This is a genomic window from Acidobacteriota bacterium (genome assembly GCA_020845575.1).
Classification (GTDB): Bacteria; Acidobacteriota; Vicinamibacteria; order Vicinamibacterales; family Vicinamibacteraceae; genus Luteitalea.
On sequence record JADLFL010000022.1, the window covers coordinates 1 to 55,574 of the forward strand.

General features: G+C 68.3%; 43 protein-coding genes and 1 pseudogene. 24 read left to right on the forward strand and 20 right to left on the reverse strand.

Annotation, left to right across the window (positions count from 1 at the left end; genetic code table 11):
- The coding region (locus IT182_06370; protein MCC6162957.1) for a hypothetical protein at positions 1-462 on the reverse strand (462 nt) is incomplete at its 3' end.
- Between the two features lie 135 nt (positions 463-597).
- On the opposite strand from IT182_06370, the gene IT182_06375 reads away from it, so the two are divergent.
- On the forward strand, positions 598-1,722 hold the full coding sequence (locus IT182_06375; GenBank protein ID MCC6162958.1) for a GntR family transcriptional regulator: 1,125 nt from the start codon (positions 598-600) through the stop codon (positions 1,720-1,722).
- A gap of 45 nt (positions 1,723-1,767) precedes the next feature.
- Here IT182_06375 and IT182_06380 read toward each other — a convergent pair whose 3' ends face one another.
- From IT182_06380 to IT182_06415, 8 genes are all read right to left on the reverse strand, one after another.
- A complete protein-coding gene (locus IT182_06380; GenBank protein ID MCC6162959.1) occupies positions 1,768-2,670 on the reverse strand; it encodes a PIG-L family deacetylase in 903 nt (300 codons plus the stop codon).
- A 1-nt stretch (position 2,671) separates the two neighbouring features.
- Positions 2,672-4,207, reverse strand: a complete 1,536-nt coding sequence (gene guaB / locus IT182_06385) for an IMP dehydrogenase (GenBank protein ID MCC6162960.1) — start codon at positions 4,205-4,207, stop codon at positions 2,672-2,674.
- A 6-nt stretch (positions 4,208-4,213) separates the two neighbouring features.
- Positions 4,214-7,303 (reverse strand): preprotein translocase subunit SecA, encoded by a 3,090-nt coding sequence (gene secA, locus IT182_06390; GenBank protein ID MCC6162961.1) that lies wholly within the window; start codon positions 7,301-7,303, stop codon positions 4,214-4,216.
- A gap of 92 nt (positions 7,304-7,395) precedes the next feature.
- Positions 7,396-8,298 (reverse strand): M23 family metallopeptidase, encoded by a 903-nt coding sequence (locus IT182_06395; GenBank protein ID MCC6162962.1) that lies wholly within the window; start codon positions 8,296-8,298, stop codon positions 7,396-7,398.
- 54 nt (positions 8,299-8,352) lie between these two features.
- A complete protein-coding gene (locus IT182_06400) occupies positions 8,353-9,846 on the reverse strand; it encodes a YifB family Mg chelatase-like AAA ATPase (protein ID MCC6162963.1) in 1,494 nt (497 codons plus the stop codon).
- Positions 9,847-10,080: 234 nt separating this feature from the next.
- Positions 10,081-11,718, reverse strand: a complete 1,638-nt coding sequence (locus tag IT182_06405) for a transglycosylase SLT domain-containing protein (GenBank protein ID MCC6162964.1) — start codon at positions 11,716-11,718, stop codon at positions 10,081-10,083.
- 342 nt (positions 11,719-12,060) lie between these two features.
- Positions 12,061-13,848: an aldehyde dehydrogenase family protein gene (locus tag IT182_06410; protein MCC6162965.1), complete on the reverse strand. Its 1,788-nt coding sequence runs from the start codon at positions 13,846-13,848 to the stop codon at positions 12,061-12,063.
- Between the two features lie 56 nt (positions 13,849-13,904).
- Positions 13,905-14,192: a BMC domain-containing protein gene (locus tag IT182_06415; protein MCC6162966.1), complete on the reverse strand. Its 288-nt coding sequence runs from the start codon at positions 14,190-14,192 to the stop codon at positions 13,905-13,907.
- 122 nt (positions 14,193-14,314) lie between these two features.
- Between IT182_06415 and IT182_06420 the strand changes: the two genes are divergently transcribed.
- From IT182_06420 to IT182_06470, 11 genes and pseudogenes are all read left to right on the forward strand, one after another.
- Positions 14,315-15,193 (forward strand): hypothetical protein, encoded by an 879-nt coding sequence (locus IT182_06420; GenBank protein ID MCC6162967.1) that lies wholly within the window; start codon positions 14,315-14,317, stop codon positions 15,191-15,193.
- A 62-nt stretch (positions 15,194-15,255) separates the two neighbouring features.
- Positions 15,256-15,930, forward strand: a complete 675-nt coding sequence (locus IT182_06425) for a lytic transglycosylase domain-containing protein (protein MCC6162968.1) — start codon at positions 15,256-15,258, stop codon at positions 15,928-15,930.
- 2 nt (positions 15,931-15,932) lie between these two features.
- Positions 15,933-17,138: a type II secretion system F family protein gene (locus IT182_06430; protein MCC6162969.1), complete on the forward strand. Its 1,206-nt coding sequence runs from the start codon at positions 15,933-15,935 to the stop codon at positions 17,136-17,138.
- 121 nt (positions 17,139-17,259) lie between these two features.
- A pseudogene (locus tag IT182_06435) lies at positions 17,260-18,831 on the forward strand (type II/IV secretion system protein).
- Positions 18,832-18,834: 3 nt separating this feature from the next.
- Positions 18,835-19,791, forward strand: a complete 957-nt coding sequence (pilM, locus tag IT182_06440; GenBank protein ID MCC6162970.1) for a pilus assembly protein PilM — start codon at positions 18,835-18,837, stop codon at positions 19,789-19,791.
- Positions 19,791-20,414: a hypothetical protein gene (locus IT182_06445; GenBank protein ID MCC6162971.1), complete on the forward strand. Its 624-nt coding sequence runs from the start codon at positions 19,791-19,793 to the stop codon at positions 20,412-20,414. Before pilM ends, IT182_06445 begins: the two co-directional genes overlap by 1 nt.
- Positions 20,414-20,989 carry a hypothetical protein gene (locus IT182_06450; GenBank protein MCC6162972.1) on the forward strand — a complete coding sequence of 192 codons (576 nt, stop codon included), beginning with the start codon at positions 20,414-20,416 and terminating at the stop codon, positions 20,987-20,989. The genes IT182_06445 and IT182_06450 overlap by 1 nt, the downstream gene beginning before the upstream one ends.
- On the forward strand, positions 20,979-21,572 hold the full coding sequence (locus tag IT182_06455; protein ID MCC6162973.1) for a hypothetical protein: 594 nt from the start codon (positions 20,979-20,981) through the stop codon (positions 21,570-21,572). The genes IT182_06450 and IT182_06455 overlap by 11 nt, the downstream gene beginning before the upstream one ends.
- Before the next feature lie 19 nt (positions 21,573-21,591).
- Complete coding sequence (locus tag IT182_06460; protein ID MCC6162974.1) at positions 21,592-23,994, forward strand: hypothetical protein; 2,403 nt, start codon at positions 21,592-21,594, stop codon at positions 23,992-23,994.
- Between the two features lie 2 nt (positions 23,995-23,996).
- On the forward strand, positions 23,997-24,479 hold the full coding sequence (locus tag IT182_06465) for a type II secretion system protein (protein MCC6162975.1): 483 nt from the start codon (positions 23,997-23,999) through the stop codon (positions 24,477-24,479).
- A gap of 1 nt (position 24,480) precedes the next feature.
- Positions 24,481-24,879 (forward strand): type II secretion system protein, encoded by a 399-nt coding sequence (locus IT182_06470; GenBank protein ID MCC6162976.1) that lies wholly within the window; start codon positions 24,481-24,483, stop codon positions 24,877-24,879.
- A 45-nt stretch (positions 24,880-24,924) separates the two neighbouring features.
- On the opposite strand, the gene IT182_06475 is transcribed toward IT182_06470, so the two are convergent.
- The 5 genes from IT182_06475 to IT182_06495 all read right to left on the reverse strand — a co-directional run bounded on the left by IT182_06475 (position 24,925) and on the right by IT182_06495 (position 31,190).
- On the reverse strand, positions 24,925-25,287 hold the full coding sequence (locus IT182_06475; GenBank protein MCC6162977.1) for a P-II family nitrogen regulator: 363 nt from the start codon (positions 25,285-25,287) through the stop codon (positions 24,925-24,927).
- Positions 25,284-26,570 (reverse strand): ammonium transporter, encoded by a 1,287-nt coding sequence (locus IT182_06480; protein MCC6162978.1) that lies wholly within the window; start codon positions 26,568-26,570, stop codon positions 25,284-25,286. The genes IT182_06475 and IT182_06480 overlap by 4 nt, the downstream gene beginning before the upstream one ends.
- A gap of 226 nt (positions 26,571-26,796) precedes the next feature.
- Positions 26,797-28,344: a sigma 54-interacting transcriptional regulator gene (locus IT182_06485; protein ID MCC6162979.1), complete on the reverse strand. Its 1,548-nt coding sequence runs from the start codon at positions 28,342-28,344 to the stop codon at positions 26,797-26,799.
- A 120-nt stretch (positions 28,345-28,464) separates the two neighbouring features.
- Positions 28,465-29,724 carry a porin gene (locus IT182_06490; protein ID MCC6162980.1) on the reverse strand — a complete coding sequence of 420 codons (1,260 nt, stop codon included), beginning with the start codon at positions 29,722-29,724 and terminating at the stop codon, positions 28,465-28,467.
- A gap of 257 nt (positions 29,725-29,981) precedes the next feature.
- The gene (locus IT182_06495; GenBank protein ID MCC6162981.1) at positions 29,982-31,190 is read right to left on the reverse strand and encodes a PKD domain-containing protein; all 1,209 of its coding nucleotides are present in this window, start codon (positions 31,188-31,190) and stop codon (positions 29,982-29,984) included.
- 43 nt (positions 31,191-31,233) lie between these two features.
- On the opposite strand from IT182_06495, the gene IT182_06500 reads away from it, so the two are divergent.
- Positions 31,234-31,989 carry a type II secretion system protein gene (locus IT182_06500; GenBank protein MCC6162982.1) on the forward strand — a complete coding sequence of 252 codons (756 nt, stop codon included), beginning with the start codon at positions 31,234-31,236 and terminating at the stop codon, positions 31,987-31,989.
- A gap of 55 nt (positions 31,990-32,044) precedes the next feature.
- Here IT182_06500 and IT182_06505 read toward each other — a convergent pair whose 3' ends face one another.
- From IT182_06505 to IT182_06515, 3 genes are read right to left on the reverse strand one after another with little or no spacing between them, the layout of a single operon-like run.
- Entirely contained in the window at positions 32,045-33,202 is a 1,158-nt protein-coding gene (locus tag IT182_06505; GenBank protein ID MCC6162983.1) for an MFS transporter, read from the reverse strand.
- A complete protein-coding gene (locus IT182_06510) occupies positions 33,195-34,262 on the reverse strand; it encodes a beta-lactamase family protein (protein MCC6162984.1) in 1,068 nt (355 codons plus the stop codon). The genes IT182_06505 and IT182_06510 overlap by 8 nt, the downstream gene beginning before the upstream one ends.
- On the reverse strand, positions 34,249-35,517 hold the full coding sequence (locus IT182_06515; GenBank protein MCC6162985.1) for a family 10 glycosylhydrolase: 1,269 nt from the start codon (positions 35,515-35,517) through the stop codon (positions 34,249-34,251). The genes IT182_06510 and IT182_06515 overlap by 14 nt, the downstream gene beginning before the upstream one ends.
- A gap of 64 nt (positions 35,518-35,581) precedes the next feature.
- Between IT182_06515 and IT182_06520 the strand changes: the two genes are divergently transcribed.
- Both IT182_06520 and nagB read left to right on the forward strand, forming a co-directional pair.
- A complete protein-coding gene (locus tag IT182_06520) occupies positions 35,582-36,550 on the forward strand; it encodes an ATPase (protein ID MCC6162986.1) in 969 nt (322 codons plus the stop codon).
- Positions 36,531-37,262: a glucosamine-6-phosphate deaminase gene (nagB, locus tag IT182_06525; GenBank protein ID MCC6162987.1), complete on the forward strand. Its 732-nt coding sequence runs from the start codon at positions 36,531-36,533 to the stop codon at positions 37,260-37,262. Before IT182_06520 ends, nagB begins: the two co-directional genes overlap by 20 nt.
- A 6-nt stretch (positions 37,263-37,268) precedes the next feature.
- Here nagB and murQ read toward each other — a convergent pair whose 3' ends face one another.
- On the reverse strand, positions 37,269-38,267 hold the full coding sequence (gene murQ, locus IT182_06530) for an N-acetylmuramic acid 6-phosphate etherase (GenBank protein ID MCC6162988.1): 999 nt from the start codon (positions 38,265-38,267) through the stop codon (positions 37,269-37,271).
- Positions 38,268-38,398: 131 nt separating this feature from the next.
- Here murQ and IT182_06535 point away from each other — a divergent pair, with 131 nt between their 5' ends.
- The 9 genes from IT182_06535 (at position 38,399) to IT182_06575 (ending at position 53,711) form a co-directional block, all read left to right on the forward strand.
- Positions 38,399-39,391 carry a MoxR family ATPase gene (locus IT182_06535; protein MCC6162989.1) on the forward strand — a complete coding sequence of 331 codons (993 nt, stop codon included), beginning with the start codon at positions 38,399-38,401 and terminating at the stop codon, positions 39,389-39,391.
- Positions 39,388-40,299 (forward strand): DUF58 domain-containing protein, encoded by a 912-nt coding sequence (locus IT182_06540; protein MCC6162990.1) that lies wholly within the window; start codon positions 39,388-39,390, stop codon positions 40,297-40,299. Before IT182_06535 ends, IT182_06540 begins: the two co-directional genes overlap by 4 nt.
- Complete coding sequence (locus IT182_06545; protein ID MCC6162991.1) at positions 40,296-41,591, forward strand: BatA domain-containing protein; 1,296 nt, start codon at positions 40,296-40,298, stop codon at positions 41,589-41,591. The genes IT182_06540 and IT182_06545 overlap by 4 nt, the downstream gene beginning before the upstream one ends.
- Complete coding sequence (locus IT182_06550; GenBank protein MCC6162992.1) at positions 41,581-43,674, forward strand: DUF4175 family protein; 2,094 nt, start codon at positions 41,581-41,583, stop codon at positions 43,672-43,674. The genes IT182_06545 and IT182_06550 overlap by 11 nt, the downstream gene beginning before the upstream one ends.
- Positions 43,671-45,521: a hypothetical protein gene (locus tag IT182_06555; GenBank protein MCC6162993.1), complete on the forward strand. Its 1,851-nt coding sequence runs from the start codon at positions 43,671-43,673 to the stop codon at positions 45,519-45,521. The genes IT182_06550 and IT182_06555 overlap by 4 nt, the downstream gene beginning before the upstream one ends.
- A 19-nt stretch (positions 45,522-45,540) precedes the next feature.
- Positions 45,541-47,148 carry a TldD/PmbA family protein gene (locus IT182_06560; GenBank protein ID MCC6162994.1) on the forward strand — a complete coding sequence of 536 codons (1,608 nt, stop codon included), beginning with the start codon at positions 45,541-45,543 and terminating at the stop codon, positions 47,146-47,148.
- Positions 47,149-47,180: 32 nt separating this feature from the next.
- On the forward strand, positions 47,181-48,536 hold the full coding sequence (locus IT182_06565) for a TldD/PmbA family protein (protein ID MCC6162995.1): 1,356 nt from the start codon (positions 47,181-47,183) through the stop codon (positions 48,534-48,536).
- A 7-nt stretch (positions 48,537-48,543) separates the two neighbouring features.
- Complete coding sequence (locus tag IT182_06570; GenBank protein MCC6162996.1) at positions 48,544-50,139, forward strand: TldD/PmbA family protein; 1,596 nt, start codon at positions 48,544-48,546, stop codon at positions 50,137-50,139.
- A gap of 242 nt (positions 50,140-50,381) precedes the next feature.
- The gene (locus IT182_06575; protein MCC6162997.1) at positions 50,382-53,711 is read left to right on the forward strand and encodes a TonB-dependent receptor; all 3,330 of its coding nucleotides are present in this window, start codon (positions 50,382-50,384) and stop codon (positions 53,709-53,711) included.
- Positions 53,712-53,800: 89 nt separating this feature from the next.
- On the opposite strand, the gene IT182_06580 is transcribed toward IT182_06575, so the two are convergent.
- Positions 53,801-54,172 (reverse strand): type II toxin-antitoxin system VapC family toxin, encoded by a 372-nt coding sequence (locus tag IT182_06580; protein ID MCC6162998.1) that lies wholly within the window; start codon positions 54,170-54,172, stop codon positions 53,801-53,803.
- A 147-nt stretch (positions 54,173-54,319) separates the two neighbouring features.
- Positions 54,320-55,574, reverse strand: a 1,255-nt coding sequence (locus tag IT182_06585; GenBank protein MCC6162999.1) for a PAS domain-containing protein, incomplete at its 5' end; no start/stop codon positions are given.

Here is a 55,574-nt window from a genome sequence, read left to right on the forward strand (position 1 = left end):
GTCGGCGACCTCGCGCTTCCACATCGCGTTGGCTTCGCGCTGGCTCTCGGCGCAGATCGCCTTGCGCACGTTGTCGAGCAGCTGGGTGAAGAGCGCAATCACGCTGTCGCGGTAGGTCTCGTCGACGCCCTTGCGCAGCACGTCGAGCAGTTGCGGGATGTCCAGCTTGAGCCGCACGCGGCGGCCGGCTTCGACCAGGTGCTCGCGACGGACCGCGCGGAACTCGGGGTCGTGGCGAAGCAGGTAGGCGAGTTCGCCGCCCTGATGGACGAGGTTGCTCGTGGCCAGGCCGGCGACTTTCTCTTCGAAGCCCGATGCTCCGATGAGTTCGCTCAGCACGACGCCCGAGTCGTTGAACGACAGGGTCTGGTCGAAATCGCTGGCCACAAGGAAATGCACGGGTTCGGTCGTGACAGCCGGGCCGGGCTCTGCGCCTGCTGGAGGCGGAATGGTGAAAGACATGAGACTCCTTGACTCCGAATAGCGAGTCGCAAAAATGAGTATATCAATTTGTCGACATCTGGCAACCGGAGCAGCTTGTAGTCGTCAGAAAATACCTTCTTGTCGTTCGTCACATAGTTGTCATATCATTCGTGCATGCAACGGAGCGCGGTCGCGGTCCCGAAGTATCGGGTTGTCTTCGACGCACTCCGTGAGGAGATTCGCTCGGGGCGTTTGGGTGCCGGCGATCGCGTGCCGAGTGAAGCAGCCCTCGTGACCCGATTCGGGGCATCGCGCATCACCGTGGGCAGGGCCGTTCGCGACCTGCAGCAGCAGGGCCTTGTCGAGCGCCGCGTCGGATCAGGAACGTACGTGACGCAGCCGGCCACGCGATCCGCAGCGACGCCCGCGTGTACGTTCGCCGTGGTGATGCCCGACCTGCCCGACATCGAGATCTTCGAGCCGCTCGTGCAAGGGTTGCTGGGCGCGCCAGAGGCGAGGCCTCACGCGTTCCTGTGGGGGGGCGGCGACGCGCCTGGATTGGAGCGGGCAGCCGTCGCGTGGGAACGCGTGCAGCAGTACATCGCGCGGCGTGTGGATGGCGTTTTCTTCGCCCCGCTCGAAGGTCTACCCGGCGGCGACGACACGAACCTGCGTATCGTTGCGGCGCTCGACAGCGCGGGCATTCCCGTCGTCCTGCTGGATCGATCCGTTTATCCCTATCCGTGGCGGGGGCCGTATGACCTGGTCGGCATCGACAACAGGCGCGTCGGGTTCGCCATCACGGAGCACCTGCTGCGTGCCGGTGCTCGACGCGTGGCGTTTCTCGGGACCGAGAGCGGCGCATCGACAATCGCCGCCCGACGCGCGGGATATCGCGAGGCGATCGACGCGCACGGCGCAGACCCCGCGCTCGTGCATCTGCCCGTGCCGGCGCCCGCGGATCCCCGGGCGCTCGCGGCCTATCTCGACGTGCACGCACCCGACGCAATCATGTGCGCGACCGACCGCGTGGCGGCGCCGGTGATGCACGCGCTGCTCGGCCTGGGGCGGCGGATTCCCGACGACATCAGGCTGACGGGCATCGATGATGTGGACTATGCCGCGTGGCTGCCCGTTCCGCTGACGACGATGCGACAGCCGGTGCGGCAGATAGGGGAGTCGGCGGTGGCGGCGATGCTGGAGCGGCGGTCGCATCCGGAACGACCCACACGCGACATCTTCGTGCAGTGCACGCTCGTGACGCGCGCCTCGTGCGGATCGCGATCGATGGAACCGTGAGGACAGGGGCCGACCAACGGCCGGCCCCCGCGGCGTCGCTCGCCCCTACTTCGGGAAGATGTCGTTGAGTTCGGCCGGGCGTGCCTGGCGGCCGTACTGGTTCAACTGGAACGCCTCGGCGTACTTCACCTTGCTTCCACGCTCCTGTCCGTAGCGGGCGATGAGCTGCGCGCGATACTGGTCGGCCACGGCTGCCGTACGCTGCTTGGCCAGGTTCAGCAGATACGCCGGCCGCTGCGTGTCGTCTTTCGGCACGTCGGGACGCGTGCGACCCTGCCATGAATCGGCGTCGCCGAACTGCGACGGCATCGCGCTCACGCACTGCCACTTCTTGTCTGCGGTCGCGTCGATGTCAACCACCACCGAGGGTTCGAAGGGCTTCGGATCGACGAAGCCGTCCGAGTAGTTGATGTAGATCGGATTGCCCTTGGTTGGTGGCGTGTCGGGCACGAAGAACGGCGCGCCGACGACGACCGCCGTGTCGTTCAACAGCACACCGACGTAGCGGTGATCGGGGTGGTAGTCATACGGCCGATGGCCCATCACGACGTCGGCCTGCCAGTCGCGGATCTTGCGTGCGAACGCGCGACGATATTCCAGGGTGGGCTCGAGCTCGCCATCATGGATGTCGAGCACGTCGGTCGTGATGCCGAGGATGCGCGCGCACTCCTGGACTTCCTTCGTGCGGCGAATCGCAAGCGGGCCACCCGCTTGGCTGAAGTGGCCGATGTCGCCGTTGGTGGCGGCAACGAACTTCACCTTGTGACCGGCGGCCGCCCACAGGGCCGCCACGCCGGCCGCCGTGAGTTCGGCGTCATCGGGATGCGCGCCGAAGGCGATGATGCGGAGTTGGCGCGGTGCCGACGGCTGCGTCGCGGAAACCGCCACGCCGAGCGCCAGGAGGCAGAGAGAGAGGGACGGAATGATGCGTCGGGACATGACGCGCATTCTATTCGACTCTGTAGTTCGGGCTCTCCTTGGTGATGATCACGTCGTGGACGTGGCTCTCTCGCTGGCCGGCGGGCGTGATGCGAATCAACTGGGCGTCGGTCTGCAGCGCCGTGATGGTCGGGCACCCGCAGTACCCCATGCCCGCGCGCAGGCCGCCCACCAACTGATGCACCATCGCGGCCACCGACCCCTTGTGCGCCACGCGCCCCTCGATGCCTTCCGGGACGAGCTTGTCGGTGCCTTCGCCCGTGACCACGTTCAGTTCGAAGTCGTCCTGGAAGTAGCGGTCGCGCGATCCCTTGCGCATCGCGCCGATCGAACCCATGCCGCGGTACTCCTTGAACGAGCGCCCCTGGTAGAGAATCACCTCGCCCGGGCTCTCGTCGGTGCCCGCAAACAGGCTGCCGATCATCACGGTGCTGCCACCGACGGCGATGGCCTTCGTGATGTCGCCCGAATAGCGGATGCCGCCATCGGCGATCACGGGCACGTCGTGCGGCTTCGCCGCGCGTGCGCACTCGGCGATGGCCGACACCATCGGCACGCCGATTCCCGCGATCACGCGCGTCGTGCAGATCGATCCGGCGCCGATGCCGACCTTCACCGCGTCAACGCCGATGCGGATCAGGTCCTCTGTCGCGGCGCCCGTCGCCACGTTGCCCGCGACAAGCTCCACGTCGGGGAACCGCTGGCGGAGCCGCCGCACCATCTCCATGACGCCCATCGAGTGCCCGTGCGCGGTGTCGATCACGAGGACGTCCACGTGCGCGGCCACGAGGGCCTCGGCACGCTCGACGGTGTCTTTCGCGATGCTCACCGCCGCGCCCACGCGCAGGCGGCCGAGATCGTCCTTGCACGCCCAGGGGTACTTGATCGCCTTCTGGATGTCCTTGACCGTGATGAGCCCGCGGAGACGGTAGTCGTGATCGACGACGAGGAGTTTCTCGACCTTGTGCGTGTGGAGGATGTCCTGCGCCTGGTCGAGCGTGGTGCCGACTGGAACCGTAATCAGGTTCTCACGCGTCATGATGTCCGCGATCGGCCGCTCGAGGCGGGTCTCGAATCGGAGGTCGCGGTTGGTGAGGATGCCGACGAGGCGCCCGTCCTTGCTGCCGTCCTCGGTGATCGGCACGCCCGAGATGCGGTACCTCCGCATCAGGTCGTGGGCCTGGGCGATCGAGTGCGTGGGCGAGAGCGTGATCGGGTTGACGATCATGCCGCTCTCGGAGCGCTTCACCCTGTCGACCTCGTTGGCCTGATCCTCGATCGAGAGGTTCTTGTGGATGATGCCGATGCCGCCCTGCTGGGCCATTGCGATCGCCAGGCCGGACTCGGTCACCGTATCCATCGCGGCGCTGGCGAGCGGCACGTTCAGGCGGATGTTGCGCGTGAAGCGGGAGGAGATGTCCACCTGGCTCGGCAGGATCTCCGAACGGCGGGGTACGAGGAGGATGTCGTCGAAGGTGAGCGCGGTCTGCAGGCCACGCGCCACGTGTTCAGCGGGCGAGAGGGCGGTGGAGGTGTCTGTGGTCATGGGTGATCAGAGTCCCGCTCCGTGGCACTTCTTGTACTTCTTGCCGCTGCCGCACGGGCAGTCGTCGTTGCGGCCCACCTTGGGCACGTCGCGACGCACGGTGCGCTGCACGTCGTCGCCACCGACGCGTGCCGGCTTCGGGGCTGTCGCCGTCGCGGCGGGCGCGCCGAACAGTGCGCCACCTGCCGGCGTCGACGGGCGATTCTCCTGCAGCCGCTTCGGCCGCGAGAAGATGTCGGGTACGGCGGGGGCCGCGGCCGGTGCTGCAGGGCGCGCCGCACCGCCACCCTCGCCCGGCACCTCGGCATGCTGGGGAACCGGAGCCTGTGGAGCCTCGGCGCGGCCGAACATCGGGCGCAGGCGCCACAGGTAGCGGACGGTTTCCTCGTCCACGCGCTGCTTCATCGCGGCAAAGAGCGCGTAGCTCTCCTTCTTGTACTCGACGAGGGGATCGCGCTGGCCGTAGCCGCGCAGGCCGATGCCTTCCTTGAGGTGGTCGAGGCTGTAGAGGTGATCCTTCCACTGGCCGTCGACGACCTGCAGCATCACGTTGCGCTCGATGGGCGCGAGCACGCTGCGGCCGGCGACCGCGAGCTTGTCGTCGCCCTCGGCGGCCTTGATGCGTTCGAAGAAGTCGGGACCGGCAATCTGCGGGATCAGGTCCTCGGGCAGCTGCAACAACTCCCGCCCGACGCCGCGTTCCCTGGTCGCGAACTGCTCCTCGACCTCGGCCCAGAGCTCGGTGCGCACCTGGTCGCTGGTCATCCCGTCGAGCGGGAGTTCGCGCACGATCGCCTCGTCGAGATCGAACACGCGAATCACTTCGTCACGGAGCTGCGCGAGGTCCCACTGCTCGGGATCGTCCGTCTCGCCGGCGTACTCGTCGACCCATCCACCGAGGACGTCCTCGGCGAGCACGAGGAGGTTCTCGCGCGGGTCGACGGCCTCGTCATCGATGAGGACGCGGGCTTCGAGCAACTGCAGGCGGAGCGCGTAGATGCTCTCGCGCTGCTTGTTCATCACGTCGTCGTATTCGAGCAGGTGCTTGCGGATTCCGAAGTTCTGGGCTTCCACCTGCTTCTGCGCGCGCTGGATGGCCTTGGTGACCATCCGGCTCTCGATCGGCACGCCTTCTTCCATCCCGAGACGCTGCATCAGTCCCGAGATGTTGGCCGACCCGAAGATGCGCATCAGATCGTCTTCGAGCGAGAGATAGAAGCGCGACGAGCCCGGATCGCCCTGACGTCCGGCACGGCCGCGCAGCTGGTTGTCGATGCGCCGCGACTCGTGACGCTCGGTCCCGAGAATGTGCAGGCCGCCGAGGCCGACCACCTTCTCGTGTTCGGCCCGACACTCGACGTCGAAGCTCTCGAACACATGGCGCCACGTCGCCGTGGGCACACGATAGAACGTGTCGAGGTGACGGAAGTAGACGAACTCCTCGTCGTCGACGTACTTCTCCTCGCCGCGCGGGACCTTCTCGGCGACGTCTTCGGCGAGACACTGCTGGCGCGCCATGTACTCGGCGTTGCCGCCGAGCAGGATGTCGGTGCCGCGGCCGGCCATGTTGGTGGCCACGGTGATCTTGGCCAGGCGGCCCGCCTGCGCGACGATCTCGGCTTCCTGTGCGTGGTACTTCGCGTTGAGCACGACGTGCTTGATGCCCTTGCGCTTGAGCATCGTCGAGAGCAACTCGGACTTCTCGACCGATACGGTGCCCACGAGCACGGGCCGGCCTTCGGCCTGGTGCGCGGCGATGTCCTCGACGATCGCGTCGTACTTCTCGCGCTGCGTGCGGAAGACGGTATCGGGTTCCTCGATGCGGATCAGGGGCCTGTTGGTCGGCACCTGGATCACGTCGAGCTTGTAGATCTTGTTGAACTCCTCGGCCTCCGTGTCGGCCGTGCCGGTCATGCCGGAGAGCTTGTCGTACTTGCGGAAATAGTTCTGGAACGTGATGGTCGCGAGTGTCTGGTTCTCGCGCTCGATCTTCACGCCTTCCTTGGCCTCGACCGCCTGGTGCAGTCCGTCGCTCCAGCGACGGCCCGGCATCACGCGGCCGGTGTGTTCGTCGATGATGACGACCTGGCCTTCCTCGTTCACCAGGTACTCGATGTCGCGGCGGAACAGGGTGTGGGCGCGCAGGCCCTGCTGCACATGGTGCAGTAACGGCATGTTGGCCGGGTCGTAGAGGCCACCGGGTTGCAGGCGATGCGCGAGCAGTTGCTCGGCGTGCGCCATGCCGCCCTCGGTGAGCGTCGCCGTCCTGTGCTTCTCGTCGACGATGTAGTCGCCAGACGCTTCGAGCGCTTCGCGTTCCTCGGACTTGATCTGGCCCTGAACGACAGCCCCCGGCTTCAGCTTCGGGATGATGCGATCGACTTCGTAGTACAGGTCCGTCGATTCTTCGGCAGGGCCGGAGATGATGAGCGGCGTCCGCGCCTCGTCGATGAGGATGCTGTCCACCTCGTCGACGATCGCGAAGAAGTGGCCGCGCTGCACCATCTGCGCGAGTTCGAACTTCATGTTGTCGCGCAGGTAGTCGAAGCCGAACTCGTTGTTGGTGCCGTAGGTGATGTCGGCGCCGTACTGGCGCTGGCGTTCCTCGTCGCGCAGGTCGTGCTGGATGACGCCCACCGTCATGTCGAGGAACCGGTAGATGCGACCCATCCACTCGGAGTCGCGGCGCGCGAGGTAGTCGTTGACCGTCACCACGTGCACGCCCTTGCCGGCCAGGGCGTTGAGATAGGCCGGCAGCGTTGCCACGAGCGTCTTGCCCTCGCCGGTCTTCATCTCGGCGATGCGCCCCCGGTGCAGCACGATGCCGCCGATGAGCTGCACGTCGTAGTGCCGCATCTGGACCACGCGGCGGCCCGCCTCGCGAACCACGGCGAAGGCCTCGGGCAGCAGGTCGTCCAGCGCTTCGCCGTTGGCGACGCGCGCACGGAACTCCGCGGTCTTGCCGCGCAGTTCCGCATCGCTCAACCCCTGCATGGACGGCTCGAGGGCGTTGATGGACGCGACGATCGGCTGAATCCGCTTCAGCTCGCGCTCGTTCTGCGTGCCGATGACCTTGGAGAGAAGGGTGTCGAGCAAAGGTGACTACCGGAAGGCGGACCCGGAAGCGGGCACCGCGATCCTCTGATTGTAGGGAAGGGGCAGAGGTGAGGCAACCCCACGAGCCGGCACTACGGCTCGCGAGCGACGAGGTACTGGAGCGGATTCACGGGACGCCCGCCAATCCACACCTCGTAGTGCACGTGCGTCCCGGTCGAGCGGCCCGTGGATCCGGCCTGGCCGATCTGCTGGCCCCGCGCTACCGAGACGCCGGTGCGGACGAGCGCGCGCGACAGGTGCGCGTACCGCGTCTCGATCCCGAAGCCGTGCGACACCACAACCATGTTGCCGTACTCGGGGTGGTACCGCGACTCGGTGACCGTGCCATCGGCCGTGACATGCACCGGATCGCCGAACTCGACGTCCACGTCCAGTCCCGAGTGCACACTGACGGCGCTCGTGAATGGATCGCGTCTGACGCCGAACCCGGACGTCACCGCGCCGAACGCGGGCCAGATCGCCGGCGTGGCACGTGCCAGTTCCGCCTGGCGTTGCAGGCGTGGCCGTGCCGATTCGAGCCCCACTTCAAGGGCGTCGAGCATCTGGCGCACAACGCCAACGGGGTCGGGCGCCGTTGCCGCGCCCTCGAGGACACGGCGTGCCGTGGCGGGTGAGAGGCCGCCCAGGGCACGCTCCTGCACGGTACGCGGCAGCCGCGCCATGGCTGTCCGCTCCGTGGTGGTCGGCGTCAGTTCGGAGATGCCGTCGACAGCCGACTGCAGCGATCCGATCTGCGCCGTGAGCGCGGAGGCTGCCGCGCGCGCCGTGGCGTTCTCCATGCGGAGCGCGGCGATTTCGTTTTGCGTCTGCGCACGTTGCCAGACGGCCTTGCGCGCCGCACCCACCGACAGGAGCGCGGGAATCGCGCCAGCCATCACCGCCACGATCGCCACCGACCGCACCGACAGGGTCAGCCGGCGCACGACGCCCGTGCGGCGATTGGCGATGACGATGCTGTAGCGGGTCGAGAACATGTGACTGTGAGAGGTGCCGTCGGACCCGGGACCGGGCGTGAGGCAACGCGCAGTCTAGCACGGTCGGAACTGAAGCGCCTCCGCCAAATGCACACGGTCCACCTCGTCTTCGCCCGCGAGATCGGCGATGGTCCTGGCGACGCGGAGGCAGCGATCTGCGCCCCTGGCGCTCAGATCAAGGGCCGTCATGGCTTGGGTGAGGAGCCGCCCGAGTGCGGGAGAGCGCCGCAGACACTCCAGCGCGTGACCTGTCAAACGGCCGTTGACCGCAGGCTGGCGGGCCGCCTGTCGCGCGCGGGCCGTCGCCACACGTGCTCGGATGGGAGCCGTGGCTTCCGCTGTCGAACGTGGCCCCGTCAGGGCCGATGGCTCGACGGGCGGCACCTGCACGACCAGGTCGATTCGGTCGAGGAGTGGTCCCGAGATGCGCGCCGCGTAGCGCTCGGCGTCGCCGGGACGGCACCGGCACTGGCGCCGCGGGTGGCCGTGGTAACCGCACGGACACGGATTCATCGCCGCCACCAGCAGGAAGTCGGCAGGGAAGGTCACGCTGCGCGCCGCGCGCGCCAGGTGCACCACGCCGGTCTCGACCGGCTGCCGCAGGACCTCGAGCGTGCGCCGGTCGAACTCAGGGACCTCGTCCAGGAGCAGGACGCCGCGGTGGGCGAGGCTCACTTCCCCGGGCCGTGGCTGCGGCCCGCCGCCGATGAGGGCGGCCGTCGATACCGTGTGGTGCGGCGCCCGGAAGGGGCGGTTCGCGAGCAGACCTCCCTCGGGAGGGACCAGACCCGCCGCCGAATGGATGGCCGTGGCGTCCAGCGCTTCCTCGAACGTCCACGTCGGGAGGAGGCCCGGCAGCCGCCGCGCCAGCATGGACTTGCCTGCGCCGGGCGGACCGGTGAACAGGATGTTGTGATGCCCCGCGGCCGCGATCTCCAGGGCGCGCCGGGCGAGGAGTTGGCCCTGCACGTCGGCCATGTCCGGCTCCGGCAGCACACGTGGTGTCGCGGGAGGAGCCATCGCGTCGCTCTCGGGACCCCGTTCCCGAATCGCGCGCAGCGCGTCGGCCAGCGTGGCGGCACCGCGGACGTCGACGCCAGGCACCAGTCTCGCCTCGGGGACGTTGGCGCGGGGCACTACCATGGCGTCGAGCTGCGACGCGCGACACGCCAGGGTTGCCGGCAGGACGCCGCGGCAGGGCAGGGCTCGACCATCGAGCGCCAGTTCGCCGATCACGAGTGCGCGCGAGGCAGGATCTCGCGGGACCTGCCCCGCGGCGGCCAGCAGGGCGATCGCGATGGGGAGGTCGAAACTGCTGCCGGCCTTGCGGAGATCGGCCGGTGACAGGTTGACCGTGATCTTGTGCGGCGGGAATTCGAGTCCCGCGCTGCGGATCGCGCTGCGCACGCGGTCACGGCTCTCGCGCACGCTCGCGTCGGGGAGACCGACGATCGTGAAGCCGGGCAGTCCGAAGCTGACATCGGCTTCGACGCGCACGAGTTCCGCGGCCACACCCACGAGCGCCGTGGTGAACGTTGACGCAAGCATGCCGCCGGCTTGTGCAAGGACCGTGGCACCGGGCCGATCGTCGAAAACACGGCTGAATACGCGCGCTCGCCGTGATGTGGTGGCAGAAGCTGCCATGTGCTCCTGCCGGGAGATCGCGAGAACTGCTCTCAGTGGCAGGGTCGGCTCTCCGCGCCCGGCCTGAACCGTCGGCCTTCTGCGGCCGGCCGCGGAGAGCCGCCCTGCCGATGGCTTGTGGCCGAAGATCCGCTCCGACTACTGCGCGCTGCGCGAGCGAGGGACCTTGATGGTGAGGCGATCGCCGATGTCGAGCCGCGTGCTCTTCAGGCGATTCCAGGTGCGGATGTCGGCCACCGTGACGTCGTACGCGTTGGCGATGCCGTAGAGCGTTTCGCCGCGCTTCACGCGGTGCGTCGTCACGCGCACATCCTCGTCGGCGCTGGCGGCCACGGGCGTCGATGCACGCATGGCCACGACCGTGTCGGCCTCGCGTGCGGCCGGTGCCGTGGCGGGCCGACTCGCACTGGCGAGGAGGGCGGCAGGGGCGCGCGGGATGAGCAGGCGCTGACCGGGCTTGACCGCGGCGCGCTGCGAGAGACCGTTGGCGTCGGCGAGGTCGGCGCGCGAGACGCCGAGCGTCCGTGCGATCGAGGCGAGCGACTCGCGGCGGCGTACGGTGTGGAATTTGAGCGCCGAGAGATCGCCTGGAGCCGCCGCGGCCAGACGTGCCATCAACTGCTCGCCGGATCCGGAGGGGACTTTCACCTCGTAGTTGGCGCTCCTGAGAGGCGTGGTCCAGCGTCGCAGTTCGGGATTGAGCGCCTGAATCTCGTCGATGGACGTCCCCGTCCACTCGGCCACGCGCCGCAGATCGACAGCGGAGGCCACGCGCACCGTGTCGTAGGTGAGCGCCTCGACGGGCGTCAGTTCGAAGCCGTACTGCGTGGGGTTCTTCGCGATGATCACCGCGGCGAGGATCATCGGCACGTACTCACGCGTTTCGCGCGGGAGGAAGCGATCGGTGGCCGTCAATGTCCAGAAATCGTTGAGGCCAGACGCCCGGATCGCACGCTGCACCCGTCCCGGCCCGCCGTTGTAGGAGGCCATGGCGAGGTGCCAGTCCGAGAACATGCCGTAGAGGGTCTTGAAGTACTTCGCTGCCGCGCGCGTGGCCTTCTCCGGATCCGCGCGCTCGTCCACGTACCAGTCGTGCCTGAGGCCGTGATCGTTGGCTGTGGGCCGCATGAACTGCCACATTCCCCTGGCACTGGCGCGCGACAGCGCCGTGGGCTTGAACGCACTCTCGATCAGCGGCACGTATGCGAGGTCGAGCGGCACGCCTTCGGCGCGAAACACGCTCTGGACCATGGGCAGATAGCGGCTGCCGCGCTGGAGGCCACCGGCGAGGAAGTCGCGCAGCCGACCCTGAAAGAGTTCCACGTAGTGCAGAACCCGCTCGTTCAAGGGAATCGGAATGTCGTGCGCGGTCTGCTCGAGATCGAGTTGTACGGTGTGTCCGACGTCGAGGGCCGCCGACTCGGGTGCGCTGAACGTGGCCACCTCGAGGAGTTGGTCGATGGCCGCCGGTTCCGACGGCTTCTCCGTGAAGCCGTCGCCCTTCTGCAAGGCGAGCGTTTCGTGCGCGGCGATCCTGTCGATCAGCCTGTCGAGCGACGTGCGCAGACGCGGATCGCCACGTACGCCTTCAGGCGCTTCGAGGAGGGTATCGACGGACTTGTCGAACGCCGCGCGGGCCTGCTCGAGGTGACCGAGCGACAACTCGCGCTCGCCGGCGGCAAACAGCCGCTCGGACTCGGCCAGCAGGGCAGCGCCGGGCTCGACAGAGACGACGGGTTCTACGGGCTGTACTGCCGCAACCTGCGGCGCAGCCACCGACTGCGGAGCAACGGCGACCGGGGCCGCCTGGTGGCGGCCGCATGCCGCCGAAAAAAGGAGGACTGCAACGGGCAGCCCGAACGTTCGTCGCATCTGGGCGCTCCCCTGCCGGATGTACCGCGCATCACGCGTGCACACCAGCGGGTGACTCGAGACCTGTCTGGGCCGCGAGCCGGTCAGGTGGTTTCCAGCAGGCCGAAACCTGCGAACGAAGTTGGGGTCCGGATATTCGGACAGACGTCCAAGGCCTTGGATCGAGATTCGACCGTTTGGCGGACCCGCGGAAAGTAGCATCCGACGGGGTGACCGGTCAAGGCGCGGCGAAGCGCGCTGCGACGCCTATGACTCGATGAAGACGTGGTGCGTATCGCCGACTTCACGGGCGGCGGGCGTCACGATCGCCCGTGCCGCCAGGCGAATGCGTCGGCCCGCCCGCAGTGCCTGCCGGACATCGTCTTCGCAGACGAACTCGACGGCGGGGCCGACCGTGTCTGCGTCCGGCACCCCGATCGCTGCCGGCGCGGCGCTCGCCGGTGGAGCGGGCGGAGTCGCAACGGGCCCGGAGGCGGGTGGCGAGACAACGACGCCCGTTCCCGGCGTGATGCCGCGACCGGCGAGGAACGTGTCGATGCGCGACGACAACACGCCGGCGTCGAGCGTCCGTACGCGTTCGGGAACGGAGGGACGCAGGCTGGAGGTGGTGTCGGACATGGTCGGTCTTGCGTCGGCCGTCGACGAGGTGAGCGTTGCCGCGGGGCGGATCTCGTACGCGACGCGCTTGATGTTGAGCAGATGGAGCGGCGAGATGTTGTCGGACGTGATGTTGCCGCCGTGCCCGCCGCAGCCGAGGGTCATCGCCGGATCGAGGCCCGTCGTCAGGCCCACCGATCCGTGGGTGGTCGGCGTATTGACCACGATGCGGAAGGCCGGCTTGTGCAGACCGAACTGCAGCACGACCTCATCGTCGGTGGCGTGGACCGACATGGTGTGGCCCATGCCGCCGTATCGCAGCACCTGCTTGCAGCGTTCGCACCCCGCGCGCCAGTCGTCGACCACGTAGTACGAGAGCACCGGACAGAGCTTCTCGATCGAGAGCGGGTAGTCGCGGCCCACGCCGTCGAGCGGGGCGATCAGCGCACGCGTGCCCGCGGGCGCGGTGATGCCGACGATGTCGGCGATCGCCGTGGCGGTCCTGCCCACGAGCGTCGGATTGGGTAGGCGCTGCGGCGTGACGAGTACGGCGGCCAGGCGCTCGGCGTCGGCGGGCGACAGGAAGTGCCCGCCGTTGGCGGTGAGCGCAGCGCGCAACGGACCATCGATCGCCTTGTCGGCGACGATCGAGTTCGGCGACGAGCAGAGCAGGCCGTTGTCGAAGGCCTTGCCGAGGATGATGTCGCTCGCGGCCTTGCGCACGTCCGCCGACTCGTGGACGTAGCAGGGCGCGTTGCCGGGGCCGACGCCGTAGGCCGGTTTACCCGCCGAATACGCCGCGCGCACGAGTCCGAGGCCGCCGGTGGCGAGGATCACCGCCACTTCGCGCTGTCGCATCAGTTCCTGCGTGCCTTCGAGCGTGACGGTCGTCATCCAGCCGATGACGCCCTCGGGCGCGCCGGCCCGCGCCGCGGCGGTGGCGAGGATTTCGGCGGTCCGGCTGATGGATCGCGCGGCCGACGGATGCGGGCTGATGACGATGGCGCAGCGGGCCTTGAGTGCGATCAGGATTTTGTAAATCGCGGTGGACGTCGGGTTGGTGGAGGGCACGATGGCGGCCACGACCCCGAACGGCTCGGCGATCTCGATGATCTTGCGTGCCTCGTCGCGCCGCAGCACGCCAACCGTGCGCATCGGCTTGATGAACTCGTACACGCGCTCGGCCGCGAAGCGGTTCTTCGTGACCTTGTCGGCGTAGACCCCGAACCCCGTCTCCTCGCACGCCATGCGTGCCAGGACCTCGACCTCCGGCTTCACGGCGGCGGCCATGGCGTCGACGATGGCGTCGATGCGTTCCTGGGGGAGTTCGGCGAGTTGGGCCTGAGCCGTGCGCGCCACGCGAGCCAGCGCTCGCGCTTCGGCGATCGAGGCGAGATCGCGATCGGACGGCGGCTTGGCGGCGGGAGCGTCGGCCATGCGACAGGAGGCGGGCGACCACCACCACGAGGATGGCGTGCAGCGCCTGAAGACGACTACTTGCCGGCCGGAGCCGGCTTGGGAAGTATCCGTTCCACGTCCGCGTGCGGACGTGCAATGACGTGGACGGAGACCAGTTCACCGACGCGCCGGGCCGCCGCGGCGCCTGCGTCGGTCGCCGCCTTGACCGCGCCGACATCGCCGCGAGCCATCACCGTGACATACCCGGCGCCGATGTACTCCTTGGCGATGAGTTGCACGTTGGCAGCCTTCACCAACGCGTCTGCCGCTTCGATGGCCCCGATGAGGCCGCGAGTTTCGATGAGTCCGAGCGCGTCGCCCATGAAATCGAGCGGACTCTAGCATGTTGCTCCACTGGCCGCAACGGTTTACCCTTGTGTGTTTCGCCGGGTCGTCCGGCACTCGATCCAACCATCGTGTCCATCGATTCGAGGAGTTGCGAGGCGTGAAACCCTTAGCCGCGTGTGTGGTCGTGGCCATGGCCCTCTCGGCCGCGGCCGGATGCAGCAAGCAGGAAGACAACCAGCCACCCGTCGCCACCGCGACGTTCTCGGCCAGCCGTGCCAAGGCACCGCTTGGCAGTCCGCTGGATCTGACCTATCGGTTCGTCGTGGCCGCCAACGCACCAGCCTTCGAGAAGGACTACAAGGTGCTCGTCCATTTCCTCGATTCGGACGATCAGCTCATGTGGACCGACGACCACGAGCCGCCGACGCCGACCAAGGACTGGAAGCCGGGGCAACGCATCGAATATTCGCGGACGATGTTCGTGCCGCAGTACCCGTACATGGGGCAGACGACGATCCGCGTCGGCCTGTACGATCCCGAAACCGGTGCGCGTCTGCCGCTCGGCGGCGAGAACGACGGTCAGCGTGCGTACAAGGCCGGCACGCTCGAACTGCTGCCCGCCTCCGACAACGTGTTCATCCAGTACAAGGACGGCTGGCACAACGCCGAGGTCGCGGGCGACAACGCGCAGGTGGAGTGGCAGTGGACCAAGAAGATTGCGACGCTCGCGCTGCGCAATCCGCGCCGCGACGCCACGCTCTATCTGCACTACGACGGCCGCCCGGATCTGGTCCCCGGGCAGACCGTGACCGTGCGGATCGGCGACGCCGTCCTCGACACGCACGCGCTGATCTCGAACGACGAAGTCATCCGCCGCATCGCGGTGCCGGCGGCGCAGTTCGGCGATGCCGAGAACGTCGACGTCACGATCGACGTCAGCAACACCTTCGTGCCGGCGCAGACGCCTGCCGCCAATTCATCGGACCCGCGCGAACTCGGTATCCGCGTCTTCCACGCGTTCATCGAGCCACGCTAGTCCCGCCTGCCCGCGCCGACCCGTCCCACGACGCGGGTCGGCGCCTGTTACACTGGCCTGCCGTGCATTGCCGTCGACTTGCCGCGTTCGCGCTGGGCAGCCTCCTGCTGCTCCCGCTGTCTGCGTCGGCGGAACTGGTGACGCTCCGGACCGGGCGGACCGTGTCGGTGCGAAGCGTACGCATCGACGGTGACGCCGCGGTGCTGGCCCTCCGTTCTGGCGGCGAGGTCGTGTGCGCCGCCGACCTCATCACCGCCGTCGCGCCAGACGAAGTGCCCTATCCGGATCTCGACGAGATCCGGGCCGAGCTGGCCGACGCGCGCGCCGGCAGCGCCTCCCGCGCCGACGTCCGCGCACCCGAAAGCCGCCCGTATCTGGCCATGGTCGAGGACGCGGCCAGGCGTCATCAGGTCGACGCCCGTCTCGTCCATGCCGTGATCACTGTCGAGTCGCGGTACCAGGCCCGCGCGCGATCCCGCAAGGGCGCGATGGGCCTGATGCAGTTGATGCCGGCCACCGCCCGTGAACTGCAGGTGGCCAACCCGTACGATCCCGCGTCCAACATCGACGGCGGGGTCAGGCATCTGCGTCAGTTGCTGGATCGCTTCGACCTGCGTCACGCCGTGGCCGCCTACAACGCCGGCGCCGGCGCGGTGCGCAAGTTCGGCGGGGTGCCTCCGTTCCGCGAGACGCAGGCCTACGTGCGCCAGGTCCTCCAGTTGGCGGGAGCGTCCTAGGCATGGAGTTCCGCTGTCGTCTCGCCACCGCCTCCGGGCAGGTGACCGAGGGCGTGTACGTGGCCGACAGCGAAGCGGCGCTGCGCCGCGACTTCGAAGACAAGGGCCTGTTCGTCCTCGACGTCAAGTCGGCCGGTGGCGGACTCGCGAGCCTGCGGCGCTCGCGCGGCGGACGCATCAAGCTGCACGAATTCCTCGTGTTCAACCAGGAACTGGCCACGTTGCTCAAGGCGGGCATGCCGCTCGTGCAGTCGCTGGAGATCCTGCGTCGCAACGTCCCCAATCCGACGTTCAAGACGCTTCTGGACGACGTGTACGAGAAGGTCAGATCCGGCACGGCGCTGTCGGAGGCGTTCGAGGCGCATCCGCGGCATGTGACGCCCATCTACACAGCGTCGCTGATGGCGGGCGAGCGCAGCGGCAGCCTGGAGCAGGTGCTCCGGCGCTACGTGGCGTACGTGCAGGTGCTGGGCGCGGTGCGGCGCAAGGTGGTGTCGGCGCTCGTCTACCCGGCGGTTCTCACGCTCCTCTCGTTCGCCGTCGTCGCCATCATCGTCGTGCGGGTGGTGCCCGAGTTCAACCAGTTCTACCAGGGGTTCGATGCCGAGCTCCCGTTGGCCACGCGCGTCATCGTCGCGGTCTCGGACGCCATCCGGACGCGGATCGTCTTCATTGCCCTGGCGCTTGGCGCGGCGGTGTTGGGTGGGCGATGGCTGCTGCGTCAGCCCGCGCAGCGCCAGCGGGTGGACAAGTGGACGCTGCGGCTGCCCGGTCTCGGGGGGATTGCGCGGCAGTTCGCCACCTCGCAGCTGGCGCGCACGCTGGCGACGCTGCTCGGTGGCGGCATCCCGCTGGTGACGGCGCTGGACGTCGCCAGCCGATCCGTCTCCAACCGGCACATCGCCGCACAGATGGCCGACATCACGCGTCAGGTGCGCGAGGGGCAACCGCTCTCGACCGCGATGGCGGCCAAGGGCGAGTTTCCCGACGTCTCAGTGAAGATGGTGGAGGTGGGCGAGGCCACGGGGGCGTTGCAGGACATGCTCAACGCCATTGCCGATTTCTACGACGAGGACATCGAAACACGCCTGGGACGCTTCCTGTTGCTCATCGAACCGGTCCTGCTCGTCGTGATGGGCGTGGTGATTGCCGCGCTCCTCATCGCCCTGTACCTGCCCGTCTTCCAGTTGTCGTCGGCCCTGAGCTGAGGCTCTTCGGAGGCATCGCGTCGTGAACTCTTCGATCCCCTCGACAGGCGCAGATCCCGCCGCCGCCCTGCCGATCCCCGACCTGCCCGGTCAGGACGGTCACCGCACCAGTCCGGCACAGGAGCGCGAACAGGCACGCCGGCTCGCGGAGCGGTATCGCGTCGAGCTGGTCGACATGGACACGTTCCATCTCGACAACGAGCTGTTCCGATCGATTCCCGCCGACGTGATGCTGCGCTACGGCTTCGTACCGCACCGCCGCGAAGGCGACGTCCTGGTCATCGTGGTCTCGGATCCGACCGACCTGATGATGCAGGACGAGCTCCAGCAGCTCCTGGGCGTCAGGCTGAAGGTGACGGTCGGTCCGGCATCGGCCATCCAGGCGATGCTGAAGAAGTCCGAGAGCAGCCAGCGCGTGCTCGAGGACGCCACCGAGAGCTTCCAGCTCCAGTTGCTCAAGGAGGACGAGTCCGGCGAGGAGTCACTCTCGGTCGAGAAGCTCACGAGCGACATCAGCCCGATCATCAAGCTGATCGACTCGACGGTCTTCGCTGCGCTGCAGCGGCGCGCGAGCGACATCCACATCGAGACGCAGGACGATGCGGTGGTGGTGAAGTACCGCATCGACGGCGTGCTCCAGCCGGCGATGCGCCCGATCGACAAGCGGTTCGCCGGACCCATCATCTCGCGCATCAAGGTGATGGCCGAGCTCGACATCGCGGAGAAGCGCGTGCCGCAGGACGGCCGCTTCAGGCTGCGGATGCGTGGCAAGACCATCGACTTCCGCGTCTCGGTGATGCCGAGCGCGCACGGCGAGGACGCGGTGATCCGGATCCTCGACAAGGAGTCGATCAGCGAGCAGTTCCGGGAACTGCGCCTCGACATCCTCGGCTTTCCGGAGGAAGAACTGCGCCGGTTCCGGAAGTACATCCGCGAGCCGTACGGCATGGTGCTGGTGACGGGCCCCACGGGATCGGGCAAGACGACGACGCTGTACGCCGCGCTGTCGGAGATCAAGTCCGTCGAGGACAAGATCATCACGATCGAGGATCCGGTCGAGTATCAGTTGAAGGGCATCGTGCAGATCCCCATCAACGAGAAGAAGGGCCTCACGTTCGCGCGCGGGCTGCGCAGCATCCTGCGTCACGACCCCGACAAGGTCATGGTCGGCGAGATCCGCGACGCCGAGACCGCGCAGATCGCGATCAACTCCGCCCTCACCGGGCACCTGGTCTTCACCACCGTCCACGCCAACAACGTGCTCGACGTGCTGGGCCGCTTCCTCAACATGGGCGTCGAAGCCTACCAGTTCGTGTCGGCACTCAACTGCGTGCTGGCGCAGCGCCTGGTCCGCAAGATCTGCGACGACTGCCGGCGGCCCGTGGAGGTCTCGGAGGTGCAACTGCGCGAAGCGGCGATGGATCCGACGCTCGCGCACACGCACACGTTCTACGAGGGGGCGGGCTGCCTCGAATGCAACGGGTCGGGGTTCCGCGGCCGCATGGCGATTTGCGAACTGCTCGATCTCACCGACACCATCCGTGACATGATCCTGGCGCGCCGGCCCAACTCCGAGATCAAGCGCGCGGTGCGCGAGGAGGGCATGCGGTTCCTGCGCGAGTCGGCCGTCTCGCGCGTGCTCTCGGGCGAGACCACGCTGCGCGAGATCAACAAGGTCACGTTCGTCGACTGAGTCATGCCGTCGCTGCCTGCCTGGCTTCGCACTCCGCCGCCCACCCTGGGGCTCCACCTCGACGCCGGACGCGTGACGGCGGTGCAGGTCGATCGCGCCGGTGGTGCCACACCCGTCGTCCGCGCCGTGGCGTCCGCCGCCCTGCCAGACGGCGCCCTCGTGCCGTCGCTCACCTCGACCAACATCCTGCAACGGCAGGCTGTCGTCGACGCGCTGCGCGCCGTTGTCGAGCAGATCGGTGGCCGCCCGCGTCGCGTGGCCGTGGCGATTGCGGACACGGCCGCGAAGGTGTCGCTGCTGCCGTTCGAGCAGGTCCCCGCACAGGTGCGTGATCTGGAACAACTGGTACGCCTGCAGTTACGCAAGAGCGTGCCGTTCCCCGTGGAGGACGCGCAGGTCACGTGGGCGCGCGGCGGGGAGCATGCCGGCTTCATCACGCTCGTGGTGACGGCGATGCGGCGCGACCTGGTGGAGGAGTACGAGCAGGTGTGCGCGGAGGCGGGGCTGCAGGCCGGGACGATCGACCTGGCCACCTTCAACGTGATCAACCTGGCGTCGTTCGGTGCGCAGGGAACCGCGCTGCCCGGCGATTCGCTGCTCGTGCACGTGACGGCGACGTACGCGTCGATCGCCGTCCTGCGCGACGGCGCGCTCATCTTCTTCCGCACGCGTCCGCATGATGCGGCCGAGCCCGTGGTCGACGTGGTCCACCAGACGCGGATGTTCTACGAGGATCGCCTGGCCGGTCAGGGATTCGCGCGCGTGCTGCTCGTGTCCGGCCCCGATGCGCCCGAGCGCGAGGCCCTGGCACGCAACCTCGCCGGCCTCTTCGACACGCGCGTGTCGCCGCTGTCGCTCGACGGCATCGTCGGGTTCAGCGACAGGGTGACGGCAGGCGAGGGGATCGTCGGGGCGCTTGCGGCGCCGGCGGGGCTCGTGCTGCGAGAGGACATGGCGTGATGCTGCGAGGCAATCTCTCGACGCGGCCGTTCTACAACGAACGGGTCGTGCAGGTGGCGCTGACGGCGCTGGCCGTCGTGCTCGGACTGCTCACGGTGTTCACCGTGTGGCAGTTCCTGGCGCTCTCGGCACAGCAGCAGGCCCTGTCGGTGGAGATCGCGCGCGACGAGGCGACGGCGATGCGGCTCCGGGGCGAGGCACAGCAGGTGCGCGCGAGCCTCGACGCGAAGGCGCTGGAGTCGACGGTGAAGGCCGTGCGCGAAGTGAACGCCGTCATCGACGCGCGGACGTTCTCGTGGACCGCGCTCTTCAACGCGATCGAGCGGACGATCCCGTCCACGGTGCGCCTCCGATCGGTGGCGCCCAAGCAGGATGGCGGCACGCTGGTCGTGCGCCTGACCGTGAACGCGCCGGGCGTGGAGGCGGTGGGCCAGTTCATGGATCGCCTCGAGGCGGCGGGTGCGTTCCTCGACATCAGGTCGGTCGAAGAGCAGGTGCTCGAGGACGGCACGATCGACGTCGTGTGCGAGGGCGAGTACCTCGGCTCCGGGGCGCGGGGCACAGTGGCCGAGGATCCGGCAGTGGACGCGGCGGTGCCGGGTGCCGGGGCGGGAGACGACTGATGGTGCCCGTCGCTCGTGTCCTGGCCGACCGTCGTCTCCTCGTGTCCGTGCTCGCCCTGCTCGGCGTGGCGAATCTCGTGGGCCTGGCGCTCGTCATCGGTCCCATGCGCCTGCGCGTGCAGGGCCTCACCACGCGCGCGACCGCGGCATCACTGGCGGCCTCGCTCGCGGCGCGCGATCTCCAGGCCGCGCGGGCGACATCGGCCGGCAGCGTGACGGCGGTCGAGGAACTGGGCCGCTTCTACGGCGACATCCTGCCCGCCAGTCAGCCCGCGGCACGGCAGATCACGTTCGTCCGCCTGGCGCAGCTCGCGCAGGATTCGAACCTGACGTACGACCATCGATCGTTCGAGCAGGAGACGCCCGACAAGGAGGCCGTGCTGACACGCGCGACGATGACGGCCAGCGTGTTCGGTCGGTATCGCGACCTGCGCGACTTCCTGTACGCGCTAGAGACGGGCGAGGACTTCGTGGTCATCCGCGAGATCCGCGTCATCCAGCCGGAAGACATGGGCAAGTCGCTCGAAGCGGCACTGACGCTCTCGACCTACTACAAGGCGAGTGATGGCCGCTGACACGCGCCGGCAACTGACGCTCCTCGGCGGGCTGCTCGCAGTCCTGGTGCTCGTGACGTGGTGGCAGTTCGGCGGAACGGCGACGCCAGGTGTCACGGGCGCGACGGGGGGCTCCGGTCGGACCCCCGCGGCGCCGGCGTCATCGGCGGGCACGCCAGCGCAGACACCCGAGCAGGTTCTGGCCCGTGGCCTCGGCCTCGACCGGCTCGACCAAGACCGTCCCGCACCGGACGCAACAGGACGCGATCCGTTCCGGACGGGATCGTCGGCGTCGGCAGGCGGGCGCGACGGGGCGGGAGGTGCCTTTGCACCGCCGATGGTACCCACGCCGGTGCAGCCGGTGATGCCCGTGGGACCGGTGGGACCGCCTCCACCGCCGCCGATCGCGGTGCGGTTCATCGGTGTCGTGTCGCGGCGTGATGTCGGGAAGGTGGCCGTCCTGAGCGACGGCAAGAACGTCTACTATGGCCGCGCAGGCGAGATCGTCGATGGCCGCTGGCGGATCGTTGCGATCGGCGAAGAGTCCCTGCAGATCGAGCACGCCGACGGGCGAGGACGACAGACCCTGCGGCTGACGGGTTGAAGGCGGCGGGAGCCGCGACGTGAACGAGCGACGAGTGCGCGAGCGAATGCAAACAGTGCGGATGTGGACGACCGTCGTCCTGCTGGGGGTGGTGTGCCTCGGGGCGGCGGGCTGCGCCTCGTCGGGCGCCTACAAGCGCGGCAGGGAGGCATGGGCCCGAGGCGACTGGGACGCGGCGGTGGTGTCCTACAGGCAGGCGCTCCAGGAACAGCCGGATCGACCCGACTACAAGAGCGCGCTGCAGCAGGCGATGAGCACGGCGTCGCTGGCCCATCTGCGCGCCGCGCGCGAAGCCGACGAGCGCGGAGACATCGAGGTGGCCGTCGTCGAATACCGCAAGGTCTACGAGCTCGACCCGTCCAACCGCAACGCGATGCTGCGGGCGGCCGCCATCGACACCGAGTTGCGCGAGCGGTCCGAGGCCGCACGTCCGCGGCCGGCGATCGAGGCCATGCGCGAGACGGCGCGGCAGCGGTCGGCGCCGCCGCTGCTCAACCCCTCTTCGCGCGATCCGCTCGAGATCCGGTTCCCCGATGCCAGTGCGAAGGACGCGCTCACGTTCCTCGGCAAGGCAACGGGCATCAACGTCCAGTTCGAATCGACGTTCCGCGATCAGAAAATCAGTGTGGACCTTACGGGCCTGTCGCTCGAAGAGGGTCTGCAGCAGGTGATGTCGGCGTCCGGCAACTTCTACAAGGTGATCAACCCGCGGACGATCCAGGTGATCCCCGACAACCAGCAGAAGCGTGCGGCGTACGAGGAGCAGGTGCTTCGCACGTTCTATCTGTCGCACGCCGATGCGACGGAGCTGGTGCAGGCCCTGCAACAGATCGTCCGGTTGCCCGGCATGGCCGTGCAGCCGTTCGTGGCCGCCAACAAGACGCAGAACAGCCTCACGATCAGGGCCTCGGATCGCGTGATGGGCATCATCGATCAGGTGATCCGCAACAACGACAAGCCGCGCGCCGAGATCGTGGTCGACGTCGAAATCATCGAAGTGAACCGCGTGCGCGCGCGCCAGGTGGGCCTGAACCTCTCGCAGTACGCGGTGGGTTCCATCTTCTCGCCGGAGGCGCCGCCGGCCAGTGGCGAGGCACAGCCACCCTTCAACCTGAACACGATCACGCGCGGCGTGAGCGCGGCGGACTTCTACATCACGGTGCCGCAGGCGATCGTCAATTTCCTGGCCTCGGACAACAACAACAAGATCATCGCGAAACCACAGCTGCGCGGGATGGAAGGCAAGGTGCTGACGCTGGACCTCGGTGAGGAGATTCCGGTCCCCAGCACGACGTTCGGCGGGTTCGGTGCCGGGGGTCTCAATACCGTGCCGATCAGTTCATTCCAGTACCGCACGGTGGGCGTGAAGCTCAAGTTCAACAACCCGCGCGTCACGCTCGAAGGCGAGATCGTCACCGAACTCGAAGTGGAGAGCAGCAACCTCGGCGCGTCGATCGACATCGCGGGCCAGAGCCTGCCGACCTTCGGCACCCGGCGGGCGACCTCCCACATCCGCATGCGTGAAGGCGAGTCGATGATGCTGGCCGGGCTGATTCGCGAGGACCAGCGCAAGCAGTTGTCCGGATTCCCGGGCCTCCTGCGCCTCCCATTGCTGCAGCGCCTGTTCGGCAGTACGAACGACCAGATTCAGACGACCGACATCGTCTTCCTGCTCACGCCGCGCCTCGTGCGGTCGTCGGAGGTGACGCAGGAGAACCTCGACCCGATCTATATCGGCAGCGCACAGAATTTGGGCCTGACCGGGGCGCCGCCGCTCATCGCCGTCGAGCCCGGCGAGGAAGCGGCGGCTGGCGCGGCACCGCCCGCCGGCTCGACAGCACCGCCGGTCTCGTCGTTGCCGAGCCAGCCGCAGACCGGACAGGTACTCGATCGTCCGGGAGTGGCGCCGTCGGCTCCAGCGCCGCCGTTGACGCCCGCGCCGGCCCAGCCGGTTCCGGTGCCTGACGCGCAGACCTCTGCCGCACAGCAGGCGCCGGTGCCGCAGGCGCCGGCTCGCCTCGCGGTGACCACGCCAGGCCCGGAATTCTCCGTCGGTGGTGGGCCGTACACCGTCCCGATTTCGATCACCGGCGCGCAGCGCGTCTCCACGGTGAGCCTGTCGGTGACGTACAACCCGTCGGTCCTGCGCGTACGGTCGGTGCAGCCCGGGACGTTCCTGGCACAAGGCGGCGTGGCGCCGACCTTCTCGCATCAGGTGGACCCAGGGTCGGGGCGGGTGGATGTCGCACTGCTGCGTCCCGGCGATCAGGTGGGCGCGTCTGGTGCCGGCCTGGTGGCCACCATCGTGTTCGACGCCATCGCGCCGGGGCAGTCGGCCATCTCGCCGTCAGGCGTGGCGGCCAATCCCGAGCAGGGGAGCATCGGCCTGCAACTCGTGCCGGCGGCCGTGACGGTGCGATGACCATGCGCAGCCGCACGCGCGATGGCCGATCGGGCTATTCGTTCGTCGAGTTGCTGACGGTGGCTGCCATCGTGCTCATCATGGCCTCCGCGGTCCTGCCGCTGGCAAGGGTCGGCGTGCAGCGGCAGAAGGAAGTCGAGTTGCGCCGGACCCTCCGCGAACTGCGCACGGCGATCGATCGCTACAAGGACGCCGCCGACCTGCAGCAGATCTCGAACCTGGAACTCGACCCGACGGACATGGGGTATCCGCCGGACCTCGAGACGCTCGTCAAGGGCGTGACGCGCAGTGGCGATGCATCCGGCGTCAAGCTGCGGTTCCTGCGCCGCGTGCCGGCCGATCCGATGACGGGCGACGCGGAGTGGGGATTGCGGTCGTACCAGGATCGACCCGATTCGACGTCATGGGGCGGACAAAACGTGTTCGACGTCTATTCGAAGGCCAGCGGCACCGGGCTCGACGGCATCCCTTACAGCGAGTGGTGAGATGAAGCGGTCCATGCGCCGGAGCGGGTTCACGCTCCTCGAACTGATGGTGGTGATGGCCCTGATCGTGGTGCTCGGCGGCATCGCGATGTCGGGCTACAGGAACGCCGTGACGCTCGCCCAGGAAGCAGTGCTGCGCGAAGACCTGTACCGCATGCGCGACGCCATCGATCAGTACTACGCCGACAAGAACAAGTACCCATCGTCGCTCGACGCCCTCGTGAGCGACGGCTACCTGCGCGCGCTGCCCGAGGATCCGTTCACGCGGTCCAGCACGACGTGGCAGGAGGTGCCGTCTGACCCCGACGCCAACAATCCCGGTGGCGACATCGGGGTCTTCAACGTGAAGAGCGGGTCCGACAAACTGTCGATGCAGGGGCAGCCGTACAGCGAATGGTGACGGTCTGACCGTTCACCATTCGCCGTGGGTCGTTCGTCGCCCGATTCAGCGCACGGCGTGCGGCACGGGCGTGACGGCGTCCTGATCCTGCTCGCCGGTCCGGATCCGGACCACGTGCTCGACGGGCAGGACGAAGATTTTGCCGTCGCCGACCTCACCGGTTCGCGCCGCGCCAGAGATGGCATCGATGGTTGGCTCGACGAAGCCATTGCTCACGCCGATTTCGATGCGGACCTTCTCGGCCAGCGCCATCTTGACTGTCGTGCCGCGGTAGTTCTCGACGTGTTCGGTCTCACCGCCATGGCCCTGCACGCGGCTGATGGTGAAACCGTGGACCTGGGCGCGGAAGAGCGCTTCGAGGACGGCGTTGACCCGTTCTGGCCTGACGATCGCGACAACCATCTTCATGCGCGGCTCCCTTCGGTTGATGACACGGTCGCGGCGGAGAAGGTGCTCCGCAGCACGTCGGGGCCGATGAGGATGGCGCCGTCGCCTTCGGCATAGGCTTCCTCGCCGTGATCGCAGACGTCGAGTCCGAGCGCCTCGTCGCGCGAGCCGGCGCGCAACGGCAGCACGAGACCGATGATCTTCAACAGTACGAACGTCATCAGCGCGCTGTAGAGCAGCGCCGCAGCCACGCCGACCGCCTGGATGCCGATCTGCGCGGCGTTGCCGCCGATCAGGCCATTGCCGCCGCCGCTCCATGCCTGGTCGGCGAAGACGCCCGTGAGCAGCGCGCCGACCGTCCCGCCGACGCCGTGCGCGGCCACGACGTCGAGCGAGTCGTCGAGCCAGGTGCGCGCGCGGTAGAGGATCGCGAAGTAGCTCGGGAGGGCGGCGACGCCGCCGAGCATCAGCGACGAGGCGGGACTGATGAAGCCCGCGGCCGGCGTGATCGCCACAAGACCCACGACGATTGCCGTGGCGGCGCCCACCGCCGTCACGCGACGCGTGCGGACGACGTCGAGCAGCGTCCAGACGACGAGCGTCGCCATGGGCGCCAGCAGCGTGTTGGCGAACGCGAGACCGGCAATGGCATTGGCCGCCAGCGCGCTGCCGGCGTTGAAGCCGAACCAGCCGAACCAGAGCAGGCCGGCACCGAGGAGCACGAACGGCACGTTGTGAGGCAACATCGCCTGGCGGCCATGGTCGAAGCGGGGCCCGACGACAATCGAGGCGACGAGCGCCGCGGCCGCGGCATTGACGTGCACGACGGTGCCGCCGGCGAAGTCGAGCGCGCCCATCGTCGCCAGCCAGCCCCCGCCCCAGACCCAGTGTGCGACCGGCGCGTAGACGACGAGCACCCACAGCGTGATGAACGTCATGTAGGCGCCGAAGCGCATGCGTTCGACGATGGCGCCGGAGATCAGGGCCGCCGTGATGACGGCAAATGTCCCCTGGAACGCCAGGAACAGCACGTGTGGAATGGTGCCGTGCGGATCGAGCGTGACGCCCCGGAGCAGGCCGTACTGCAGGCCACCGACCAGCGCGGTGCCGGGCGCGAACGTCAGCGAATAGCCCAGGAGGGCCCAGGCGACACCGGCCACGCCCAACGAGATGAAGCTCATCATCATCGTGTTGAGCGCATTCTTTGACCGGACGAGCCCGCCGTAGAAGAAGGCCAGCGCTGGCGTCATCAGGAGCACGAGCGCCGTGGAGATCAGTATCCACGCCACATCTGCATTGTTCATCGATCCTCCGCACGAGCGGCGACGGGCCGGGCGGGACCTCGATGTCCCGCGCGTGTCGCAGCCGTTGGAGCCGGAACAGCAAGATCGGTGCTCGGCGGTCGTCGCGACGGCGGAAGAACGCCGCAAGACGTTGTGGACCACCGTGTTATCGCGGATGGCGGTCCGCGGCGCCAGACGCAAAGTACGACATTTGTGTCGTGTGTTACTCGTCCTCAGACATAAATGTCTACCTCGCCTTGAAGCGTTCGACGTCGATGCCGAGCTTCCTGACCTTGTAGGCGAGGATGCGTTCGGTGGTGTCGAGCAGGCGGGCCGAACGCGCGAGGTTACCGTTGGATGTCTTGAGTGCGTCCTGGATGAGGTCCATCTCGAACGCCGCTGTTGTCGCAGCCAGCGACATCCGCGGCAGCGTGCCCGAGACTTCGGCGGTCTGCAGGGTGGGTGGCAGGTCGTGCCCATGGATCACGCCGCCCGCGGCCACCAGGACGGCGCGCTCGATGCAGTTCTCGAGTTCGCGCACGTTGCCGGGCCAGTGATAGCTCATGAGCATGTCGATGGCTGTCGTGGCGAGACGGCGGACGTCGCGGCCGTGGACGCCTGCGTACTTCTCGACGAAATGGTCGGCGAGCAGCAGGATGTCGGCCTTGCGATCACGCAGGGGCGGCAGGAACAGCGAGAACACGTTGAGGCGGTAGTACAGGTCCTCGCGGAACGTGCGATCGCGGACGGCGTCTTCGAGACGCTTGTTGGTCGCGGCGATGATCCTGACGTTGACGCGGAGCGTCTGCGTACCTCCGAGTCGTTCGAACTCCCGCTCCTGGAGCACGCGCAGCAGCTTGACCTGCGTACCGAGCGAGAACTCGCCGACTTCGTCGAGAAACAGCGTGCCGCCCTGGGCCATCTCGAAGCGCCCCTTACGTGCGGTCCGCGCGTCGGTGAAGGCGCCGGCCTCGTGTCCGAACAGTTCGGACTCGACCAGGCCCTCCGGCAACGCGCCGCAGTTGACCTTGACGAACGGCTTGCTGGCGCGCGTCGAGTGATAGTGGATCGCGTGGGCGATCAATTCTTTGCCGCAACCCGACTCGCCGCGAATCAGCACCGTCGTCTGGCCGCGCGCCACCTGCATGACCTGGGCGAACAGCGCCTGCATAGGCCGGCTGTTGCCGACGATGTTCCGGAAATCGTAGCGTTCGCGCAGTTCCTCGCGCAGCAGCGCGTTCTCGGCCACCAGTTGTTGCCGCTCGGCCTGCTGTAGCGCGTGCACGCGAATCGCGTACGCGAGCAGTGACGCGACCACGCCGAGGAACTGGAGCAGGCGCTCCATGTCGGCATCCGGGCGGTGGGGGCGTGCGAGGCCGACGGCACCGAGGCACGTCCCGGCCGCGCAGATCGGCACGCAGACGAAACTCGTCTCGTCGTCTGCGTGCCGATGGACGCCGGTGCGATTGAGGAACAGCGGCTCCTGGCTCGCCTTGGGCACCACGACCGGACGGCTCGTCTCGACGACGCGGCCGATGATGCCTTCGCCGGTGCGATACCTGATGCGTCGAGCCGTCTGCCACGTGATGCCGGTCGAGGCCGCGACCGACAGGTCGGACCCTTCACCGTCCCGGAGGACAATGAGGCCGCTACGCGCCGACACGGCGTCGGCTACGTGCTCCAGCGCACGAGCCAGGGCCGTCTTCAGGTCCGGCGTGCCGCCGAGAACCGGACCGAGAGCCAGGAGCACCGAAAGGTGATCGTGCTCGACCCGGCCGGCCGCCTGTCTGGACATGGGGCCATCAGCGTACGCTGAAACCGTGCCTGGTGTCGTTCCCGGACGTCGGTCGGTGGGCGGCTCGCCGGACAACGGTCTCGCTGGCCGGTCTCTCCGCAACTCGCCGCGCCGGGGCGATCAGGGCGTGGCGATGGCGTAGGTGAAGCCAGCCAGGATGGTGTTCTGCTGTGGGCGGAACTGGCTCGCGTGGTACTCGAAGACGTCTTCCGTGGACCAGTCGCGCCGGTACTCGACGCGCAGCGACAGGCCCGTGACGAGCCTGTGCTCGCTCGTGAGTGTGAGTGCGCGGATCGTCTGCGCCGTGCCAGTCATGAGCGCGTCGCGATCCTCGAAGATGTCGAACCGCGGCGCGATCGACCACGACGGCCGGAGCGTCACGCGGGCGTATGCCGCCACCCCCTGCCACGCGGCCGTCCTGCCGGCGACCGTGTCGCGTCCGATGTCCACGTTGGCCATCAGCGACAGCTTCGGATTGACGGTCCATGTCGCGACGGTGTCGTGGAGCGTACGCCATCCGGCGACGCCGTCGCGACCTTCGGGGCCGCCCATCCATGTCTGGCTGAGCGTGAAGGACGGGCTGACGCGCCACGACACCTGCGCGGCGCCGGTCTTGCCCCGATTGTTGTCCTGCGCGTTGTTCCAGCCGTTGAGCAGGAAGCCCGTGACGGTGACGGTCTCGGAGACGGGCAGCGCGGCGCGCACCCCGACGTGGTAGTAAGGGCCGGCCCAGGCAAACAGGAGCGACCGCGAGTAGTTCCAGTTGTACGCGGCTTCAGTGGGCTCGGCCCCGATGGGCGTATTGAACTTGCCAGCGTCGATCTGCAGGCCACGACCGACAGGCGCCAGCACGCTGATGTAGCCCTGCTGGAGGTATTTCAGACTGCCCCCGTCGGGATCGCTCGAGGCGACCCATGTAGCGGTCGGGCCGAAGCCGATGTCGGTCCGGAACCCGAGGCGCCGCGTCTCGGTAGGGACCTGCTCGAAGGCCAATTCGTAGTAGCTGAACGCGAACTGGTTGTCCTTGTCATCGAAGTTGCGCAGGACGTTGCGGGCCGACGCGGGCTGATTGCCGTTGTACTCGTAGTAGAGGTCCGCGGTGGTGGACACCTTGGTCGAGCCGAACAGCCGGAGCCAGCGCGACCTCGAGGGAGGCGGAGGCGGGATGTCGTCCTGTGGCTGTCGCGGCGCCGGCTCTACGGCAATGACGGGCGGCGGCACCACCACCGCGGCCGCCGTCATGACAGGCGCCGAGGAACTGTCGGGAGGCGAGTCCTGAGCCGCAGCGATCGCCGGTGCGGCGAGCAGCGCCGACAGGAGGATGGCGCCGGCGGTCGGCGTGCCGGTCAGGCACATGGCAACGTGTGCGGTTGGTCTCATGTGCCGCACTGACTATCAACAGTTGTGCCGCACGCCTCGATCCGAGCCGGCGTATGCGGACTAACTGTATGTGGCCGTTGCGGTTGTCAACGTCGACCACGCGCAGCCCCGTCTGGCGACATTCCTACAATCATGTAGCAAGTGAGACGGAATGCTACAAATGTGGCGCGCAAGTCAGCCGTCGTGTTTCAACAGGATCCCCGTACCGACAAGCCGTCGGACGGAGGCGGCGTCCCGCCGACATTCCACGAGGATCGCTACTGGACGTTGACTTCGATGATGGCTTCGCCGCGCTGACCGACGGCGTTGACCACTTCCAGCGTGACGCGCCGCCGGCCCGGCGACCCGTAGACCTTCGACGTCTGCGGACCCGTGGTGACCCGCCTGTCGTTGTCGCCCAGGTTCCAGTTGTAGCTCACCACGTTGATGCCTGCTCCCGTTCCCGAGAGCGTGGCCGTGAACACCACGGTCGTCGTGGACGTGGGGTTGGTGGGCGACGCCGTGAGCGTGACGTTGATGACGCGCTCCTCGACGGTCACGGCCGTGGCGGCCGTGGTGACTTCGCCGCCCGTGTCGGTCACCGTGACGACGACCGAGTACGAGCCCTTGCGTGCATACGCCTTCTGGATGGAACGCGATCCGCTCACGGGACCGAGCGATCGGCGGTCGCCATCACCGAAGTCGATGGTGGCCTCGCGGATCGGATCGCCGTTGGTCTGCGTCTGCACGCTGACGGTGAACGTGGCTGTCTCGCCTTCGCCCATGGGCGTGCTCGGCGCGGTGATGGTGATGATCGGCCTGTTGGTCACACGCACCGTGGTGTTGCCGGACACGCCGCCGATGGTGGCCGTGACGACGGCCTCGCGCGTGGTGGTGAGCTGCGTGCGTGCCTCGCCGTTGTCGTCGGTGACGACCGTCGTGTTGAACAAGACCCCGGCCGTCGTCGAGAACGTCACCGGCACGCCTGGCAGGCGCCTGTTGTTGTCGCCCGTCGCGACGGCGAGGATCTCGACGGTGCCGCCATTGGCGCCGACGGCGCTCGGGGAAGCGCTCACGGCCACGGCGGAGGCGGCAGCCGCGCCGACGCGAATTTCCAGGGCCTCGGCCTGGGCACCTCCCGAGAAGGCGCGGACCTGAGCCAGACCCGACGCGGAACCCGCGTTGAGGCGCACCGTGGCCCTGCCGCTGCTCGTGCGGGCTTCGGCCGGATCCAGCGTGCCCAGCGTGGTGGTGAACACGACCTGCGTGCCGTTCTGGACCGGCACGCCGCCGGGTTCGGTGACGTTGGCCGTGATCTCGATCTGGCCGTTCAGCGCGACGACGCTGCTGTTGGCAAAGAGCGTGACCGCCGAATCGGTGGGGGCGGTCAGTGGGGCCTTGTCGCAACCCACCAACGAGAGGCTCAGCACCAGCCCCATCGTGCCCGCTGTCGCAAGGCTGGCGAAGGCCCGCCGTGGCAGGGACATGTGGCGACGAGGTGCTAGCATGACGGTCAAGAATAGCAAAGGCATGAGGAGACCTGCACCGCTCTCGGCACCATCTGACGCCAGTGGCTACGCGATGGCCGTCCTGCTCGTCGGGTTGGCCGTGATGCTGACGCTCATGACGATGGCCATGCCCGTCTGGCGGCAGCAGGCCAGACGAGAGCGCGAGGAGGAGCTGCTGTTCCGCCTGAAGCAGTACGCGCATGCACTGGCGCTCTATCAGCGTCGCGTGCCAGGGGCGTCACCGGCCGACCTCGACGTGCTCGTCAAGGAGCGCTATCTGCGCAGGAAGTACAAGGACCCGGTCACCGGCAAGGACTTCGCCATTCTCCGCGTGGGGCAGGTGTCGCCCGGCATGACGACACCACTGCCGGGGCAGGTCGGCGCTGGCGCGCCGACGACCGGCGCACCAGGGGGCCCCAGTAGTCAGCCGACGGGCGGCACTCCCGGCCGGTCGTCGGGCTTCGGGCAGTCGCCGATGGGCACCATGAACCAGCCCGGTTCACCGGGAGCGATGGTCACCGGACCGATTCGCGGTGTGGTCAGCACGAGCAAGGAATCGTCGCTCCGCATTTGGAAGGGCCGCACGCAATACGATCAGTGGGAAGTGGCGATCGAGGACGTGACGCCACGCTTCTTCGGTCCGCAGCCGGACCAGCCCGGGCAGAATCGAGGCCCCGGCGGCGTGGGGAGCCGGCAGCCGGGCAGGCCCGGGGCCGGGTCCCCGCAGATGCAGCCACGAACGTCCTCCCCGACGACTCCGTACGGCGGTCCGCGCTGACAGGAAGGGGCCGGGCTCGGAGAGCCGGTCCTGCCTTGAAGGCGCGTCTGCGGCGTCAGGCCGTCGCGCGTGACGACAGCCTGAAGAGGCCCCACATCCCGGCCGTCAGCAGCAGCGGGATCGCCGCGAGCACGCGGCCGCCCGCGAGGGGGAGCGTGAGTCCCATGAGCCACGGCAGCAGCATCGCGCCACCGCACCCGATCGCGGAGACCGCCGACACGGCGAACGCCGCGCGTCCCGCGAACCGCTGCGTGACGACGCCGAACATCGACGGATAGATCGGGCCCGTTGCCCCTCCCATCAGGACCAGCGCGGTCGTCGTCCACAGCGGATGACCGACGCTCGACACGAGCACGAGTCCGCCGATAGCAAGCGCGGCAAGCGCGCCCTGAAGGACGACGGCGGGGCCGATGCGGTAGGCGAGGACGGTCGACAGTACGCGGCCGGCCATGTACGAGAACCAGTAGATCGACGTCGAGAGCGCGGCGCTCGCGGGTGTCACGCCGAGCGTGCGCTCGAGGTAGGTCGGGGCCCAGCCGGAGAACCCGGTTTCGACACCGCCGTACAGGAACACGAAGAACCCGATGAAGATGAGGCCGGCCGGGAGCGCGAACCCGCGTGGCTGCGGCGCGGCTTCCTTCAGCGGCACCTGCGCGTCGCGGGGCAGCGCGAACCACGCCCACGGCACGATGACGAGTGCGATGAGTCCACCGATGGCCGGCGCCCAGCGTGCGGGCGAGCCCGTCTTCAGGAACGCGCTCGACACCAGCGGGCCGACGACGGTGCCGACGCCGTAGAGCGCGTTCACGACGTTCACCACGAACGCCGGCCTGTGCGTGAGCATGCGCGAGGCGACCAGGTTCATGGCGATCGTCGCGAAGCCGTAGCCCACGCCGAGGACCGCGCTGGCGGTCAGCATCACGAGGAGCGAGGCGGCGGCGGACAGACCCACGGTACCCGCGGCGAGCACGGCGAGCGCCCAGAGAATCACCACGCGCGTGCCGATTCGCTCGAGGAGCAGCGTCGATGTGATCTGCGAGGCGAGGAATCCGGCGAAGAGCGCGCTGTAGAGCACGCCGATCGACGATACGTCGACGTCCGCCACGCGTGCGAACTCGGGCAGCGCGGGGCCAATCGCGGCGATGCACGCGCCCAGCGCGATGAACGCAACGGAGAGACACGCGAGGAGCGGACCAGGACGCTCGTCAGGCATGGCGTGAGGTGAGGGCAGCCTTGCCGATGGTGTCGTGGGCGGAGCGACGGATGGTCGCGATGTCGTCGGCACTCGCCCGCCCGGCGACCCTGTTGGTCAGCAGCACGACATAGAGATCGAGCACGGGGTCGATCCACAGCGATGTTCCCGTGAATCCCGTGTGGCCGATCGCGCGACGCGTGAGGTATCGGCCGGACGACGAGGTCGGCAGCGCGGTGTCCCACGCGAGGGCGCGCGACGACCCGCTGACAGGCGACTGCCGCGCGAACGCGCGGACCGCCCAGGCCGGTGCCAGTGCCGTGTCTTCGCCGCGCAGTCCGCCCAGGAGCGTGCGCGCGACATCGCCGATGGCCCCTGCCGTGCCGAAGAGACCGGCGTGTCCGGCGACGCCGCCCATCGCGGCGGCGTTGTCGTCGTGCACCTCGCCCCGGAGCACGCGGCCCCGCCACGCGCTGACGCCCGTCGGCTGCACGTTTGCCGAGGGCTCGACAGGGCCGTACATGAGCGGAGCGGACGTCACGCGCGTGAGCAGTGCGTGGACCTGCTGATCGAGCGGGGCATTGCCGATGGCCTCGAGGGCCCGGCCCAGGACGATGAAGCCGAGGTCGCTGTAGATGGCGGCCGTGCGTGGCGCACGGGCGAGAGGAGCGCGCGCCGCGGCGCTGACGAGGGTCGCGGCATCCGGGTGATGGTCGTGGAGCGGCAGGTGCCCCGGCAGCCCGCTGGCGTGCGCGAGCAGGTCGCGCAGGCGCACGTCGGTGCGATCGTCGCCGGCCCACGCCGGGATGGAGTCGCGCACGCGTGCGTCGAGGTCCAGCGATCGCCGACCGAGGAGCGACATGGCGACCAGTCCGGTGCCCAGCACCTTGGTGAGCGACGCGAGATCGAAGATCGCGTTGTCGTCGATGCCGTTACCGCAGTGCGCGCGTGAGACGACGCCCGCATGCGTGCCGACCTCGATGACGGCCGCGGGCAGCAGGCCGCTCGCGACGCAGGTCCGGAGTTCGCGTGCCGCCGCGTCGCAGGCAGCCGCGAGCGACGAGGATTCAGCGGCGCGCACCGACGGTCGCGACGGGATCGCGGAAGGCGCGACGCTGGACGGTGGCGAGGTAGGTCGACGGCTTGCCGGGGCCGCCGGTCATGCTGTCGTAGGAGTAGAGCATCACGCCGTCGAAGCCCATCGCGCGCGCGACGTCGACGCGGCGCGCGGCCTCACCGGCGTCGATCTGGAACGCACCGATACCTGGCCACACGCTGCCGTCGGGCTCGCTGGTGAGCGCCCGCAACTGTCGCTCGAATGACGAGGGACTCGACATGTACGTCATCGGGCACGCCGCATCGATGAGGCCGTCGCGCAGCCAGCGTGACCAATCCTGCAGTTTGTAGCTGCGGGCGTGCGCGGCGTCAGGCCAGACGGCGGCCGTGAGCTGCACCGCGGGTCTGTTGGCGCGCGCCGTCGCGGCGAGACGCGTGACGAGGCGCGTCAGACGCTCGCGCCGGTATGCGGCCCAGCGGGCAGGGAACATGTCGACGAACACCAGCGGGTTGGTGCGTCCGCGTCCATCGAGATCGGCGAGCTCGGCCGGCGTCAGCTCCGGACGTAATGACTGACGGAACGCATCGAGTGCCGCGCGGCTGACGTCGAAGTCGGGGGTGGGGAAGCGGATGTAGTCCAGGTGCAGGCCGTCCAGTGCGTACCGCGACGTCAGGTGGGCAATGGTCGCATCGAGCCTGTCGTGGACGCCTTCGGGGATCGGCGACGCGAAGACGCCTTCGATCGTCGTGCGCTTGCCGGCACTCCACGCCGCGAGCGTCCTGACGTAGGCCGGATTGCGCGGCGAGTGCTGCAGCAACGTCGGCGCGAGGGCTCGCGGCAGCATCAGCCACTCGGGGTGCTGCACGGCGATGTGCTGCGGGGCGGTAGGGAACGCCGTGGCGCCCGCCACGAGGTTCATGTTCAGCCACGCATGCACCTGCACGCCGGCCGCGCGGGCGTGCGCGACCAGTTCGCCCAGGGGGTCGAAGGTTGCCGGCTGTCTCGCGAGCAGCGTCGATCGTGGGTCAGGCCCACCGAGATAGAAGGCATCACCGCGACCGCGCACCTGCACGAACAGCGCCGTGACACCGTGCCGCTGCGCGTCGGCCACGACCTGCGCCACGTGCGCGGACGAGGTCATCCAACTGCGCGTCACCCAGACGCCGCGGAGTTCGGTCGACGATCGGCGCCGCGCGTGTGCCGCACGAGGCACGGCCAGCGGCGACAGGGCGGATGCGAGGGAGAGCCGCAGCAGATCGCGGCGTGTAGCAAGGGGCATCGGGCAGGCACGCGTGCAACGAGGTGCGCGCCCTGGAAGTATATACTCCGGTCGCGTGACGCAGGTGCCGCCCTCTTCCTTGTTCGTGATCGGCATCGACGCCGGTGGGACCAAGACGGACGCCGTGCTGGCTGACGTACAGGGGGCCGTGATGGCGCGTGCCCGCGTCGGCGGGGCGAATCTTGCCGCGCACGGTGAGCTGGCCGTCGAGAAGACGCTGCACGATGCGATCGATGAGGTTCTTGGCGCGGAGCGGCGCGCACCGGACGTCATCTGCCTCGGCATCGCCGGCGTCGACAGGCCGGAAGACAAGGCGATCATCGCCGGCATCATGCGCCGCATCGGTGCGCGCGCCAGCGTGCTCATCACCAACGATGCGCTGATTGCTCTGGTGGCCGGCGTCGGACTGGGAGCGGGCGTCGTGATCGCCTCGGGCACCGGTTCCATCGCGTATGGCTGCGACGGTCGCGGCCTGGCTGCCCGCGCCGGAGGCTGGGGGTACATCCTGGCCGACGAGGGCAGCGGCTACTGGATCGCCCGTCAGGCGCTGCGCGCCGTCGTGCGCGCCGCAGACGGTCGCGGGCCGAAGACGGCACTCACGCAGATGGTCCTCGAGTTCTTCGACGTGACGCGCGCGGAACACCTCGTCCGCGAGGTATATCGGCACTACCTGAAGCCGAGTGACATCGCGCGCTGTGCCAGTCTCGTGAGCCGCGCACGCGAGGGCGGCGACGAGGTCGCCATCGACATTGCGTCAACGGCGGCTGACGAATTGTCCGCGTCCGTGCATTCCGTCGTCGCGCAGCTCGAGCTGGCCGGCGACGTTCCCGTGGTGATGGCCGGTGGCGCGTTCCATGCCGTGCCCTGGTTGCAGGACGGCCTTCGCGAGCGGCTCGCGGATGTGGTCCCGGCGGGTCACGTGAACCTGCTCACCACCGACCCGGCGATCGGCGCCGTACGCCTGGCCCTCGCGCACGCGCAGGGCGGTGCCGTCCTTCCCACATACAAGACCCGTGATCATCTCGCTTTGTGACGACTCCCACGACGTGGCCGATCTCGCGGCGCAACGCGTCGCCGATCTGCTGCACGCGTCGCCGCGCACCGTGCTGGGCCTGCCCACCGGCCGCACGCCGATCCTGATGTACGACCGCCTCGCGGAGCGCCACGCCGCCGGCGCGCTCGACTTCGCGCGGGCGACCACGTTCAACCTCGACGAGTTCGTGGGCATCGGCGAGTCGCACGAGGGGAGCTACCGCGCGTACATGCGCCGCTACCTCTTCGATCGCGTGAACATCGCCGACGGCGAGGGACACGTGCTGGACGGACTCGCGCCCGACGCCGACGTGGAGTGCGCGCGCTTCGAAGATCGGATCGCCGCGGCTGGCGGGATCGACCTGATGATCCTCGGCCTCGGGGCCAACGGCCACATCGGCTTCAACGAGCCCGCCGCCACGCTGCAGGCACGTACGCATCGCGTGCGCCTGCTCGAGCCATCGCGCAAGGCCAACGCCGGATTCTTCGGCGGCGATCCCGCGCAGGTGCCCGTCGAGGCGATGACGATGGGGATGGGGACGATCCTGAAGTCGCGCCGGATCCTGATTCTGGTGACCGGTGCGGAGAAGGCAGAGACGCTGGCCGCGACGATCAACGGCCCGGTGACGACGCAACTGCCCGCGTCGTTCCTGCAACTGCACGGCGACGTCGAAGTGATCTGCGATCGTGAAGCCGGCAACGCGATTCGCTGAGCGACGCTACTTCTTCTCGGACTTCTCGGACTTGTCGGTCTTCTCGACCTTGTCGGGTGTCCTGTCGAGCCCGAGCAGCACGCGGAGGCGCGGTTCGGCATCCTCACCCACGGCTTCGCGCACGGAGTCGTGCGCGTTGCGCAGTGTGGCGAGCGCTTCGGTCAGCGACAGTCCGGTCCGTTGCATCACGATGGCGGCCTTCACGTCGTTCTTCGCCGACTTGAGCAGTTTGCCGGCCGTGTCGTAGTCCACGCCGGTGGCTGTGGCGATGATCCGGCGCGCACGGTCCTTGAGTTTGTCGCTCGTCGCGAGGACGTCGACCATCAGGTTGCCGTACGTCTTGCCCACGCGCACCATCGCAATCGTGGTGAGCATGTTGAGCACCATCTTGGTCGCCGTGCCCGCCTTGAGACGTGTGGACCCGGTGAGCACCTCGGGGCCGACGGCGGGCGCGATGATGAGATCGACGAAGGTCTGGAGCTCGCTGCCCGGCCAGCACGTCACGAAGATGATGCGCAGGCCCGCCTTGCGCGCGCTGGTGAGCGCGCCGCGCACGAACGGCGTCACGCCGCTCGCCGAAATCCCGATGATGATGTCGCGCTTCTGCGGCTTCAGGCGCGCCACGGCGCGCGAGCCTTCCTCGTAGTCGTCCTCGACGCCTTCCTTCGGCTGGAAGACGGCGTCCTTGCCGCCGGCCATCACGGCGCTGACACGCGCGGTGGGGACGCCGAACGTCTGCGGCATCTCGGTGGCTTCCACCACGCCGAGGCGTCCGCTCGTGCCCGCGCCGACGAAGATGAGTCGGCCGCCCTTGCGGAACGACTCCGTGATCATCTGCACGCCGGCGATGATCCGGTCCTTCTCGCGGTGGACGGCCGCCACGACCTTCCGGTCCTCGTTCACCATCAGGTCGACGATGTCGCCGATGGAGGCGGTGTCCAGGCGGAGGCTGTTGGGGTTGATCGCTTCCGTGGGAAGGGACTCCCACTTCGAAGTCTGTGCCATGGATGACTCGAACAGGCGGCGGGTGCCGAGGCCGGTGAGGGTAGCGCGCCCCCCCGGGGCTGTCAACGAAACGCCGGCGTGCCGGCCGTCGTCCGGATGGGCAGCGCCCGGTTGCTACAATCGCCGTCCAGATGCCAGAACGTCAGCTCACGATTGATGAAGCGGCCGCGCTCGGCCGGCGGCTCGAGACCGAACTCGGACGCACGATCGTGGGGCAACGCGCCGTGCTCCAGGAGATCCTGATCGCGTTCTTCGCCGGCGGGCACTGCCTGCTACGCGGCGTGCCGGGGCTCGCCAAGACGCTCATCATCAAGACGCTGGCGCGAACCGTCGCGCTCTCGTTCAACAGGATCCAGGTCACTCCGGATCTCATGCCCTCCGACATCGTCGGCGCGGAGGTCATCGAGGAGGACCGGTCGACGGGCCGGCGCGAGGTGCGCTTCATGCGCGGGCCCGTGTTCGCGCACATCCTGCTGGCCGACGAGATCAATCGCACGCCGCCGCGCACGCAGGCCGCGCTGCTGGAAGCCATGCAGGAGCGGCAGGTGACCGTCGGAGGCGTGCGCTACGACCTGCCCGCACCGCAGTTCGTACTGGCGACGCAGAACCCCATCGAGCAGGAAGGCACGTATAGCCTGCCTGAAGCGCAGCTCGACAGGTTTCTGCTCAACGTGGTGATCGGGTATCCCACGGCCGACGAGGAACGGCAGATGCTGGCACGCACGACGGCCGCGCCGTCAGCGCTGCCGGACGTAGTGGCCGACGGCGACGACATCGCAGCAGTGCACCGGCTCGTGCGCGAGATTCCCGCCGCCAGCAACGTCGTGGACTACGCGGCGCGACTGGTGCGGGCCACGCGACCGGGCGAGGCCGAGACCGCGGCCGTCGTCTCGAAGTACGTGCGGTGGGGCGCGGGGCCGAGAGCCGGCCAGGCGCTGCTGCTATGCGGCAAGGCGCGCGCGCTGCTCGAAGGGCGTGCGGCGGTGTCGCTCGACGATGTGCGGGCGCTTGCATTGCCGGTGCTGCGTCATCGCGTGCTCGTGAACTTCCAGGCGGAGGCAGAAGGGCTCGACGCCGACGCGATCGTGTCGCGTCTGCTGAACGAGGTCTCCGCGCAGGCGTGAGCGCCGCTACCTCGCCCGTTTCACTCGATCCCGCGCTGCTGGCGCGCATCGCCGACCTCGAGCTCGCGGCGCGCCTCATCGTCGAAGGGGCCAGGCTGGGCGCGCATCGCAGCCCCTTCACGGGCACCGGCGCGGAGTTCCAGCAGATGCGCCCGTACCTGCCCGGCGACGACCTCAAGCACCTCGACTGGAAGCACTACGCGCGCACCGATCGCCTGTTCACACGCGTGTACCGGCAGACGACAGAGTGGCCCGTGATGATCGCGATCGACACGAGCCGGTCCATGGCGTTCGCCGATGCCGTCGGCGTGTCGAAGCTCCAGTTCGGTGTGCTGCTGGCCGCGGCCCTGACGTATCTGCTGGTGCAGCAGGGCGAAGCCGTGGGCCTCGTGACGCACGGCACGGAGACGGGCGTCGCGTTGCCGGCACGTACAGGCAGACCGCATCTCGTTCGTACGCTGGGTCTGCTTGCGGGAGTGACGGCAGACGGTGCGACGGATCTCGGCGGGGCCATTCGCCGCGCGGCCTCGCGTCTGGGACGTCGTGGCTGCGTGGCGCTCATCTCGGATCTGTACGGCAGCGACGACCTGCAGCCCGCGTTGCGGGAAGCACGCCGAATGGGCCACGAGGTCGTGGTGTTCCACGTGCTCACGCCCGGAGAGCGCGTGCTCGACGCGCGCGGCGACGCGGAGTTCGTCGACCTCGAAACGGGCGAGCGTCTTGTCGCGAACGTGCCGTCCGTGCGGGAGGAGTACGCCACGCGCGTGACGGCGTTTGTCGACGAGGCGCGCGCGTTCTGCACGAGTGAAGGGATCACGTTCGTCGAAGCCGGAACTGACACGCCGATCGACGGCGTCCTGCGCGCATTCACGCAGCAGCGCGCGCCACAGGCGGGAGGCGCGCGGTGACGTGGGCCGTGCCGGCGGCGTGGGCACTGGCCATCGCCGTGGCCCTGCCCATCGTGGCGCACCTGTGGTCGCGACGCCGGCCCGCGGCGGTGCTCTTTCCCACACTGCGGTTCCTGCGCGCGGCATCGCCCGTGTCGCGACGGCTGCGTCGCGTGCAGGACTGGCCGCTGCTGTTGCTGCGAGTGGCTATCGTGGTGGCGATCAGCGCCGCGGCTGCCGGTCCGACGATCACGGCGTCGTGGCGCGCCGACGTGTGGCGCAATCGTCTGCATCGCGTCGTGGTGGTGGACGAGTCGGTGAAGCGCGCCGCCGGCGACGCGGTGGCATCGCTCGAACCTGTGGCGACATCGATGCGTGTGATCGACGGAGGTGCCGCGGCGGACCTGCTCGAGGAAGCTGTTTCGGAGGCCACGCGCGACGCGAAAGATCGGCAGACGGAGATCGTCGTCGCGTGGGATGGATCGCGCGAGAGCCTGACGCTGGCCGATCTCGAGACAATCCCGGAGGCGATGGGGATTCGATTGCTGGTGTTGCGTCGGGACGCGGCAGACGCGACGTCGGCTGGCTTCGACGTGACGGTCGAAGCGGCTGAATCGGATGTCGCGATCCGGGACCGGTTGCTGGACATGGTCCGGCCTGGCGCGGAGGGACGGCCTTACCCTGATGCGCCCGCCTCGGCAGGTTCGGCTCCCGCTCCGGCAGGATCCGCTCTCCGAGTCCGACCTGACAGTCCGCCGCTCGTCTTCGTCTGGCCGGGGGCGACGCGTACGCAGGCCGACGCCGCAGTACCTGCAACGCCGTCCGCGTTGCGCGTGCTGGACGATGTGGCTGACGACGTGCGGGTGCGGGACGCGGCGGAACGTTCGGTGCGCGATTCACGCGCGTCTGGTGGTGAGCATTCACTTACCGAACGCACGCTGGCGACAGGCCCGGACGGAGAGTCGCTTCTGCGCGGCCGAATCGAGGGCAACCGTGTCGTCTTCACGCTCGACGCCACACCATCGTCTCCACTGTCCCTGTGGGCGCTCATCGCCGCCGTCGAATCGACCAGGTGGAGCGGAGGCGCCCCCACGAGATGGAGCGAACGGGCTTCAGCCACTTCGAGTGCCTGGGGTCGCGATGCGATCGCGCGCATCGAACGCGCTCCCACCACGCCCGCTGACGTCACGCTCCCCGGTGGTCTCGACACGCGTGCGGCGTGGGCCGTCGCGCTCGTGCTCCTGCTGGTGGAGCAATGGTGGCGCAGACGAGGCGCGCCCGCCGTCGATCGTGAGGTAGCCGATGCCGCCTGAACTGCCCGACGGCGCGGGCGGCGCATCAGGCTCCGTGCGCGACGCGGAGTGGGTCGGCGCGTGGATCGCGTCGACATGGCGCCGGTGGCGACTCTGGTACGCCGCGTGGGCGCTCGTGCTCGGCACGGGTGTGGCGCTGTTGCTGCGAGCCCTGCTGATGCCGCTCACGACAGCGAGCGCCATCGCTTGTCTCGCTGTTGGACTCGCGTCAGCCGTTGTCGCATGGTGGCTGGCGCCCGGCGTGCGGGACGTGTCGGTCGTTGTCCGAGCCGTCGAGCGCGCGAACCCGGATCTCCAGAACGCGCTGTTCACGTGGCACGAATGCCAGGAGGGGGCCTGGCTCGGAGAGCCGACCCTGCCTTCGCGGGAGCCGGTTCTGTCTCGGGGGCCGACGGCCATGGGAGCGAGGTCGTTGTCGCCGGCGATCGCCGCGAGACTCGTGACGCACTCGCGCGGCGTGTTGCGCACCTCGGCGCCGCTCGTCGCTGTCTCGCGTGGCGCGTGGGCGATGGCCGTCGCCGCGGTGATGCTCGGCGTCGTCGGCGGATTCGTCACGCCGAAGACATCGGGGCCTGCCGATGTGCAGGCAGCTGTCGCGACGTCGAACCCGGTGCCCGTGACGGCGGGCGCTCTTTCGTGGGCGGTCGTCGTCACGCCGCCGTCGTATACCGGCAAGCCGATCGAGCGGCACGAGCAGCCATCGCGCGTCGACGTACTGGAAGGGTCGCGTGTCGATGTCACGTTGACGGCGTGGCCTGATGGCGCGACGGCCTTCATCGGCGATGGACCACTGCCACTGCGCGAGGATGGTGACACACGGACCGTGCGCCTGACGGCGACCGCCTCCGACGTGATGATCGTGAAGGACCGCAACGACGGCGTGCTGGCGGCGATGACGCTGGTCGTCGTGCGCGATGCTCCACCGGGTGTCCGCATCACCGCACCGGGCGCCGACCTCACGCGTGATGCCGCGACCGGGACCGTCACCATCCGCGTCACGGCGCGCGACGACATGGCCGTGCGCGGCCTGCGCCTGCTGTACACGAAGGTGTCGGGCAGCGGCGAGAGCTTCTCGTTCGAAGACGGGGAATGGCCACTGCGTATCGAGCGTCGATCAGCGGCCGAGTGGGAAGGGACGCACACGGTCGATCTCGCCACGCTGAACCTGGCACCCGGCGATTCGGTGGCCTACCACGCCGTGGCGCACGACGCGCGGTTCGGCGCCGCGGGCACGTCGGAGTCCGAGCGCTTCCTCATCGAGATCGTGCGTCCTGGCGCGGTGCCGGCTGGCGACTACAGCCTGCCTGAACCCGAGCTCGGATTCGCGTTGAGTCAGCGCATGGTGATTCAGCTCACCGAAGGCCTGTTGCAGCGGCAGGCGCGCATCGCGCGGCAGGAGTTCCGCGAGGATGCGCAGACGCTCGCCGTGGCACAGCGGCGCGTGCGCGCGGAGTTCGTGTTCCTGCTCGGTGGAGAAGTGGTGGACGAGGTCGAGGAAGCCGGACACTCGCACGAGATCGGTGAAGGCCGTCTGGACAACCAGGGCAAGAGCGATCTCACGGACGCCGTCCGCCACATGGCGCAGGCGGAAGTTCGCCTCACGAACGCCGACGTCAGGGAAGCGCTCGAATACGAGTACAAGGCGCTCGCGTCGTTGCAGGCCGCGTTCGGCAAGGCGCGCTATTTCATGCGGACGTTGCCCAACCCGGTGCAACTCGACATGAATCGGCGCCTGACGGGTGAACGCGTCGACGCCGCGTCGAGCCGGTGGGCTGCACGCGCCTTCCCGGACGCAGCGCGTGCTGAGGCGATCGCGCTGCTGGCGCGTCTCGACGCGCCGGGCGTCGACGTGACGCGCCTCCTGCCGGCGCTCGTGGCGCTCGATCGCAGCGACGGTGCATGGGTCGCAGAGGTCCAGCGCGCGGCGCAGGACGAAGGGACCGAGGGCGTGGCGCGCGTGCTTCGCGCGCGCGTGTTGCCGGCGAGCCCGACGTGGTTGTCGTTGCCATTGCCGCGCTCGGTGGCAGAGGAGGCGCTCGGAGCAGCGAGTCGCCCGTCACCAGCACGGAAGGTGACGCCATGAACCTGGCACCCCATGTCCTGCGCGTGCTCGGCATGGTGGGCGTGATCGCGGGCATCGTGGACCCCGGATGTCGTGACGCCGCGCGCCAGCACCTGCACGTCAGGATCGCCGGCGACGTCGCACCGGAGGCACGCACGCGCGCGTTGCAGGCTGTGGCATCGGCGGCGCCGTGGGCTGTGGTGATCGACGAGGCGGATCCCGCGTCGATCCACTCGGACACGACACCAGCGGTGGCGACTGTCGTCGTCGGGCCTGCCGCACCGGTCCTGCGCGCGCTCGAGCAGCGGCGCGCGGATCTGGCTCTCGAAGTGGACGACGAGGCCGTGACGATTCAGGCGATCGTCGTGCCCGGTCGCGTCGTGGCCGGCATGCGCACCGACATCCGCGTTGGCGTTGGCGACGTGGTGCCGAACCGCGGTGTCGTCCGCGTGACGGTGCGTGATGCGGACTCCGGTGTGGAGCAGGCCCGCGTCGACGCGCCACTGCCACCGACGAACGGGTTGAACCCCGGTCGCTCCATTCAGAAGGAGGGATGGACGCCAGACCCCGCTTCTTCGAGAGGGGTTTCAACCCCTGGCGAGGAGGGCCGCGAACACGTCACGGTGACGGTTCCGTGGATGGCGACGGGGGAGGGACCACACCGGCTGCTCGTCGAGGCATCGCGACCTGACGTTACCGGTGGACCGCCTCCCGCATCGGCAGTGGCGTCGATCGATGTCCTGCCATCGGACGTGCGCGTGGCGGTACTCGAGGCGCGTCCGACGTGGAGCGCGCGCTTCGCGCGACTGGCACTCCAGGATGTGGATGGCGTGCGCCTCACGACGGATGTGCGCCTGGCGCCAGGCGTAGCCGTGCGCACGACGTCGGCCGGCGATGGGGACGCGTCGACAGCCGGTGGCGATGACGAGGCGCAGGTGCGGATCGTCGGCGGGCTTGATGCCCTGACGTCGGAAGACGTCGCTGCGCTCGCGCGCGCGGTGCGCGATCGTGGGCGTGCGGTGGTGCTGCTGGCGGACGAGGTGCCGGCGCCGGGGCCCTGGCGCCGACTCTGGCCCGATCCCACGGGCTCGCTCAGGCAGTCGGTCAGCCTCGCCACCGGCCGCATCGGCGGCCACGCCTGGAAGATGCGCGAGTGGCTGGACCTCCCTCCGTCGACGGCAGTCACGCCGTTGGCGTCGCTCGACGCGGGCTCCACGCCCTTTGTGGCGGGACGTGGGCTGGGTGCGGGGCGCGTCGTGCTCGTGGCGGCGCTCGACGCGTGGCGCTGGCGGGCGGAGGACGACGCGGCGTACGCGGCAGGTTGGCGGGCACTGGTGCAGCGGCTCGCGGCCGATGTTCCGGAGCCCGTCGAGAGCACCGTGTGGGTCACGGGGCACGGGCGGCAGCGCTGGCTGCACGTCGCCGTCGCCGTGCGCGCCGACGTGGTGGCGCGCGACCCGGCGGTCGCGGCCGTGGTGACCGGTGACGACGATCGTCCGGTCCCGCTCCAACGGGTCGCGTCGGGGACGTGGCGCGGGGCCGTACGCGCGCCTGAGGCGGCCGGCGTAGAGATCACGACGACCGCGACAGCAGCAGCGGAAGTGGTCGGACGAGCACAAGACGTGGTAGACCTTGGCCCGTTCCGACGCCCGGCGGCGTGGCTGGACGTGACGCGGCACCAGGTGTGGCGCGGCGGTGTCGCGGCGCCGCGGGGGCAGTGGAGCGATGCCCTCACGCAGGTGCGTACGCGGCTCGCGGGAGTCGAGGGCGCGCGATGGTACATGACCCGGACGTGGGGATTTGCGGCGCTGGTGCTGGCGCTGCTTGGCACGGAGTGGATTCTCCGGCGCCTGAACGGAGCACGGTGAGGATGATGAGGGGAGCAAGATGGCGCAGAACCGACGAGACTTCCTGAAGACGGCCGGCGCGGCCGGTGCCGCGTTGTCGTTGAGCGACTGGTGGATGGCACCGACGTCCGCGCAGGCCCCGAAAGGGCAGAGCGGCCCGTGGCGCACGTGGGGGGCCGATGTCCTGAAGCAGGCCAAGGGGCTCGGCTGCACGTATGCCGAGATCCGGTTCGGCCGGAAGCGGTCGCAGGCGTTGAACGTACGTAACGGACAACTGACGAGTGGCGGTGGGTTCAGCTTCGGCGGCTTCGGGTCGGCGCCCGGTGGCGGCATCAGCGACACGTTCGGCTTCGGCGTGCGCGTCATCCACTCCGGCGTCTGGGGCTTTGCCAGCAGTCCGATCGTGACGGCTGAGGAGATCCGTCGCGTGGTGCAGCGCGCCACCGACGTGGCGAAGGCCAGCGCCGTCGCCAAGCGTTTCGACGTGAAGCTGGCGCCGGTGTCCGCGTACGACGAGTTCTACGAAACGCCGCACACGCGCGATCCGTTCGAGGTGTCGCTCGAAGAGACGATCGCGCTGCTGGTGGACGCCACGACGGCGATCCAGAAGAACAAGCAGGTCCTGTTCGCCACCGCGCAGGTGAGCTTTTCGCACGACTGGAAGTTCCTCGTCACGTCCGAGGGGTCGTTCATCGAACAGAGCCTGTACTACTGCTCTTGTGGCGCGTCGGCCACCGCGCGCACCAAGGGGCAGGTCAAGACGCGCGTGTACACGCCCGGTGCGTCGACGGCGGGGTACGAGTTCCTGGTGAACGCGGACCTGAAGGGCAACGCGGAACGCGTGGCCGCCGAAGCGGTGGAACACAGCATGGCCGCGCCCGTGCAGTCGGGACTGAAGGACCTCGTGCTGAAGCCGTCGCACCTGGCGCTGACGATGCACGAGATCATCGCGCATCCCACCGAGCTCGATCGCATCGTCGGCTACGAGGCCAACTATGCGGGCACGAGCTTCGTGAAGCTGTCGGACCTGAAGACGCTGAAGTACGGCAGTCCGCTGCTCAACGTGTACGCCGACAGGACGCACGTGGGCGCGTGCGGCACCGTGGGTTTTGACGATGACGGGGTGAAGTCGCAGCGCTGGCCGATCATCCAGGACGGCATCCTCGTGGGCTTGCAGACCAACCGCGAGACGGCGCACTACATGGGGGAGACCGAGAGCCGCGGCTGCACGTTCGCCAACCACTGGCGGAACTACCCGTTCCTGCGCATGCCGAACATCCAGATGGAACCCGGCAAGCCCGGGTCGCCGACGCTCGAGCAGATGATCGCTGACGTCAAGGACGGCGTGCTCGTGGACGGCGCCGGCAGCTTCAGCATCGACCAGCAGCGCTACAACGGCCAGTTCGGCGGCAACGCCTTCTGGGAGATCAAGAACGGCAAGGTCACGCGCATGGTGACCGACTTCACCTACAACGCCATCACCACCGACTTCTGGGCGAACCTCGACGCCGTCGGGCCTCCGGAGAGTTGGGAGCACCACGGCATGGACGGTGATGCCAAGGGACAGCCCGTCCAGTCCAACTATCCGTCGCATGGTTCGTCGCCCTGCCTGATCCGCAAGGTCATGGTCGGTGCGGCGTTCGCCTGACGACTTCGACGCTTCGACTTTCCGAGGATGCGATGAGTTGCTCACGTGAAGCAGTGAAAGCGATCACCGACAAGATCCTGAACATGGCCAAGGCCGACGCGGTCGAGGTCGACTTCCAGGGCGGCGAGCGGTCAGCCACGCGGTACGCCAATTCGAGCATCACCGCCAACCTGATCGAGCACGATCAGCAGGTCAACATCACCGTCTACTACGGGCAGAAGAGCGCGACGACGATCACGCACCAGTTCGACGATGCGTCGCTGAAGACGGCCATCGAGCAGGCGCAGGCGTTGGCCAAGCGCAAGCCCGACAACCCTGAAGCGATGCCGCTCGTGAAGCCGCCGCAGAACTATGCGCCGGTCGACGCGGTGATCGATCGCACGGTGGACTTCGGGCCTGCCGAACGCGCGGCGATGGTGAAGAAGAGCCTCGACATCTGCGAGAAGAAGGGCGTGGTCGGCGCGGGCTACATCCCGAAGCTGCACTGGACCAACGCCACGGCCAACAGCGAAGGGTTGTTCTCGTACTTCCGGTACGCGGAGGCGAGCTTCATCCTCACGTGCCGCACGCCGGACGGCACGGGCTCGTGCTGGGCCGGGCAGACAGGCCTGAAGGACGTGAACCTGATCGATCCCGTCTCGATCACCGAGCGGGCGTCCGAGAAGGCGCTGAAGTCGCAGAAGCCGCGCGCGATCGAACCCGGCGACTACACGGTGATCCTCGAGTCGCGTCCTGCGGCGCGGTTCCTCTCGCTGCTGCTCACCTCGATGGACGCGCGCGCCGCGGAAGAAGGCCGCAGCTTCATGAGCGGTGCCGAGCGCGGACAGACCAAGGTGGGGCAGAAGCTGTTTGGCGACAACGTCACGCTGCGCAGCGTGATGAATCATCCCGTGCTGCGGCAGTCGCCCATCGGCGAGGACGGTCTGGCCGCGCAGGACGTCGCCTGGATCGAGAAGGGCGTGGTCAAGAACCTGTACTACAACCGCTTCTGGGCCCAGAAGACAGGCAAGACGCCCACGGCGACGTCTCCGGGCATGAGCCTGGTGATGGACGGCGGGACGACGTCGGTCGAGGAGATGATCAGGACCACGAAGCGGGGGCTGCTCGTGTCGTTCTTCTGGTACATGCGTCCCGTCGAGGCGATGTCGATCCTGTACACGGGCATGACGCGCGACGGACTGTTCCTCATCGAGAACGGCGAGATCACGGCGCCCGTGCAGAACTTCCGCTGGAACGAAACGCCAGTGGTGGGCTTCAACAACATCAGCGCGCTCGGCCCTGCCGAGCCGATGCACACCGGCGAGGCGTACGACCAGCCGGGCACGGCGATGGTGCCGCCGATGCGCATCGAGGACTTCACCATGACGTCCGTCTCTCCGGCGGTCTGAGGCAGGCATGAGCACGAATCGTCGGGATTTCATCAAGACCATCGGCGCCACGGGCGTCGCGCTCGCGTCGAGCGATCTCGTCGCGTCGCTCGTGGCGCGGTCGCCGAAGGGGCAGGTCCTCGCCTCGCAGTTCAAGGGCCTGTCCGACGTGGCGCTCGCCGAGGCCAAGCGCCTCGGCGCGACGTACTGCGACGTCCGCTTCACGCGCAACATCAGCGACTCGATCACCGTGCGCGACAAGATCGTCGGCGGGGGCGGCTTCGGCGGCTTCGGTGGCGGTGGCGGACGGCACGAGAGCGCCGGGTTCGGCGTCCGTGTGCTGCACAGTGGCGTCTGGGGGTTTGCCAGCAGCCCGAACGTCGGCGAGGCGGAGATCCGAGCCATCACGCGTCAGGCCGTGGACGTCGCGAAGGCGAGTGCGGTGGCCAAGCGCTTCGACGTGAAGTTGGCGCCGACGGCGGCGTACCAGACGTCGTGGGCCACGCCGATCACGGTGGATCCGGCTACCGTGTCGCTCGACGACAAGATCGCGTTCCTGCTCGGCATCAACGAGCAGCTGATGAAGACCAAGGGCGTGATCCGCACGCAGTCGTCGATCGCCCAGGACTACGAGTGGAAGTACTTCGCCTCGTCCGAGGGCTCCTACATCGAGCAGGAGACGTGGCGCATGGCCCCGAGCTTCACGGCCACGGCGCGCGCCGGGAGCAAGGTGAAGTCGCGCACGTTCACCGTGCAGGCCCGCACGGGCGGCTACGAGGTGGTGACGGGCGGCGGCATGCTCGAGAACGCGGATCGGATCGCGGCCGAGGCCGTCGAGCACGCGATGGCGCCGCCGGTGTCGCCCGGGCTCAAGGACGTCATCATGACGCCCTCGCATTCGATGCTCACGATCCACGAGATCATCGGCCACCCGACCGAGCTCGATCGCATCCTCGGCTACGAGGCCAACTACGCCGGCACGAGCTTCATCAAGGTGTCGGACGTCGGCAAGATGAAGTACGGCAGCAAGCTGTTCAACGTCACGGCCGATCGCACGATTGCCGGCGGCCTCTGCACCGTGGGCTACGACGATGACGGCGTGAAGACGCAGTCGTGGCCGATCGTGCGCGAGGGCATCCTGGTGGGGCTGCAGACAAACCGCGAGACGGCGCACTTCATGGGCGAGACCGAGAGCCGCGGCTGCACGTTCGCCACGACGTGGCGCAACTATCCGTTCCTCCGGATGTCGAACCTGCACGTCGAGCCCGGCGACGACAAGGCGCCGAGCGCCGAGGAGCTCATCGCCGACACGAAGGACGGGTTGCTCATCGACGGACGCGGCAGCTATTCGATCGATCAGCAGCGCTACAACGGCCAGTTCGGCGGCGATGCGTTCTGGGAGATCAAGAACGGCAAGAAGGTGCGGATGGTGTCGGATGTGACCTACAACGCCATCACCACCGACTTCTACGGCAACCTCGATGCGGTGACCAACAAGGCGTCATGGGAGATGCACGGGACCACGGGCGACGCCAAGGGCCAGCCCGTGCAGATCAACCACATCTCCCACGGTGCCCCGTGGATGCGCGTCCGCCAGATCATGGTCGGCGCGGCCTACCTCTAGCGCCGTCGCACGGGCGTCCGCCGTCGCGCAGCGCGCTGCGGCGGACCGTGCGATCCCTCCCATTCCGCCTGGAGGCAGGGGCATCGGCCCCAGGCCTCCACACCGCAGAGGCTTGACCTCACGGCGGTGGCGGTGTATACCTTCGCCTCAATTCGTCCAGTCAAGTACGAGGTTCGCCGGCGGTGGTCAGACCACATGCCGTCGCGGATGGCGAGTTGGGGTGTCCCTCGACAGGAGAGGCTATGGTTCACCGATTCCAATGGGCCCGGTTGCGCGCATGTGCCCTGCTCGTCGCGCTCGGAATGCTCGTCGTGCCGACGCTCGCGCGAGCGCAGGCGACGCGCGGCACGCTGCTCGGCACGGTCACAGACACGTCCGGGGCACCTGCGCCGGGCACCACGGTCACCATCACCGACGTCGGCACGAACATCGTGACCAGCAGCGTCACCAACGAGGCGGGCAACTACACGTTCCCGAACCTCAGGGACGGGCTGTACCGGGTGGAAGGTGAGCTCAGCGGCTTCAAGAAGGTCATCCGCGAGAACGTCAAGGTGGACGTCAACACCACGATCCGCGTCGACCTGAGACTCGAGCCCGGCGATCTGTCGGAGACGATCAGCGTCACGGCCGAGACGCCCGCGCTGCAAACGGATCGGACCGACACGGGCCGCATCATCGAGGGCGAACAGATTGCCGCGATGCCGCTCGGCTTCGGCCGCAACTTCCAGGGCATGCTCGCCACGGTGCCTGGCGCCTCCCGCCCCTTCAGGCCGCATTCGGAGTTCTTCAATTCGCAGGATTCGCTGTCGAGCAACGTCAACGGTCAGTCGCGTCTGGCCAACAACGTGATGATCGAGGGCATCGACAACAACCACAAGACCGGCCTGCTCACGGTGCTCATCCCGTCGGCCGAAGCGCTCGAGACGGTGAGCGTCACGACGAGCAACTACGACGCGGAGTTCGGGCGCGCCGGTGGTGCCGTCACCAACGTCACGCTGAAGTCGGGCACGAACCAGTACAAGGGGTCCGGGTTCTGGTTCGGCGACAGCGACGAGACACGCGCCACCAACGCATTCGTCGATCGCGCGAACCTGCCGAAGGAGCGCCAGAAGCCCGAGACGCTGTACAACCAGTTCGGGTTCACGCTCGGCGGCCCGATCATGCGCAACCGTCTCTTCTTCTTCGGCGACTACATCAGGACCAACGACGACCTCGGGCGCGTCAACCGTTACGTCGTGCCCACGGCCGCGCAGCGCGCGGGCAACTTCAGTGGGTCGGCCGTGCCGATTTACGATCCGGCCACGGGCGATGCTGCGACGGGGGCCGGTCGCACGGCGTTTGCCGGCAACGTGATTCCGGCCGATCGCATCAGCCCGATCGCGCAGCGCATCATGCAGAGCATCCCGCTGCCCAACATCGCCGGCGTGGCCGAAGGGCAGATCAACTATCAGGACACGACGATTCGCAAGCGCCGCACCGACGGCTTCGACGTGAAACTGAACTACCAGGCGACCGAGAAGGACCAGTTCTCCGCGCGGTACAGCTTCCAGCGGCCGACGGCGGAAGAGCCCGGGAACTATCCCAACAACATGGGCGGTCCGTATCAGGGTGGCTTTGTCGGCAGCGGCACGAACACGACATACAGCGTGGCCGGCAACTGGACGCGCACGTGGACCAACACGCTCGTGGCCGACATCCGCGCGGGGGTCAGCAAGTACCGCAACAAGGCGGTCACCGTGGCCAACGGCCTGACGACGGCGGCCGACATCGGCATCCCCGGTGTGAATCTGGATGAGTTCACGAGCGGCATGACCGCGATCAACATCAACAACGGGATCTCCAACCCGATGGTCGGCTTCGTGAACTCGCTGCCCTGGGATCGTGGTGAGACTACCGTGGACCTCTCGACGACGGTGACCAAGCTGTGGGGCAACCACACGGTGAAGGTGGGCGGTACGTACCGGCACAACCGCGACTTCCTGCTCCAGACCCAGGACCAGGGCGGCTCGCGCGGCTACTTCACGTTCAACGCCGCGCAGACGGGCAGCCCGGCCAATGCGGCGTCACAGGCCAACATCAACAATGCGATCGCGGCGTTCCTCCTCGACCGGCCGAACGTGGCGGGGCGCGACCTCGCCGTCATCCCGGAGCCCGGCACGACGCACTCGGCGGTCTTCACGTTCATCCACGACAAGTGGCAGGTCACGCCGAAGCTGACGCTGGACCTCGGTCTCCGCCACGAGTACTACACACCGCTGGTCGGCATCCAGAAGCAGGGCGGCCTGTCCAACTACGACCCGAACACGAACTCGCTGCTGATCTCGGGGTACGGGAGCATTCCGGACGACCTCGGCGTCAAGAAGAACTTCCGCAACTTCAATCCCCGGCTCGGCGTGTCCTACCGCATCGACGACAGGACCGTCGTTCGCGGCGGATACGGCATGAGCACGGCGCCGTTCGGCGACAACAGCTACGCGTTCAACTTCCCGGTGAAGCAGAACAACCAGTTCAACGCACCGAACGGCTTCGTGACGCCGGCCGGTGTGTCCATGGCCAACGGCTTCCCGGCGCCGGTCGTCGCAGACATCCCTAGCAGTGGCATCATCGATGCCGGTGCGGATTCGCGCTTGCGCAACGCCGCCTACTTCCACATCCCGAACAACCTGAGGGAAGGGCAGATCCACTCGTGGAACGTCGCGTTCCAGCGCGAGATCGGCTACAACTTCACGGTCGACATCGCGTACGTCGGCAATCACGGGCAGGACATCATCCAGCGCCTGGACCTCAACGCGGGCTACGTGCTCGGCGCCGACAACGCCGGTCGGCCCCAGTTCGCACAGTACGGCCGCACATCGTCGGTGACCACGTTCCTGCCGTACGAGACCGACTACAACTCGCTGCAGATCAAGGTCGACCGCCGGTTCAAGAACAACTTCCTCGTCACCAACTCGTACACGCTCGGCAAGGGCGTGAGCTACGACGGCGGCGACTCCAACGGCACCATCAGTACGCCGGCCGACATCTCCCGCAGCTGGGGTCGCACGTCAAACGACCGCCGGCACACGTTCGTGAGCAGCTTCGTGTACGGCCTGCCGATCCAGCGCGAGGGCGTGCTGGGCTGGATCCTCAATGGCTGGCAGGTGTCTGGCCTCTTCACGGCGCAGTCGGGGACGGCGGTCGACATCACGATGGCCAACGCGCTGCTGCGCGCGCCGAGCAACACGCAGCGGCCAGACCTGGCCGGCGATCCGAAGAAGCTCGGCGGCATCGGTGGCGGGCAGACGTGGTTCGATACGACCGCCTTCTCGGCGCCGGCCAACAACACGTTCGGGAATCTGACACGCAATGGCGCCGGCATCGACGGGCCCGGCTACATCAATCTGGACGGCTCGCTCGTGAAGCGCTTCAACTTCGGCGCGCGGTACGGGGAATTCCGCGTCGACGCGTTCAACGTGACCAACTCGCTCCACGCCAACAACCCGAACGGCACGTTCGGCGGTCCCGTCTTCGGCCAGATCACGGGGTCCTACGGCGAACGCATTGTCCGCTTCGGCCTGCGATTCATCTTCTGACGACGCACCGAGAATTGGACGCCAGGGGCTTCGGCCCCTGGCGTAGCGAAGGGCCTCAGCGGTGTAGACGCGATGTCTTGGCAGCCTATTCAGGGAGCGGGCGAAGGCGGTGCCTGGTGCGGGGCGCGCCACAGCGGTAGTTCGAGCGTGCGGGCTGCCGTTGCGAGCGGGCCGTCCTGGCACGCCAGGGGCAGCGCGCGACGTTGCGCCAGGTCGAGGTACGTCGCGTCGTAGACCGAGAGGTGATGCGCGGTGGCCAGTTCGCCGAGACGGGCGAACGCCAGACCTGATCCATCGTGATCCATGCGCAGGCGGAGCTTCTGCAACCAGGAAAGCGCCGCTCTTCGCTCGGCCTCGCTGAGCTTCCGTCGCCGAACGAGCACGACGAGAGCGTTCGCCACCTCGAGCGGCCACAGAGCCGGAACCTCGACGGTCGCTCCGTCGGCAATGGCGTCCAGCATCGCGTCGGTATCGGCGGTTGCCTGTGCGGGATGAACCCACGCGATTGCGACCGACGCGTCGGCGATGAAACCAGCCGTTGGTCAATTCACTGTACTACCTTTCGAGTGCGCCATCGGTTCCGCCCGCCCGTTCAGCCCCTGGTGCGCTCACGCCCGTGGCAGGCGTACGCGGGCGACGCAGCCCGGGGCGTCGCGGCGATTCTCCAACGCCACGTGGCCGCCGTGGGCGTCGGCGATCTGGCGACACAGCGCGAGGCCGATGCCGGTACCGCCAGGCTTGGTCGTGAAGAAGGGCACGAAGACGTCGGCGCTCGCGACGATGCCGGGCCCATCGTCGACCACGCGCACTTCCACGAACTCGTCGCCTGACGCGAGCTCCCACCACAATTGCACGCCTCCACCCGTGCCCGCGACGGCATCGACGGCGTTGCGGACGAGGTTGATCAGCAATTGCTCGATCTGATCCGCGTCGGCGCGCACGACGCACGGCGGTCCGCCGCGCACCATGACGCGTTCCGAGGCGTCGAGCGCGACCACGCGCGAGACGAGAGTCGGCACGTCCACCGAGCCGAACGTGGGCGACGGCAGACGGGCGAGTGCGGCATAGCCGCGCAGGAAGCGGTTGAGGCTCTCGGCCCGCATCTCGATCACGCCGAGTCCCTTGCGTACGTCGGTGCGCACGCTCTGGTCGAACGGACCGCGATCGAGGAAGCGCCCGAGACTGTTGGCGATGGAGGTGATCGGCGTCAGCGAGTTGTTCAACTCGTGGCTGAGGACGCGGATGAGACGACGCCACGCCGCACGCTCTTCCTCGCGCAAGGTCCTGCTGACGTCATTCAGCACCACGAGATCGTGGGGAAGACCGTCCTGCCTGAACGACGAGTGGCGCACTTCCCATCGGCCGGAGGCATTGGGAAAGTCGAGGCTGGCCAATCGGGTTGGCAGGGGATCGAGGAGGGACTCGCATCCGAGGTCCGCCGCCGACCGTCCGAGGAGATCGCTCACGGGGAGGCCGAAGAGCCGCGCCGCCGCGGGGTTGGCGAGCGCGAGTGACTGGCGGGCGTCGAAGGCGAGCACGGCCGCGTCGAGCTCGGCCATCACGGTGGCCAGCAGGGCACTGGCCTCCACCTCGGTGAGGCGCTGCCGCTGCAGCCAGTCGGCGAGCAGGTTCACCTCGAGCAATACCTGACCGAGGCCGTCGGTGGACGTGTCCTCATCCTCGTGCCTGGCGCGTGCGGAGAAGTTGCCTTCGCGCAGCCCCTGAATCAGGTTCGCCGTCGTCCGCAAGGGTCGCAGCAGCGCGCCGCGCAGGCGACCGGCCGCGAAGCCGCACCACGCGACGATCGCGACGATGACCGCGACGCGCGCGCTCGTCGGCCACGGCAGGTGCACCGTGCCGAAC

Excerpts from the sequence above, each read along its gene's own strand:
- IT182_06505 (MCC6162983.1), bottom strand. The coding sequence starts at position 33,202 with ATGCCTGACGAGCGTCCTGGTCCGCTCCTCGCGTGTCTCTCCGTTGCG.
- IT182_06570 (MCC6162996.1), top strand. The coding sequence starts at position 48,544 with ATGAGCACGAATCGTCGGGATTTCATCAAGACCATCGGCGCCACGGGC.
- IT182_06480 (MCC6162978.1), bottom strand. The coding sequence starts at position 26,570 with ATGAACAATGCAGATGTGGCGTGGATACTGATCTCCACGGCGCTCGTG.
- IT182_06490 (MCC6162980.1), bottom strand. The coding sequence starts at position 29,724 with ATGAGACCAACCGCACACGTTGCCATGTGCCTGACCGGCACGCCGACC.
- IT182_06485 (MCC6162979.1), bottom strand. The coding sequence starts at position 28,344 with ATGTCCAGACAGGCGGCCGGCCGGGTCGAGCACGATCACCTTTCGGTG.
- IT182_06500 (MCC6162982.1), top strand. The coding sequence starts at position 31,234 with ATGAGGAGACCTGCACCGCTCTCGGCACCATCTGACGCCAGTGGCTAC.
- IT182_06515 (MCC6162985.1), bottom strand. The coding sequence starts at position 35,517 with ATGCCCCTTGCTACACGCCGCGATCTGCTGCGGCTCTCCCTCGCATCC.
- IT182_06550 (MCC6162992.1), top strand. The coding sequence starts at position 41,581 with ATGCCGCCTGAACTGCCCGACGGCGCGGGCGGCGCATCAGGCTCCGTG.
- IT182_06565 (MCC6162995.1), top strand. The coding sequence starts at position 47,181 with ATGAGTTGCTCACGTGAAGCAGTGAAAGCGATCACCGACAAGATCCTG.
- IT182_06455 (MCC6162973.1), top strand. The coding sequence starts at position 20,979 with ATGGCCGCTGACACGCGCCGGCAACTGACGCTCCTCGGCGGGCTGCTC.
- IT182_06465 (MCC6162975.1), top strand. The coding sequence starts at position 23,997 with ATGCGCAGCCGCACGCGCGATGGCCGATCGGGCTATTCGTTCGTCGAG.
- IT182_06415 (MCC6162966.1), bottom strand. The coding sequence starts at position 14,192 with ATGGGCGACGCGCTCGGACTCATCGAAACTCGCGGCCTCATCGGGGCC.
- IT182_06380 (MCC6162959.1), bottom strand. The coding sequence starts at position 2,670 with ATGCGCGTCATGTCCCGACGCATCATTCCGTCCCTCTCTCTCTGCCTC.
- IT182_06375 (MCC6162958.1), top strand. The coding sequence starts at position 598 with ATGCAACGGAGCGCGGTCGCGGTCCCGAAGTATCGGGTTGTCTTCGAC.
- IT182_06410 (MCC6162965.1), bottom strand. The coding sequence starts at position 13,848 with ATGGCCGACGCTCCCGCCGCCAAGCCGCCGTCCGATCGCGATCTCGCC.
- IT182_06495 (MCC6162981.1), bottom strand. The coding sequence starts at position 31,190 with ATGTCCCTGCCACGGCGGGCCTTCGCCAGCCTTGCGACAGCGGGCACG.
- pilM (MCC6162970.1), top strand. The coding sequence starts at position 18,835 with ATGCCGTCGCTGCCTGCCTGGCTTCGCACTCCGCCGCCCACCCTGGGG.
- IT182_06400 (MCC6162963.1), bottom strand. The coding sequence starts at position 9,846 with ATGCTTGCGTCAACGTTCACCACGGCGCTCGTGGGTGTGGCCGCGGAA.
- IT182_06445 (MCC6162971.1), top strand. The coding sequence starts at position 19,791 with ATGCTGCGAGGCAATCTCTCGACGCGGCCGTTCTACAACGAACGGGTC.
- IT182_06555 (MCC6162993.1), top strand. The coding sequence starts at position 43,671 with ATGAACCTGGCACCCCATGTCCTGCGCGTGCTCGGCATGGTGGGCGTG.
- IT182_06560 (MCC6162994.1), top strand. The coding sequence starts at position 45,541 with ATGGCGCAGAACCGACGAGACTTCCTGAAGACGGCCGGCGCGGCCGGT.
- IT182_06450 (MCC6162972.1), top strand. The coding sequence starts at position 20,414 with ATGGTGCCCGTCGCTCGTGTCCTGGCCGACCGTCGTCTCCTCGTGTCC.
- IT182_06580 (MCC6162998.1), bottom strand. The coding sequence starts at position 54,172 with ATGCTGGACGCCATTGCCGACGGAGCGACCGTCGAGGTTCCGGCTCTG.
- IT182_06395 (MCC6162962.1), bottom strand. The coding sequence starts at position 8,298 with ATGTTCTCGACCCGCTACAGCATCGTCATCGCCAATCGCCGCACGGGC.
- IT182_06575 (MCC6162997.1), top strand. The coding sequence starts at position 50,382 with ATGGTTCACCGATTCCAATGGGCCCGGTTGCGCGCATGTGCCCTGCTC.
- IT182_06430 (MCC6162969.1), top strand. The coding sequence starts at position 15,933 with ATGGAGTTCCGCTGTCGTCTCGCCACCGCCTCCGGGCAGGTGACCGAG.
- IT182_06470 (MCC6162976.1), top strand. The coding sequence starts at position 24,481 with ATGAAGCGGTCCATGCGCCGGAGCGGGTTCACGCTCCTCGAACTGATG.
- IT182_06475 (MCC6162977.1), bottom strand. The coding sequence starts at position 25,287 with ATGAAGATGGTTGTCGCGATCGTCAGGCCAGAACGGGTCAACGCCGTC.
- murQ (MCC6162988.1), bottom strand. The coding sequence starts at position 38,267 with ATGGCACAGACTTCGAAGTGGGAGTCCCTTCCCACGGAAGCGATCAAC.
- IT182_06535 (MCC6162989.1), top strand. The coding sequence starts at position 38,399 with ATGCCAGAACGTCAGCTCACGATTGATGAAGCGGCCGCGCTCGGCCGG.
- guaB (MCC6162960.1), bottom strand. The coding sequence starts at position 4,207 with ATGACCACAGACACCTCCACCGCCCTCTCGCCCGCTGAACACGTGGCG.